The sequence below is a fragment of the Lactococcus formosensis genome (assembly GCF_018403745.1).
Classification (GTDB): domain Bacteria; phylum Bacillota; class Bacilli; order Lactobacillales; family Streptococcaceae; genus Lactococcus; species Lactococcus formosensis.
In genome coordinates this window covers 1-57,671 of sequence record NZ_BOVP01000010.1, presented here as the reverse complement: position 1 = coordinate 57,671, position 57,671 = coordinate 1, and the positions used below count along the sequence as shown (strand labels likewise).

The window sequence follows — 57,671 nt, the reverse complement described above, 5'->3', positions numbered from 1 at the left end:
AAGTCAATTCACTGGTCGTTGCTGGATCGTTAATAATACGCGGGTCTGCCATCATTACACCTGATACATCTGTCCAGTTTTCATATTTATCAGCACCTAAACAGCTTGCCAGTATTGCTCCTGAAATATCTGAACCACCACGACTCAAAAGTTTGATTTTTCCATTTTGGAAAGCACCGTAAAATCCTGGGAGAACAATTCTCTCGATTCCAGAGAATTGTTCCTGCAACAAACGTTTTGACATTTCCAAATTGATACGACCGTTACCTGAAAAGGAAATTACTTCAGCCGCATCAATAAATTGATAGCCCAGATATTCCGCCATTAGATGAGCTGTAAAATACTCGCCACGACTCACCAGATAATCCTCTGTAAACTGCCCCGAATCCAGCTCACATTTAAGTTTCTCTAAATGTGATAAGATGTCGTATTTAAGCTGCAATTCTTCTTTGACTGCAACAAATCGAGTGACTAAATTATCCCAAAGTGCTTGGTAAGAAACACCGTGTTTCACATGAGCCGCAATGAGATAGAGCAAGTCAGTAACCTTATCATCAGATGGATTTTTACGTCCAATCGCCGAAACAACGACAATTTTTTTCGTTTCATCTTGGCTGATAATATTTTTTACTTTTTGAAATTGGCTTTCTGTAGATAATGATGAACCGCCAAATTTTGCAATGGTTAATGTCAAATTAAATTCTCCTGGATCATATGCTCCGCAATTTGAATTGCATTTAATGCTGCGCCTTTACGGATATTATCAGCTACACAGTAAAAGAGTAAACTGTTTGCTTGCGCCAAATCTTCACGAATACGTCCAACATAAACATTATCATTACCATTTGCGATTGTTGAAACTGGATATTCATGATTTTTAGGGTTGTCGATAAGAGTTATACCTTCTTGGTTTGCAAAAACCTCACGAACTTCGCTAAGCGTGAAAGGCTGATCCAATATTACCTGGATACTCACACCGTGACTGTTTATTACTGGAACACGTACACAAGTTGCTGAAACAGCCAACTCTGGCTTATGTAAGATTTTACGTGTTTCATTGACCATTTTCATCTCTTCTTTGGTATATCCATTTTCAAAGAATACATCAATCTCAGGAAGCGCTGTTTCAGAGATATTATATGGATAAAATTCTGGTGCTTTGCCTTGACGTGTCCGAAGTAAATCGTCACGACCTTTCTGTCCGCTTCCGCTTACTGCTTGGAAAGTCGTATAGTTCACTTGTAAAATGCCAAAGGCTTTTTCCAAAGCATAAAGCGGCAAAACAGATTGAATCGTTGAACAGTTTGGATTGGCAATGATTTTATTCATTTGCGTATCTTGGATATTAATTTCTGGAACAACCAGGCCAATTTCAGGATTTTCACGCCAAACTGATGAGTTATCAATGACAACCAACCCTTTTTCTCGTGCAATTGGGGCAAATTGTTCAGAAGTTTCTCCTCCAGCACTCAAAAGGGCAAGATCATAACCATTAAATGAATCAGCCGTTAATTCTTCAACTACGTATTCTTGACCCGCAAAAGGCAAAACTGAACCTGCCGAACGACTTGAGGCTAATAATTTCAAGTTTTTAATTGGAAAATTTCTTTTTTCTAAAATATCGAGAAAAGTACGACCAACAAGTCCAGTTGCACCCACAACACATATATTATATTTTTTCATTTTTATCCTTTCTTCTTTGGATATAAGATACTCGAAGATAAAGTTCGTACACTCTAGAGTTAAATAACTTTGGCGCTATTTGAAGTGCATGGACGATATACTCCATTTATTAATAGCGTACGAAGCATCCTATATGTTGATAAATAGTCTCCCCTTATGGCAATTTTAAAAATTTCTCAATGCTTCTTCTAGTGCGGTTTTTTGCTGCGTTTGGGCATCAATTTTCTTGATAATACGGGCTGGCACACCAGCAACAACTACATTTTCAGGAACATCTTGTGTCACAATAGCACCGGCCGCAACAACTGAACCTGAACCGACTTGTACACCTTCAATAACCACTGCATTTGCTCCAACAAGTACATTATCCCCAATACGCACAGGTACAGATGAAGCTGGTTCAATTACACCAGCAAGTACTGCGCCTGCACCAATATGGGAATTTTTACCCACTGTTGCACGTCCTCCTAGAACAGCACCCATATCAATCATTGTACCAGCCCCAATCTCAGCACCTATATTAATAATTGCTCCCATCATGATTACTGCATGATTACCAATTACGACATGTTCACGGATAATTGCACCGGGCTCGATACGTCCATTGACATCACGAATATCAAGCAAGGGCACAGCTGAATTGCGGCTATCAAGCTCAACAATATAGTCTCTATTTTCAGTCATATCAGCCAAAAGCGGTTGAATTAGACTCCAATCCCCAAACAAAGTATTGCTGATTTTGATGATTTCTTTTGGTATTTGACCTGTCAATTGACCTTCAAAAGTTACTTTAACTGTTGTTTTTTTCTCAGCATTTCCAATATATTGAATAATTTCTTGAGCCGAAATTTTTTGTACTTCCATAAATCTCCTTCTTGTGTGTAATACTATAAAAAACTAAGTTTTTTAAGGAATATCCAAAATTTATTTTATTGTTTCTCTTCTATAAAAGTAGGACTTAATTCACTCCGTCTTTTCCAAAAAGAACTTCCTCCATTGAATACATCCCACTTTCTTGATGAATAAGCCAATTCATCCCTGTGATCGCCCCTTTTACAAAAATCATTTTCGAAAGAGCTTCATGCTTAATCGTAAGAAGTTCGTCCCTTCCTGCAAATATTACTTCATGTTCGCCAACGATTGTCCCCCCTCGAACAGCATGCACTCCAATCTCTTTCTTCTCTCGTGGCTTTATACCTGAACGTCCATGAACAACTTTATAGTTCAATGTTTCATTGATACTGTCAAGCAACATCTTTGCCGTGCCAGATGGTGCATCTATTTTTTTATTATGATGTTTTTCAATGATTTCAATATCAAAACTGTCCGATAAAATATAGGTCATTTCTTTGACTAAACGATTCATCAAGATAACTCCAATACTAAAATTGCCACTAAATAATACAGGCATTTTTTCAGAAAGGTGATCAATTGTTGCCTTTTGTATGTCGTCAAAGCCTGTTGTGGCAATAACTGTGGCTGTTGGATGCTTTTTTAGATATTTAGCAAGATTATTGAGATTCTCAGGATGAGAAAAATCAATGACCACATCGAATTTTTCTTCTGGAATATCCTTTGTTAAGGATACGACTGTTAATTCATGCTCTTTTTCTAGCTCTGCCGCAAGCAGCCCGCCCATTGTACCTGTTCCAATTTGTAAAACTTTCATTATAAAATCTCCAATTCTTTAAGAAGTTGAATTTTTACCCTTTCGGATGGCTCGTCAAGTGGCAACCGAACAGAACCGACATTATAACCGAGTTGATTCATCACAAATTTGACCGGAATTGGATTTGCTTCTATAAATAAGCTGTCAACCAAGTTCAAATATTTTTGTTGCAGACTCAAAGAATGATCTGGATTGGTCGCAAAAGTTTCGATTAACTCCTTAACTACATCTGGCATGAAGTTCGCCCAAACACTGATTACACCCGAAGCGCCTAAACTCAGGCATGGAACTATCATATCGTCATTACCACTATATAATGCAAAATTATTAGAAAGATAGCGGCTAATTTTTTCCACATAAGCAATATCACCTGATGCTTCTTTTAAGCCTGTAATATTCTGATGTTGTGCCAATATTTCTACTGCTTCAACAGAAAGATTCACTCCTGTTCTACCTGGTGCATTGTACATGATAATCGGGATATTGACAGACTCCGCAATCTTAGTGAAATGCTTTAACATCCCTGTTTCATTGGTTTTATTATAATAAGGGGTGATCACAAGTAAACTATCCGCACCTAACTTTTCAAATGCTTGAGCAAATTCCACTGCTTGTGCTGTGTTATTACTTCCTGCTCCAACATTGATATGAACACGTCCGGCAACCTGTTTAACTACAAATTCAACGATTGCTTTTTTCTCCTCAAAACTAATCGTCGGTGCTTCTCCTGTTGTGCCTAAAATAGAAACAGCTGCACTTCCATGGCTAATCTGAAATTCAATCAGTTCAGCTAATTTCTCAAAATTTATAGAATTATCATCATTAAAGGGCGTGATGAGCGCCACAATTGAACCTTTAAGCATTATTTTCTCCTGTAGATTTATTTCAGAAACCTTTGATGAGTGTTGCGATAGAAGAAAAGTAAACTACTCATCGTATAATTTTTTCTATTGAAAAACATCTCCTCTTCGCCTTGTTTTTACTCCACTCCTTTAATTTGTATCCAAATATTATTTATGATTTTATCAGTGGTTAGAAGTAAAAGCTTTTACAAGCGTTCACCAGCTAATTCTCGGTTAGATTTCAAACTCAAAGCCATCCAATGTTGCAAAATAGTCTTCAGGCCGCTCTGCCCGTCGAATCATACGCGCGCTCCCATCTTGCTGAAGCAATAATTCGGCACTTCGTAATTTTGCATTATACTGATATCCCATCGAAAAACCATGCGCACCTGTGTCATGAATGACTAATAGGTCTCCCTCATCAATCACAGGAAGTTCGCGCTGCTTGGCAAATTTATCATTGTTTTCACATAATGAACCTGTCACGTCAACAATTTCTTTCACTTTATCTTCCTCCTTTCCTATAACAGTAATATGATGATAAGCATCATAAAATGCTGGTCTCATCAGATTAACTGCGCTCGCATCCACACCAATATACGTCCGATAGGTTTGCTTTCTATGCAAGACACGTGTGACCAGTAAACCATGAGGCGCCAACATAAAGCGTCCAAGTTCCGTATAAATTTTGACTTCCCCTAGGCCATTGGCAGTTAGAACTTCATCATAAACACGATGTACTCCTTCGCCGATGACAGCAATATCGTTAGGAGCTTCATCCGGACGATAATTAACGCCGATACCACCAGAAAGATTTATAAAATCAAGAGTAACGCCTGTTTTTTCACGAATTTCAAGTGCTAATTCAAATAATTGCTGTGCTAATTTTGGATAATACTCATTTGTCACAGTATTTGAAGCCAAAAAGCTATGCATTCCAAATTTCTTTACACCCAACTTTTGCAAATCTTTTATTCCCTGAATCAGTTGGGCTTTTGACATTCCAAATTTTGATTCTTCAGGATTATCCATAATTTTGGTCCCCATTGTAAAAACTCCACCGGGGTTATAGCGTAAGCTCATTGTTTCAGGAAATTCAAATCCTGCCAATGTGGATAAAAATTCAATATGGTTGTATGCATCAATATTAATCGTAGCTCCTAGCTTTTTGGCTAGTAAAAATTCTTCAGCTGGAGTGTCATTTGATGAAAACATAATTTCAGAATTATCAAAACCACATTTATTTGCCAGTATAAGTTCAACATAGCTCGCGCAATCAGCTCCACAGCCTTCTTCTTTCAAAATTTTCAAAATTGCAGGCGTTGGTGTAGCTTTTACCGCAAAGAATTCTTTGAAACCTTTATTCCAAGAAAATGCTGTGTTTAGCGCTCTTGCTTTTTCACGAATTCCGCACTCGTCATACAAATGAAATGGTGTCGGAAATTCTGCAGTAATTTTCTCTAATTGATCTTTAGTGATAAATGGTACTTTCATTTCATACTCCTGTGGACTTGCTACGCAAATCTTTATCTGAAGATTTCGGTGGTTTTAATGCTCTGGAGTATTGTTAAAAATTGTAACTGAAAGAAGGAAGATTTTACTTTTAATCTAACAAATGATATTCTTTTTCCATCTCAATCCTTAACTCTGTCTCCAGTGCCCTATGACCACTGATATAATGAGTTTCGATGTAAGAAACAGAGCTTTTTTATTCGTCGTCTCGCTAAAACTTTATTCTATCGTTGTCGCGCTTCAACCTGCAAACTCACATCATATAAATATAAAAGGCACTTGTAAGTACAAGCGCCTTTTATGTCGTCATGAAAATAGAGTAAAAAAAGAATTCTATATTATTCGGTTCGATCACTTAGCGCCAGACTTATTCAAGTCCGAGTGGTATAGGTGTTTCCTATACCCCCACGCTAGCCAGATGCCTCTGTTGCTAACGTTCGGCAATGATTACCTTTCGTACACGGTCGTCGGATGCCTCCTCTCGTGTAGTACTCATTTGCATTGCTACCTCTAATTTATTTTTCACAATTATAATATTTTCAGTATTGTTTGTCAATTGAAAACTTTTCAAATTTTTGGTGTTGACTTATTTTTTTCTTTAAAACTGCTTTAAACCAAGGTTTACAAGGTATATTTTTTATCTGAACTTCCGAATCTCCAAAATATTTTGTAACATTGTTTTGTGAATTTTTAAAATAAAATGCTATAATACAAACTTAAAACAACGAATACACGGAGTTTGTGCTTGAAGCCAACTTTAACTATTGACCTGCGGAGGTGCTATGTATGGATTTATCAAATAAATTTAACACTAATCTTGGAAAAATTGAAATTTCTAAAATTCGTGAATTTGATCAGGAAATCTCCAAAATACCGAATGTTTTGAAATTAACGCTTGGTGAACCAGATTTTCCGACACCTGAACATATCAAAAAAGCTGCAATTGATGCGATTGATGCCGATGAAAGTCATTATACTGGCATGCGTGGCCTGATTGAACTACGCCATGCAGCCAGTCAATTTGTAGCTGAAAAGTACAATTTACATTACGATGCTGAAACGGAAATTTTGACCACAGTTGGTGTCACAGAGGCGATTGCTACTTGTCTCCTTTCAATTATTGAACCTAGCGATAAAGTTCTAATCCCGGCACCAGCTTACCCAGGTTATGCGCCTGTAGTAAGCTTAGCTGGCGGTCAATTGGTCGAGATTGATACCACAACTGATAAATTTGTCTTAACTCCTGAAAAACTTGAGCAAGTATTGAATGAAACCGAGAATATCAAGGCTATCATTCTTAATTATCCGTCAAATCCAACGGGCATAACTTACACTCATGACCAACTTAAAACACTTGCTGAAATCATCAAAAAACATGAAATTTTTGTCCTTTCTGACGAAGTGTATTCTGAAATTAACTACAGCCAACATGTACATACTTCTATTTCGACCTTTTTACGTGATCAAACTTTTGTACTTAATGGCCTTTCAAAATCACATGCGATGACGGGTTGGCGAATGGGGCTGATTTTTGCAGATAAATACTTGATTGATCAGCTTGTAAAAACACACCAATATCTGGTTACTTCTGCCTCAACACAATCGCAATGGGCAGCAGTTGAAGCTCTGAGTAAAGGAAAAAATGATGCTGAGCTAATGAAAGCCGAATACCTCAAACGCCGTGATTACATTATTGAGAAAATGACTGAACTTGGCTTTGAAATTATCAAGCCAGACGGGGCTTTCTATATTTTTGCCAAAATTCCAGCAGAATATAACAGCAATTCTTTTGAATTTTTATATGATTTTGCAAAGAAAAAACACGTAGCATTCATTCCAGGCTCAGCCTTTGGTCAATATGGTGAAGGCTATGTCCGTTTGTCCTATGCAGCTTCAATGGAAGTGATTAAGATTGCTATGGAGAGATTGAAAGAATATCTTTCGGAATAACTTACTATTATGGTTGTGCTATACTCAGAGTTTATCTTTGCTTTAATGTAAACCTTCTCAAAAAAGACGAGATTTTTCTCGTCTTTTTTGTCATATATTCACTCTTGTTATTAATCAACGAAAATAGGTTTGTCTTATAAAAAAGAGATAGTTTTAATGTGTAAATCCATATACTTTATTTTTAGGATTATTATGGTATTTAAGATGTGCCTCTATATGTGATCCCTATAACTCCTACATTACCAATAGTATATCCATCAACATAATCCATAACCTTGTCTAGATTAATTAACATATGGTTTTTGTCCATCGGTACTTCACGCATTTCAATATCCCAATATACACAGAATTTTCCCAACAAACTTGATGCCCAGAAGAATTAACGAGATTTGTTTTTTTAGCCTTAATGTCCAAGCCTAACTTTTCTGCTCGTTTACGCCAAGAGAATTTCATTGCCGCTCCACCCAACATACAAGCTTCTGAAGAACCAATTGTTGATGTTCCCATAAACTGTTCGTTTTCACTTGCATTCCAAAGGTCAGCAATTATATTTACACGACGTTTTTCAATTTCGATTGTTCTTGGGTATTCTGATTTATCTATTACATTTTTCTCTAGAGTTTGACTCATCAGTTTTACTGCTTCAGATTCCATGTATGTTTGACAAAAATGACTAAGTCCAACCGCGCATTTCCTTCAGCTAGTATCTCATCTTGAACCAATTGGTAAGCTACCCGAGGTTCGATCGATTTTCTCCCTAATTTATCTCTGTGAGTTCAAAGCATTGACAGCTTTCTTAGAAAATGATATTATTATTCCTAATAAAAACGAAAGGAGCTGTACACCCAATGATCAACTGTTATTCTACTCAACTTTGGCAAAGATACAGGTGTATGTATGGCTTCTAACTGAAGAAAACCATAGATACAAATTTTAGTGTACTTTCTAAAACCTGTATCTATGCTCAAATTGGATGATTAAAGCATAGAAGTTTCTATGCTTTTTTTGTGTTATAGAAAGTACTCTGCCTTATCATTAAAAACTAGAAAGAGGAACTTTATGAATCAAAAAAACAAATCATCAAACACAATTGCACTTACTCCGATTTTCATTATTCTTGGCCAAATTTTGAACATTGTCACTCCGAGTATCGCTGGAATTATTCGCCCAGACTTCTCTTTGGCCTTTTTATTTCTTTGTATAATGATCAAACCCACATTCAAACAAGTTTTCTTGGCAAGTGGTCTTATTATCCTTACTTCCATAATTCTTGGCGCTAATCCGATTTTTCAGCTTCCTGCTGCTTTTGACCGCACCTTGTCTGCCTTGGCCTGCCTGCTCTTATATAAGTTAGTCCTAAGAATTTCTCCCAAATTCTTTTTAGCTAAAATAGGTGTAATCTATTTCCTCGCCACATTGATAAGCGGTTGTGTATATGTTTTTGCTGTATATCTTTTGGGAACGTTCCTTCACATTTCGGAACTTATGATCGTCTTTAAAATGGGCCTTCCTGTTCTTTTAATTACAATTTTTTCTACAGCATTCGTCAACTACTTCCTTGGAATTTTGCTCTACAAACTTGTTTCAACACTTTCTAAAGGAAAATATCTTTTCGCTGTTTCTTAATGAGAAATGAAAAAGACTTCTCTCTATAAAAACATAAACAATTTAATTGGTATAGACTTTATGCTATGTTAAAATATCTGAGGCGAATCGCTAAATCAAACAAGGAGGTCTATACTTTTGAATTTTTTACGTGATAATAAAAGAGAATTCATTGTATTAACTATATATATTTTATTTGTCCCCTTCCAACTTGGAATAATCCCCTTACTCTTTCTATCTGAGATAGCTCAGACAAATTGGGTAGAATCTGATTTTTTAAACTTCGCAGTTGGTATAACAGTCTCTACACTGACAGCACTTATTCTTTTTCGAAAAGAATTAAGAGAAAGTTTTGGTTATTTTAAGGAACATTCCTTATGGAAAATTTTAAGCCTCCCTTTATGGATGGCAGCGATACTTTTGGTGGAATCTTTGGCTCAAGGTATTTATGGAAAGGGATTAAACCCTGAAAATCAAGCTGCTCTCTCAGAAATGAGTAAGCAAATTCCTTTATTCTTCACCATCCTTATTCTTGGTGTTTTAGGACCCATCATTGAAGAGATTATCTTTCGTCATATCTTCCTTAATAGACTCTCAAATTATACAGGAACACTAATTGCAGTCCTTGTTTCTACTGGTTTATTCACCGTTATGCATATGCAGCAACCTATGGATTTTGTCCTCTATGCACCTGGAGCAATACTTTTAGCTTTAGCTTATTTAAGCTCTCATCGTTCCTTAGTTTTTGTTATTTGTCTTCATATGTTGAATAATATTTTAGGCTTATTAAATTAAGGTATTTATTATATATAGCTAAATAGTTGCAAATGCAACTATTTTATTTTATAATCAATACATCCTCTTTCATGAAAGGAGAAATACTATTCAAAATAATATTTTAAGAGATATCGGTACTATAGCGCGCGCCTTAGATTCTATCAGTAATATTGAATTCAAGGAGCTGAAACTTGCAAAAGGACAATATCTCTACCTCAGTCGTATTTTTGAAAATCCTGGAATTAATCAACAACAAATTTCTGAACTTTTATGTGTCGATAAGAGTACAGCAAGTCGTGCTATTAATCAATTGGTAGAAAAAAAACTTATAAAAAAAGTTGAAGATACTGGAAACAAAAAAAATAAACTACTATATGTTACTTCTCATGGCAAAGAAGTTTACCCTATATTAAACAGAGAACTTCACTATTCTACTCAAGTTGCCTTATCCGATCTTAATGCACAGGAGATTACCCAAGTAGAGAATTTACTCGGAAAAATCAGTCAAAATATCGTGGATAACTGGATCGATGTTAAAAAAGGAAAGAAACGAATCTACTAAAAGGAGTTGGTGTGAATATTAGAATTTCCCGCGTTACTATGCAGTATCTACATGTCTTACAAGACTTAAGTATAGAAACATTCGCTGAAACTTTTGGAGAACAAAATCCATCAGCAGATTTAGAGCTTTATTTAGAAAAAGCTTTTAATCTTCAACAATTAACCAAAGAATTCAATGACTCTAACAATAGTTTCTATTTTATTTTCCAAGATGATTGTCTCGCAGGTTATATCAAGTTGAAAAATGCAACTCTTCCAGAACACTCTACTTTAGATGATGCTCTTGAAGTGGAAAGACTATATGTTAGAAAGTCTTACCAACACTTAGGCTTAGGAAAACATTTATTAGATTTTGCTTCTGAAGAAGCACAACGTACACACAAGGAATATACCTGGCTCAGTGTCTGGGAGTACAATCCTACTGCTTATGGTTTTTATAAAAATCACGGCTATGTGGAATGTGGGGCACGTCATTTTCATTTAGGAACTTTAGTACAAACAGATTTAATCATGAAAAAAGAAATAAGGAGAACTACTATGCAAACTGTTACTGTGGATAAAAACTTTTGGGAACTTTTTCCAGAAGCTCAACTCTATACCTTAGTTGTAAACAATATTGACAATCGTGCTCATGATTTAGGCCCCTACCAAGAACTTCTAAAAGAAGCATTTAAAGAGTCTGAAAAATTTTTAGTTGAAGATGATTTTAAAGAAAACTTTGTCATCTCCGAATGGCGTGATATTTTTACACAGTTTAAGAAGAAAAAAGGTGCACGATCTTCTATTGAAGCCCTTCTGAAAAGAGTAGCTCAGGGCAAAGAGCTAGAACCAATCAATCCCCTTGTGGATATCTATAATAGTATTTCTCTTCGCTACGGTGTACCTTGTGGCGGTGAGGACTTAGATAAAATCAATGGCGATTTACATTTAGGCTTAGCCAAGGGGGGTGAAGATTTTTATCCTCTGGGGGCGCAAAAGAGTGAGCCAGCTCTTGCGCAAGAAATTATATATTATGATCTCGACGGTGCGATCTGTCGCTCTTTAAATTGGCGTGAAGCCCAACGTACAATGTTAACAGAAGAAACTACAAACGCCATTTTAGTGATTGAAGCAATAACTCTCTCTCAACAGAAACGTGCGCGAGAGGCTATCCAAGAGTTGCAGGCTAAAATCAAGGATATCCTTGGAGTTGAGGGTGAAATCCAAATCGTCAGCAACAAGTAAACAAGGTGAACACTAATAAAAAAGTGCTAGATAATCTAGCATCTTTTTGTTATTTAAATTCTGTGATTTTTTCAGCCGCTAATCTTACAGATTCATATCCTGCTTCTTTGGCTTTGCCGACAGATAAAATCATTACTGGCACGTAACGGTTTTCGTCCAAACCAAAAGCTTCTGCCAATTGGTCTGCCTCGAATCCGCCGATAGGATTTGTTTCGTAACCATGAGCGCGTGCGATGAGCATAAATTGCATTGCAGCTAAGCTTGAATCAATTTTGACAACATCATTCATTTCTTCTTTACTAAAGCTTTGGTAGTAAGGAATAATCGCTTCTAACTGTTGATCACGTACTTCTGCTGGCATCTTGCCTTCTTCTACAGCTTGGTTATAAATTTCTTCCCCTAATTCATAACAGAGAAGATCCCCAAAAATAAGAACCATAGCCGAAGAAGTTTCATTTTGACGGGTATTAAAACGAATTAAAGGTTTTAATTTTTCTTTTTCTTCATCACTTTCAACAACAACAAAACGCCAAGGTTGCATATTTACAGATGATGGTGCTGTTGTTGCTTCTTGGATCATTTCAAGCATTTCTTCATGTGAAATTTTATAAGTTTCATCATAAACACGCACGGATTTTCTTCCAAATGTGATTTCTGAAAAATCATTATTTACAATACGAGTTGACATTTTATTCTCCTTTATGTCCCAATAACTTTGTGAGCAGCTCAAGAAGTACGTCTTCTTCTTGAGCTGTGAGTGCTAGCTCTAAACTTTTCTCAGAAGAGTTATTATAGTTTCTTTCACAACGTTCCAAAGCCTCTTTTGAGCTATCCGTGATTTTAACAAAAACTTCGCGATTGTTTTGTTTATTTCTCTCACGGGTAACATAACCTTTTGCTTCGAGCAATTTTAGATGCCTTGTAATAGCTGCACTGTCTATTTTTAACTCATTCTGTAATTGCCCTTGAGAACATTGACCGTTTTCCTTCAAAAACATCATAAGCTCATAACGGGTTATACTAAAGCCAGTTTCTTTTTCAAACTTCGTTGTCATCTCTTGATTCGCTAGTTTTAGCTTGTAAAAGAGCTGACTCATTTGTCTAAGGTTCATTTGTCCCCCTTTTTAAATTGACCGGTCAATCATTGACTAGTCAATGATACTACATTCCTATTTTTTTGTAAACTATTTTGATTGCTGCTGTGTCAAAATAAGTAGCTTTGATTTTTTCTCTCTTACTTGTGGTAAACTTAAACCATGTATAATTCGCTGACCTATATAACGACCCTTTTGAATGATTTAGGCTTATCTCCAAGTATACCTACAAAAGATACTTATAATTCTGAATACGAAGGTTTTTGTTTTCAAGCAGATGGACTATCTTTTCGAAGTCGTCGCGCTAAAAAAACTCCTAAAAAACAAGGATATTTTGTAGCATTTTGGGAAAAGGACACCAACAACAAAAATATCCCCTTTAGTTTTGAAGCTTTTCCCGATAAACTTGTCATTTCAGTCATTGATGGACCCTTGAGTGGCCAGTTTATCATTCCCAAGAGCGTTCTTCGAGAAAAAAAGATTTTAAAACACAAGGGAATTACTGGAAAAATGGCTTTGCGTTTTTACCCATCCTGGGAAATATCACTCAACAAAACCGCGCAGGCTACTAAAAAATGGCAATGCGATTATTCTATTGATACTACTAATATTATCCAAAAAGAAAAATTAGCCCAATTGTATTTTTCTTCTACATCCATAAACAATAAAAAACCGTAGTTTTAAGCTTACGGTTTTTTATTGTTTATTGCTGCGCTAACTTTTTACTAAAAAGCATTGCAGTTAAATCGATTCGATTTTGACCAAAATCAAGTTGAATATCTCGAGCTCCGGCCATATGAAAACCCTTGTATTCATAGAATTGATAAGTACAGCCCGTGTCTGTGAAGAGGAATATTTCTTTTCCAGCTTCCCGCGCCGTGAGTTCATTGATTAAAGCGGTACCTACACCTTTGATTTTTTTCTCGGGATCAGCAGCCAAATACAAAATTTCGCCCTCAGGTGATGCTTCACTTTTATACGACCGTAATAATTCTTTATTCGTAGCTTCATAAGTGTCTAAGCCTTTGTTTTTAGAAAAGGTCCGCAAAAAGTTAAAAGTCTTCATGTAAGCTTTTTGGCCAAAGGTTTGTTTCAGTTTAGGTTCTCCATATATCTCTGCGAGCAATAAGCCCACCATTTCACCATCAACATAGGCAGCAATAGCTTGCGTAGCTTTTGACAGCTCAAAATATAGAAAATTTTTGGCATACATCTTGATGATGGTTTTATTATTACTGTACCTATCAAAACTCATCCCTTTAACAGCAAACTGGATTGCTTTTTGATAATCCTTTGGATCAAATGCTCTTATTTCAATTTTCATCTTTTTTATCCTCCATAACTCTCTGTGCTTTTTCGAGCAAGCTTTCGGTAAAAGTTTTCGTTTGCTCCAAAAATACTTGTGTGTTCTTCAAGCCGAATTCTTCTATAACTTGTGTTTCAAAGATATCTGTTTGCTCCTGAATCTCCTCAAAAACTTTTCTTCCATTTGGAGTGAAAACGATAAATTTTTCCTTTTCATTTTTTCCTTTAGTGAGTTGCAGAATATCTTGCTTTTGCAATTTCAAAAGTAAGCTATGTACTGTTGATTTCGGCAAAAATAAGATTTCACTTATTTCTTTTTGGGTGACAGTATCACTTTCATCGATAATATAGAGCGTCATTAGTCCATTAAAAGTCAGATTATATTCATGCGCCACAAGCGCGTAAGTCATATCAAGTTTGCCAAGCGCTGTGCTAAATTGTGTCATTATTTCTCGATATTTCATTTAACCGCTCCTTTTTAGTGCGAAGTCGTACCATTTCATTATAGTACGATTCCGCACTAAAGTCAAGGCTTTTCTAAAATAAAAAGGCAGATTAAAACCTGCCTTTTATTTTTCATCTATTCAGATCATTCAGCTGCCGTATCAAGAATGATTTTACCCAAACTTCCTTTGTTTTCCATGATATAATCTTGCGCTGTCGCAGCTTGCTCGAGTGGGAATACTTTATCAACGACAGGTTTAACACCCTCACTTAAACCTTGCAGTAACAAGTGTGTGTTTTCCTCCACTTCTTCTGGTGTGATATTTGCCAACATTAGACCTGTGATATGTGCCCCTTTCATCATCAAGACACGAGGATTAATGGTTACTTCCCCTCGATTACCAATAATAACAATTCGCCCGTTGTTGCCAATAGCATCTAAGTCTTTCTGCAAATTAACATTTGCAAGCATTTCGATAATCACATCAAGACCATGGTCCTTTGTCAAGTCCTGTATTCTCTCGATATATCCTTCAGCATGATGGTTAAAGACATAGTCTGCACCAAGCTTTTTCAATATCTCAAGGCCCTTTTCAGACCCTGCTGTTGCAATAACCTTGGCACCATACAGCTTGGCAAATTGAAGGACAAGTGTCCCCACTCCTCCAGTTGCACCATGTATAAGTATATATTCTCCAGACTTAAGGCCCGCTTTTTGATTAAGGGCATAAAGGGCGGTTAAGCCGCTCGATCCTAGTGCTGCTCCTTGACTATAAGTCATAATTTCTGGGAGTAAGGTCGCTTCTTTGGCCTTGCATGTTATTGCTTGCGCATATGTTCCAAACTGAGCATCACTCTCTACAGTCACAAAGACACGATCACCTACCTTAAAGTTTTTCACTTGTGCACCTACAGCTTTGACAATCCCAGCTCCATCTTTTCCTGGGATATAAGGGAGCGAAGGCAGTTGCGCGTATGTTCCTTGGCGTACATAGGTTTCAACAGGGTTGACCGCTGCAGCTTTGAGGCTGACATAAATCTCGTCATCTTTCATAACCGGGTCTTTAAGCTCTTTATACTTAAGAACGTTACTGTTACCAAATTCAGATACTTCTATTGCCTTCATATTTTCCTCCTTATGAATTACAGGTTTCTATAGCACTCATTATATAGCAAGATTTACTATTTGTATAGTAGGTACTCCGAGGTGCCTTAGATACTTTGTAGTAACTCTTCAACAAGTGACATGACAAAAAAACAACTGGAAAAATCCAGTTGTTCTGGTTAATTGTATCTATACTAATAGCTTATGTCTTCTTCACCTTCATCTTCTAGTTTTGGACGTTCTTTGATGCTCAAATTATATACATCTGATAATATTAATGGCACCCGCTCAAGTGACACTTCCGAAAATTGTAAGCCAAACCAGCGATCTGGTGTTGCTGTATAACGCTTGATTCGGGCTTTTGCTTTCAAGACGAATCGATCAAAAGCTGGAAGTTTTTGTGCATTTGTCACCCGTTCCTCGATAACTACAAATCTGAAGTCACCAACATCCCTACCAGGCATTGTGGTGTATTTTTGCTCTTGTTTAGGCAATCGTCCTGATTTTATTAAATCTTTAACAATCGTCCGAAGATAACGGGGCACTTCTTGTTTCATGCGAAACCCTAGATACAAATGAACTTTAACGATATAATCTGTTCCCATCATATCAACTTCATATTCGGAAGTCCATGGTTCATCAGTAACTTTCACATTAACAAACCAGTAAACTTCCGCCTTTTTAGGACGTTTATCAAGTATTGAATATAGGATAGAACGGTCAATAAAATCACCTTCCATTTTATTACTCAAATAAACGAGATTGGTTTGATAGAGATCCATCTCCTTGTCTTCTTTGAGTTCTTTGAGTTGCCCTTTGAAATCATTGAGATCCAGTGATTTAATGTGTTTATTCACACTTTTACTTGATTGGAACCAAACAAACATCACAAAGATAATCATGGCAGCCATAATAACCACAACGTATCCCCCATGAACAAACTTGGCTGCTGAGGCAATAAAGAAAATCAACTCAATACTAGCAAAGAAAGCAGCAATCAGGTAAGCAAGTGGTTTCCTCAACCCTCGATAAACGAGATAATATGCCAGAAGGACCGTCGTCATAAGCATTGTTACAGTAATGGCTAAGCCGTAAGCTGCCTCCATATGTTCCGCACTTCTAAAATACAGTACAATCGCACTTGTCATAAGCCATAGAATCAAGTTGACTGCTGGAATATAAAGTTGTCCTAAAGTTTTCCCTGGATAGTAAATACGCATCATCGGTAACAACTTCAAGCGAATCGCTTCGGAAACTAAAGTAAATGATCCCGAAATCAGAGATTGTGAAGCGATAATAGAAGCTAAAGTCGCTAAAATAACGGCATAAATCATCATGTCTGTAGGGATTACGGCGAAGAAGGGGTTCATACCTCCCAAATCACCACCTCTATGCGCTAAAAGCCAAGCCCCTTGTCCACAATAAGATAAAACAATTGCGAGTTTTACAAAAGGCCAGCTGACATAGATATTGCCCCTGCCCACATGTCCAAGGTCAGAATAAAGGGCTTCTGCTCCGGTAGTCGCCAAGAATACCGAACCTAAAATAAAGAGCCCTGCCTTATTTTCTGGACTTAACAAGAGATGGATAGCGTAGTAAGGATTGATTGCTTTAAAAATTTCAAGATTCGCAAAGGAATTCAAAAGTCCTGTAATAGCTAAAAAGCTAAACCAGATCAGCATTATCGGTCCAAAAAGTTTACCAACAAGACCTGTCCCAAAACGCTGAATAAGGAAGAGTATAGCCAGAATGATGAGCGTGGTAACAATAACCCATGATTGGTTGGCATAGATTTCTCCTAAACCAGGAACCCCTTTTAAGCCCTCAACAGCGGAGGTAACTGTAACTGCTGGAGTCAAAGCCCCATCTGCAAGCAGGGTGGCTCCTCCTATCATTGCTGGTATAATCAGCCATTTTGCCATCCGTCTTACCAAAGTGAAAAGAGAAAATATCCCACCTTCTTGGTGGTTATCGGCCTTAAGAGCAATTAACACATATTTAACAGTTGTAATCAAGGTTAGCGTCCAGATAACTAAGGAAACCGCACCAAGAATAAAGTCCGTTGAAATATTTTGCAAGCCTCCTTGCCCTGTGACAATAGACTGCATGGTATACAAAGGGCTTGTCCCAATGTCTCCATATACCACTCCAAGCGCGATTATAAAGCCCGCTGAAGTAGCTTTGTTAAACGACTTTTCATTCGCATAACTCATACAAAAACCTCTTTCATTTTTATAAAAGGTAGAAGTATATACTTCTCCAGAAACTTTACGAGAAGAAAAAATAATAGTGTCTCAGTTTCTTAGAATCATTATATCAGTTTCCCTCAAAAACGCGAGAAAAAAACTTTTATATATCTGATTTTTTATAGCACATATAGTGCGAATAATTTCTCGTAATAAAATACTCTGACTTATGTATGGTCAGAGTATCTTATTACAATTTTCATGACGTTCAGTGTTTAAAATATTGGTCAATAGCATCAAGGATCTTTTCACTGGCATGTCCATCACCATAAGGATTTTTAGAGTGGCTCATTTTATTATAGGCTTCTTCGTTATCAAGAAGTTCCCGGATGGCTTGATAAACATCAGATTCATCTGTACCGACTAATTTTAAAGCACCTGCTTCCACGCCTTCGGGTCTTTCTGTTGTATCACGTAAGACAAGGACAGGCACACCAAAAGACGGCGCTTCTTCTTGCACACCACCTGAATCCGTCAGGATAAGATAGCTTTCGTTTTCCATACGATGAAAATCAACCACATTTAGTGGTTCAATCAATCGAACATTAGGCAAGTCGCCTAGGATACGATAAGCTATTTCTCTCACTTTTGGATTTTTATGAAGCGGATAAACCACCTCAAAATCTACATATTCTTCAGAAATCTTTTTGATTGCACGAAAGACATTTTCCATCGGAGTACCAAGATTCTCACGACGGTGCATCGTCACCAGAATCTGACGTCGATCCTTTTGAAGATGCGCTGGTACAGTGTAACGTAAAGCATCAATAGCGGTATTACCTGTCACATAGATATTCTGATCCATATGATTTTCTTTTAATAAATTTTGTCTGCTTTCTTCAGTTGGCGCAAAGTAAATATCAGAGAGCACATCTGTGACTTGACGGTTCATTTCTTCTGGGAATGGTGAATATTTGTCCCATGTTCTCAACCCTGCTTCTACGTGCCCCAGTGTTACCTTATGATAGAAAGCAGCGATAGATGCTGCAAAAGTTGTCGAGGTATCCCCATGAACAAGCATTATATTGGGTGCTTCTTCTACTAGTACTTGATCAATGGCGTCAATAACACGTGTAGTAATTTGACTAAGGGTTTGATTTTTCCCCATGATATCTAAATCGTAATCAGGCTGGATTTGAAAAATATCGAGAACTTGATCCAGCATTTCTCTGTGTTGCGCTGTGACCACAGTTACGGCTTCAAAACGTTCATCTTTCTCGATAGCTTTGACTAAGGGGGCCATTTTAATTGCTTCTGGTCGTGTACCAAAAACAAGCATTATTTTTTTCATATCTACTCCATTTCTACTCTTCTTTACATATAGAAGACTTGATTTTTCCCGTTTGCTTTTGCGACATATAAATTTTTGTCGACTTTGTCAATAATATCCTTCATATTTTTTTCATCTCTTATTTCTGAAACACCCACAGATATAGAAACATTTAATAAGGTATCATTATAGATGAAATCCTTATCCGAAATATTTTTTTGGATATCATCCATTATTGCTTTGACCGAATCACCCGACTGGTTTCTAAAGAGTACAAAGAATTCATCGCCTCCGTATCTGAAAAGTTGACCATTATTATGCTCTTGAAGTAAGGCATCTTTAATGCCATAGCTTATCTCCCGCAGAACATAATCTCCTGCCAAATGCCCGTAAGAATCATTGATACATTTAAACGAATCCACGTCAAACAAAGCAATTGAAAAGAGAGGAACATTCTTACTGTCTAAGATCTCCTTCAGTACTTCTTCAAACTTTTTGCGATTATAAGTATCGGTTAAAGCATCAATATAAGCGTCTCTCTTTAAGTCTGAATACATAAGAGCAATGATACTGATTAAGTGTATCGCAATCTTCGCGATAACTAGCACAGCCAATACCTTTCCTAAAATACCGAGCACATAGCTCATTGGAATATCAAATTGCGAAAAGGCTACTAATACTGCTGCAAGTGTAATAAATATACTAAGGAAAAAGTAGGAAATATAATACTTCGAAATCAACTCCTTATAATTACACAACACGTAAATCACAAGCCAAAATAAAATCAAGCCGGAAAGTACTAAGAGAGAGGATTGAATATCAAAACCGTAAACATGCAAATAAAGTCCATAATATATAATAAACTGTGGCAATACCTCGTACTCAATATTTTTGGTAGGTGGTGCAACTAAATAAACGACCGATATCGCAATGAAAACTAAAGAAATATCACTAACAATATAACCATAGGGCGAGCCTTGATCAATATCGTTAAAAAGAAATTTAAGTAAAATTATAAATAAAGCAAAATTACTCGAATACAAGATATACGCAGTGACTTTATTTCGATCCAACTGATAATATTGAATCATATACTTAGCAATAAACATCATACCTAGAACAGTAGGCATTAAAAAAATTTTATCTATAAAGTTACTGCCTAATATGTCATCAATATGAATCATCTTTTTCTCCTTTATTAGAAGCTATGTGGTTTATCATAATAATAAGTTTGCTGGAGCCATTCTTTAGGAAAACTCTCAAGAAGCTCATCCTCTTCAACCCCTTCAATAACAATCTCTTTGTCCAGGAATTTAATCGTATCAACAACCGAAAATATAAAATCTTTCAACTTATCCTGAGATAAATAGCTATTAAAATCTAAGGCCGAAATCTTTACGCGATCAATGTAATCATCTAGTATAAATAACGTTTTGTAATGATTTATTCCTGATAGAAAATCGTCTAGAGCAATCGCATAGCCCAAATCCTTGAGCCTTTTAATTGCTTCAATTGGTAAGAAATTTTCTTCATTTTGGCAGTTTACTGGCAAACGCTCTGTTAGCTCTATCCTCAATCTGTCCCGATACTTAAATCTGCTCAAAAACTCTACTGTTTCTTCAAAATAAAGTTCTTGATAATCCAGATTTAAAGAATAAATGTATTCATCCTTACTGAGCTGCTCTTCCAAAAGAACTTCCAGCCTTTGAAGATATAAATTATGCAGCTGATGATTGGAAACAATGTCGTCAAACATATCTGATGGAAAATAACAGTCATCCGCGCATTGGCACCTCAATAATAGTTCGTATTCTTCTTTGTCATTTTGGGTAAAATCACAAATTTTTTGTCTATAAAAAATTAATTCGTCAAATTTCAAACCTACTTTTCTCCTCAAGTATACTGAAAAGCTCTTTCCTTCTGTCAAAGGGAAAAGTTTCTCAATCAATCACTGGTTGAGGTGGACCATATAGATATCCCTGCCTCAAATTGATGTCTAATAAATCAACAAGTTTTTCATCTTCATCCGTTTCAACACCGGATACAACTAATTCAAGTTGATATTTATTTGCTAATTTCTTCCAAAACTTAATGGTTAAATCAATCCATTTTTCTTTATCATTAAAATGTCGCATGTCTAACTTTAATACATCAATCAAAGGTAACAAGCGATGGATATTACGTGCAAAATAGAATTCAGCTCCCAAATTATTGATTGAAAAATTAATCCCATAGGTTTTGCATTTCATAATTCTACGACTGACACGTCTTAAGCTCTTCTTTTTTTTCACAATTTCATTATGAGATATTTCAATTATAAGATCAAACGGTTGGAGCGATTCAGCAACTGCTTTGATATTCTTTTTAAACTTGCGGCTCAGAAATTGTTCAAGCGTAAGTTTAATGACAACTTTAAAATGTTCGGGATTCGCAACTTTGACACTTTCTTTTACATTATCTTTCAGTATGAAAAAGGGTAAGTGATCGATATTTTGTGGAAGGACCCATTCTTGTTTATCATTTTGTTCGCGAAGCACACACTCCACTCCTTTTATATTATGCGCATGATCATATATTTTATTATAAAAATAAACAAAATTATTCTCTTGTAAGATATATTTTTTCAAGTTGCATCCTTTCTTTTTACAATATTTTTATGAAAATTAAGCCTGACGCTTCGTTTTATCCCATGTATTTTGCGATCTGAAATATCTGAGTGTCGCTTGCGGATAGATTTGACTAAGAACAATTAAAAACTTGGTTAAATAATACGCGTCACTTAAAACATGACCCCATCTGAATTTTTCTTGAGAGTTTTTATTATACAGGATTGCCCAGATAACATTGATAAGAAAAATATAGAGTACCATCAATGCAAAGATAACGACAAAACTTTTCACTGCATCGTTTAAACCAAAGAGTAACAGTGTGCCAAATAAAACAACTCCTGTGTAAATAACGACCACATATTCTATCGCCATGAGCCAAGGTTTTATCAGGGTAAAACATAGCTCTAATTTTTGTTTGAACTCTAAATTTTCTGATTTGATAATAGGGAATATATACTTAAAGGTTTGGATATTTCCTTGTGCCCATCTCACGCGCTGTTTAACTAAGGACATCGTATCATCATAGATTCCTGTTTGTTTGATTTTAATGTCATCATATTGGACATTACGTACATTATAAATGTCAGATAAGAAGAGACGTAAAGAAAGGTCAAAATCCTCTACTAACGATGTTGTCCATGGAGCTTCATGTAAAGAGTACAGGGTACTGAGTTTACAAAACTGTCCGTTCCCACCAAAGGCCACGGTATTGGTTTTACTGCGCAAAGATTGAGTAGCATTGATAATCTCACCAAATTCCAAATCTTGTGAGGTGTCTCTGTTACGATTAATGACTTGTACTTTTGACTGTAAACCAGTCAATTCAAAATCCGAGTTAAAGACCAAATTTACCTTGTCAAAGTAGTCTGTTGCTACACTTGAGTCCGCATCAATAATCGTGATAAGTGTTTCCTCAAAAACATAACCTTTGTCAATATAGGAATCTGTTATTTTTTTATAAGCCCAATTAAGTGCTTCACCTTTTCCTTGCTGTGCTTCAGGCTGGAATCTTTGGAGAAGATGGAACCTCTTGTTACTTTGAAATTCCTGAACTTCCTGCACCGTATTATCAATGCTGGCATCATCAATCACGTAAATATCAAGATTTTCGTAATTGGTATTTAACAAGCTTTTCACAGTGTTTTTAATGACTAATTCTTCATTCATACAAGGAATTAACACAATAATTCGATAATTTGTTTCAATCTCAACATGACTGAGGTCGCTCGTATAACTTTTTGTACTATAAGCGTACCAAAGTAAGATTGTTTCTATCGTATAATAAATAAAAGTGAGAATAGAGAAAAATACTGCAAAAAATGTCAATTTACTAATCATGATTTCGAAAATCTCTTTTAAATAACTCATGCCCCAGAATTTATTTTCAAAAAGAAAAACAAGTGGCAAGATAGAAACCAAGTAAAGCAGTATTTTATTGTATGGCTTAAAGTAATTGGAAAGTCCAGTATAGATACTTTCGATAATCAGCGAAATAGCCATGACGATTTGGATAAGTAATAAAAAACGAGCAACAAGCTGTGCATTGATATCAGCTTGTAGTACATAAAAAAGAATACTTCCAAAAATACTGAGAAGCACTATCGTAAAGCCCCAAGCAAAATTTCCAATACTTTTTCTTAATTTATTAAATAAAATTACGCCTGAAAGACCAAGCAATAAAAGTTGAACACCCAAGGTCAGTCCAACTAAAAAGATACGAACATTGCTGTATATTTCAGTTGGCATTTGATTTACCGTAAAAACACCAAAAATAAGTGCTAGGATAAGGTAAAGTCCTGAAAGGCCAAAGGTCCAGATTTTTAAAGTAGGCGACTCCATTGTCCACTTCTTTTCTAGAAAAATCCTTATAAGACCCGCATAAGCAATTATCGCCAAAACGTTAAAAAGTGGTGTTGGACTTAAACCGTGGCCAATCACAACGCCTGTTTCGAGGACAAAAATGAGAAAGAGCATTAAAAACAAAAGCGCTGTTTTCCAAGTACTTTTTCTACCTGTTTGTGTCGAAATAATATAAACCATGATTAGGATTGGAGCCACGAGCAATAGAACTGAACTTAAATTTTCATAAAGTGTTCGTTGACTTAATGACAAGAGCACATCAAAGGTTAAAGTTAAACCCAATAAGCCATAAATCACCCTCGATACATTTAATTCAATCTTTTTCACTCCTAAACTCCCTACTTTTAATTCTGTCTTTTGGTGGGATTTAGAGTATATATCTTTTTAGAAAAACATACTGTTCTCTTACATATGTCTCATAAATCCCTCCTTATTGCATCTATTATAACTTAAACGAGTTGAATGTTCAATTTAATCATTTTTTAAGGTTTAAGGATATTTCTCTCTTTTTTACATAGAATGTTCCCTGCTTTGATTTTTCTCTTTTTTACACAGCTCCCTATCCTCTTCATAAGCAACGTGATATAATAATTCAGATAATTAATTTTGTTTCTTAATAAAAATTTAGAGGTAGAAAAATGAGAATTAAAATACGTGAAATAGCTTATGATTGGGGCAAATCAATGTTAGTGGTACTTTCCAATACCGTTATCATGGCCCCCTTCCTACTTTTTCTTAGTTTAAACGATGGAACAACTGAGCGTTCTGTTTTGCCGTTCGCTTTATATTATACTTGTCGTATCCTCGGCGTTTTTCTAATACGTGCCATTAAAAATACTATTTCTAGTTTAGAACTTCTCACCTTGTCATTGTATACAGGGCTTGCAGGCTCCTTACTTGCTTTTATTGGCCCCTTGAATTCTTGGTTTTATCTCTCCGCAGGTATTCTTATGGGCTTAAGTGCCTCATGGCTCCCTACGGCGACAGTCACACTTAACCATTTTCAACCAAATACAGAAAAGAAAACTTCCTACCCTCTCCTTATCTTATCTTTGATTGCTTTATTTGCGGGCTTGACCCTTTCAGGGACTTTAGGGCTTACCTTATCATTTAGCTTGTATATTTTGTTTTATGCAATAGCACTTGGATACGCCTATGAGGCAACAAATAAACAAGTCCTAACCAATAAAATGAAACCCGATACAGCCCTGTATCTCTCTAAAAAAGACCTATTTATTTTTACAGGTCTCTGTCTCCTCTTACTCCTCCTACGTGCGGGTAGGCTTTTAAATTCTTCCTTGGCAATTGGGGGTTCATTGCTCGGCTTTAGCTTTTTCTTTATTTTTCTTATTTACAAAACGAGAAAAGAATACCGAAATTATCAAATCGCCCTTTCCTTAAATATCTTGACTTTTCTTAACGGAGCGATTGGTAATTTTCTCTTTCTGTTTGGTTCTCTCTATGTCATCAATATATTTGGTAAGGGTTCAGAAAATCTTTTATTGTACCTGCCTTACGCTTTAGGAATGATCATTGCATTAGCGACTTATAATAAAGTCACTCACTTGGTGCCGCACATGGATAATTTCATTTTACTGGGATTAGGGCTTGGGTTATTGATGATGCTGGTACCTTCTGCTCTGAGTTTTAGTTTTTTCTTATTAAGCTATGGTCATTTTCTCCTAAACAAATGGCTCAATAATTAGTATTTCATGGCACTTCATATTCCCGAAGACCACCGTATTCTTCTAAAAAATACAACTCAAAAAAAGGGGTCCTTGATTCATCAATTCTTTCTCATTATTTTCCTACTGTTTCTTACTGAGAAACAAAATAATTCACAAACATTTTTCCTACAATTAATTAATCCACAATCATCACACCTAAGTGCTGCGCATATTTTTTACGGGTTAGCTCTTCTTTCGATTAGCGGTTTTCTTATCCTTATCGTCTCTTACTTCTATTTAAAACGCCGTAAAATATAAACCATAAAAAATGAGGGAAAACTCCCTCATTTTTTATTCATTCCCCTCAAGGATTCTCTACTTTGAAGAGATTACCGTCCTCTATGCGATATACACTGTCACTATTTTTAATCATCCGCGAGTCGTGGGTCACCATAATAGTGGCTTTATTTTTTTCGTGTGCTTCTTTTCTCAAAATATCCACAACTTGGTAAGCTCTTTCTGTATCTAAGCTGGCTGTTGGTTCATCAGCTAAAATTAAGCTTGGATCATTGTAAAGTGCACGTGCGATTGCAACACGTTGGCGTTCTCCACCAGAAAGCTCTCCAGGATATTTATCTTGCAGTTCTAAAATATCTAAGGAATCGAGCATTTCATCTATTTTTCCTTGATTGATATTCTTTTTATTTATTTTATCCACAAGTTTCAACTGTTCTTTGACAGTCAAGTAAGGAATGAGGTTTGAAGCTTGTAGGATAAAACCAACTTCTTTAAATCTTACTTTTGAGCGTTCTTTTTCTGACAGTTGATTAAAGTCGACTGTATTGATTTTAGTTGTTCCTGTTGTTGAAGACTGAAGGCCCCCAGCGATTGTTAAGAAAGTACTTTTACCTGAGCCCGAAGGGCCAATGATTGAGATAAACTCCCCAGCTTGTACCCGTAAATCAATGCCTTTTAAGGCTTGAACTTCTGTTCGCCCCTTACCAAAGCTCTTTGTGACTTTATCCATATGTAGAATATCTTTCATTATTAACCTCCAATCGCTTGAGTAGGATCAATTTTTCTTATCGTATACAGTGAAAATACAGAACCCAATATGGAAACAATAATCAATACGAAACCATAAATTGTCCAGATAGAAAAATCAATTGCAAATGGCATGGCTTGCGGAAGCACGAAGCTTGTGAGATAGCTCCCACCAAAAGCTGCAACTACACCAACCAATGCCAGCCAAAAACTTTGCCACAAGATGGACTTCATGATAAGGAAATTTGAAATTCCTTGTGCCTTCATAATCCCAAAGATGGGAACTTTTTGTAGCGTGATGACATACATAAAGACAGCAATAATAAGCAGCACAATCAAGAACAAGAAATAAATCATCGCGCTCAGGGTTGTTTTCTGTGCGGAGTAACCAGGAATGTTGTTGATAAGTTCAGAAGTTGTGATGACTTTTAATTTATCTGAGCTTGAACCTTTCAAGGTTACTTTACCAGATTTTACAATGACACCATTCACAGAACCATCTGCGACGGCTACGTTCATATTTTTAATTGCGGACAAAGTAGTGAATGAACTGTAGACTACAGGCGTTGCTGAATAGTAAGTCGATTTGGAAATGCCAACAATTTTTAACTCTGTATCGTTATTCCCTACCTTTATCTTGTCTCCCACTTTATAACCCTTATCGGCAAGATTTTCTGGGATGATGATTTCTTTTTTATCTTCCGAAAAATCTTTACCTTCCTTTACATTCGGTAGAATGTCAGAGCCGATTGGAAGCGCCATGACTGTAATATTCTCTCTTTTATCTTCTCCTTGATTGATCGATGTTGAAAAAATCGAAACGGGAGATAATTGGTCTCCTTCAATATTATCTAACTCTGTTTTTGAAATTTGAGAAGCAGATAAAATATTATTCGAACTGTCTGACAGAACAATCTTTTCTGCATTCCAATCCACTACAGCTTGTTTAAACTGGTCTGCAAGGCCAGTCGATAGACCTGACAATATGAAAACAACATAAGAAACCAAAAATATAATTGTTGCAATCAAAGTGTACCTTGTCTTGTAATAAAATATTTCTTTAAGTGATAAAAACATAATACAACTCCTTGAAGAACTTCCCGTTCTCTTCTTTATTGATGATTTTGACTTCCTGAGAGGCCATTCATAATCACTCCGACCTCACTGTCGTAGTGTGCAACAAACTCCTGGTCACTCCACTCTTCTGCAAATAGTCTGTAGACAAGATCATGCACAACTGCTTTAAACACGGAAATCATTGGCGAAACAGGCTCTTTACTTACAAATGTTTGAGGATTATACTTTTTCCAAGCTAAAGTCAATTCGTGATTCCAATCTAAAAAGCGATATTTATAGATGGCATAATTTTCATTATGCACGAGTTCCTTTAGTAGTAAATGCTTGTATTCGTCTAAGGCTTGTTCAAGCGGATATTTTTGAATTGCATCTAAGAAAAGCTGGTGAAGCTCACTTGTCTCTTTTGATAAGACATACATATAGCATTCCGTTAAATCTTCAAAATATTGATAAAAACTACCTCGAGGGATATCTAAACTTTGTACAATATTTCTTACTGTTGCTTGATGAAATGGCTTATCAGCAAACTCTGTCTTACAAGCCGCGTAAATTCGTTGCTTTTTTTCTTCTGGAAGCTTTAGATATGTAGCTTTAGGCACTTTATTTCCTCCTTCTCTTCTTAAAATGACACAGTGTCACTTTAGAATAAAGTTTAGCAGTTTATTTTTAAAGAGTCAAATAAAGTGTATTAAATTTTTCTCTAGAACTTTTTATATGTCGGAAAATGTTAAGAATCCGAGAATTAAAAATTTACGAGTTGAATACCTTGAAAAAACAAGGAATAACCAGTAGAATAAGAGTATAAATAACAAGGAGGATTTTTTTATGGTCGACAGAGGTACAACAGACAAACTCAAAGGTAACGCTAAAGAAGTTGTTGGTGATGTTACAGGTGACAACAAGAAAAAAGCTGAAGGCGTCCTTGATAAAACAATCGGTAAGGTGAAGGAAGTTGCTGCAGACATTAAAGACGCATCAGAAGATGCTGTTGACAATGTCAAAGAAAAACTTGATCACCATAAAAAATAAAACAAAAAAGCGCTGTATATACAGTGCTTTTTTTGTTTTATTAAACTTCTAAACTTGGCAATACCAAAGTTATTTTAAATAAATCACCATCAGTCTCCAAAAAGAAGTAACCGTCATGCGCTTCTATAATCGACTGAGCTATAGCCAGTCCCAATCCTGAACCAGTTGTGTTTCTCGATAAGTCACCTCTTTTGAAACGTTGTGATAATTCTTGGCTATTTTCTCCAAGTTCTTCTCGAGAAATATTTTTAAATACCAAATTAATCGTTCCGTTTTCATTCTGGTGTCCTGAGATATAAACTCTGGTGTTTTCCATGGAGTATTTTAAAATATTGTGGATTAAATTTTCAAAAACTCGCCACATCTTATCCCCATCTACTGAAGCTAAAAGTTCTTTGTCGGTTTGCGTAACAAATTTTAATGAAGAGACTTCTATTTTTTCAGAAAGCTCTGCCAGTGATTGATCAAGCAATTGAACAAGATCGACTCTAGTTTTCTTCAGCTCAATATTACCACTTGCCATTTTTGAAACTTCAAAAAGGTCATCAATGAGAACTTTTAAACGTTTTGATTTTTGATCGATAACTTCGACATACTTAGCTTTTTCATCTTGAGAAAGTTCAGCGTTACGCAATAAATCAACAGAAGTAATAATTGAAGTCAAAGGTGTTCTTAAATCATGGGAAACGTTTGTAATAAGCTCGGTCTTTAACCGCTCACTTTTTTGTTGCTGACTTTTGGAAGACTTCACATCTTCATTGATGGTTTTAAGATTTTCAGAAATTTCTCGAAAAACAGTTTTTCCCTTGGGTTTGACTTTTAATATTTCAGCATTCTTACCTTGAGCAATTTCCTCAATAATTCTTACTGTCTGATTAAACATGGCCAGTCGCCGCAGCAGATAAATCGAGATTACCATAAGATAAATCACAAGCATAAACAAGTAGAGAATGATTCCTTGCCCTCCCCACATTATTGCTAGCAGAAAGCCAAATGCCGCTGCTCCAATACTCCAGAAAATGAACCAAGCTTTTGAACCTGTTGAAAAATTTCCAGCAGCATCTTTTACGAGTTTTATACTCCTAGCAATATAGGTTTGCTGCCAGTTTTCACGCACCTGTACTTTATGATAAATCACCCAACTCACAAGTGCAAATAGGCAGAGAACCAAGAAAGCCCAACAAAATTTTTGCAGAAAAGGAATAAAGCCCCATATAACCCTCGCCTCACGTGTAAGTGACATGTAAAAGAATAAAAGGATCAGAGCAAGGAAAATTTGACCATCAAGCGCTATTTTATCCCAAGATTGAACTTTTTCTAAAAGTACATCTTCTCCTTTTTTTGCTTTCTTCCAGTAGATAAAGAAGGCAGCAAAACTCAAAATACTCGTACAAAGAAGCCCAATCGTTAGATTTTTCATTTCAGTGAAACTTTTAACAGAGGCTCTTTGGTTGAAATTACTATTTTTTAGTATAATAACCTGCCCGTCAAAGCGATTTTGCCCATCAAAATTAATTTGACTAATATTGCCCTTAAATAAAGTTTTTGCTGTGGCAAACGTCTTATTGTCAGAGAGATTGTCCAGATATTTACCCGAGCTGTTCTCCGTTACTTGATAGTGCATATCTGAGGAAAGATTTTTATATTGTGGCATCCAATCTGCTTTCTGCTGCGCAATTAGTTCTTTCTTTTGCTCCTTCACCTTCTCTGCGACGTATTTGTCGTCTGTAAATAACTTGTCTACTTCGTTTATCTTTTTATTCTGTTGCTCCTCAAGTTTCTTGACAGCTGATTTGTCACCAGCCTCTTTCGCTTCTCTGAGACGTTCAAGAAAGACCGGATCCTCTTTAATCCCACTTACTTGCGAATACTTGTCTGGTTGATTCATACGATATTCTTCAATATCTTCTGTCGTTACCTTTATCGGTAAATTTGGATTTACCTGAGTATTGATCAGTGCTTCTTCTAAAGTTGCAACCTCTTGTTTGAAGTATTTCGACTGAAAATAGTCGTTAAAAATGTATTGTTCAGCATTCAAGGCTGTAAAAACTAAACTGTTCACTCCCAAAAGTAGCAAAGCTAGCCCAATACTCACAGCAAATTTATTTTTCCATTTTGTAACCAACGCCCCATACCACCTTTAAATATTTTGGATTTTTTGGATTTACTTCTATTTTTTCACGGATTTTTCTTATATGTACAGCCACAGTATTTTCTGCATTAAACCCCGGCTCTTGCCAGACACGTTCATAGATTTCCGTGATAGAGAAAACTTTTCCAGCATTACGAGCCAATAATTCTGTAATTTTGAATTCTGTGGGTGTTAACTTTATCAGTTCCCCATCCACTCGAACTTCCTTACCTTCTTGATCAATGCTCAAACCGTGAAGTTGAATAACTCTGTCTGCTTTTTCATAGCTCCCTAAGGAGGTATATCTGCGTAGCTGTGACTTGACACGAGCGATTAATTCTAAAGGATTAAAGGGCTTTGTCAGATAATCATCCGCCCCAATTTGTAGGCCCAAAATTTTATCTGTATCTTCACTTTTAGCACTCAGCATCAGAATAGGAATCTGTTGTGATTGGCGTATCTTAAAAGTCGCTTCAATGCCATCAATCTTAGGCATCATAACGTCCATTATAATTAAATGGACTTCTTCTTTATCAAGAACCTCTAATGCTTCAGAACCATCTTTTGCCTGAACTGCATGTATTCCTTCATTTTTTAGATAGAGAGCAATCGCTTCACGTATCTCTTTTTCATCATCCACAATTAAAACGGTATGATTCATTTTTCCCCTCATTTCTACTTGATGCCCTCAGTATATCAGAAAGTTATTAACACTTTTTAGCTATATTTCTTAATACTTTCTTAATTTTTTAGTTTAAAAAACATAAAATAAAAAAGTACGCATAGAAGTTGTACTTTTTTCCTGCTTTTACTGTATGATTTTTTCAATCTCCGACAGTACGGCTTTCTCCCTATTGCTGCCTATGATCCTTTTTGCTTTTTCTTTCGCTTGGATATTAGCATTTGCTACAGCATAAGAATAACCAGCCATTTCCAACATTTCAAGATCATTATTTGCATCTCCAAAAGCTGCTAAATCTTGAGAAGAAAGTTCCAGCTCTTGTAAAACTTTCTTAATAGCTGCTCCTTTATTACTGCCCTCAAGTACAATATCTAGATAGATATTCCCACTGGTCACTGCTTTTATCCCTTTTTTAAAACGACTGTTCAATGTTGATGTGACAGTAGTTAATTCTGCTTCGGGAATAATCGTAGCAAATTTAACTACAGTATCTTCAGGTAAATCATCAAAAGAGGAAAGAAGCTCTAGATTTTCATAATATTTATGGGCAAAAGTTTCAAACTCCTCTGAAACACTTTCTAAAGTATAGGCACTCTTGGCACCACATACTACAACAGGAATCTTGAGCTCATCAAGTAGTCCAAGAACTTCACTTACTTCTTTTGCATCAAAACTTGCGACCATTTCCATCTCACCATTGATCGTAATAATTCCACCATTTTCAGAAATAAAAATAATATCTTTCGTCTCTGAAAAATAAGACTTTAATTTAAAGTATTGATTACCACTGGCCACAATGAAGCGGATCCCTTTGGCATTCATTTTTTGTTGGAGTATAGAGAAATACTTTTTATCATAAGTGGATTTTTCATCCAAAAAAGTGCCGTCCATATCTGTCGCAATAGCTGTTATCATTTTATTTACTCCTCTATGTTCTGCATCTATTTTATCAAAATAAAATTTTTTCTGTTAATTATATTTGCACCTTCAAGTCAATACAGTTGTTTTCAGAAAATAAATTTGTTAGAATTTTCAACAGACTGTAAAAAGTCAATTTTTAAAATAGAAAGAACACAAAAAGGAAAAATACTCTTATATGAAACGAACAATACAGATATTGCTCATTTTTTTTACCGCTTTTTTAGGTTTAATGCTCCACTCAGAACATACATCTGCTGCAGAGTTAAGCAATACCAGCTTTATCGATAGTCTCAAATTTTCGAATACTAAACTGACTCAGGGACAGACGACTTCTGTCAGAGTAGAATTTAGTAGCAAGGATGACCTCAAGGTAAAAGCTGGAGACACAATTACTTTCACACTTCCTCCTGAGTTACAAGGAATGACGGAAACGACGGCTTTCCTCGTAAAATTTCTTTGGGTGAATTGGGTGAGGCACTGATATATAAAGACCGTGTTGTTGCCACTTTTAATGAAAAAGTTAATCATCTTGAACATGTCAAAGGCTACTTTAATTTTGGATTACAGGCAACAAGAACTAAAAATCCTCACGATACAAGTATCAAAACAAATTTAAGTACAACTGCAACTGCTCAAGAAATTACAATTCATGGTGATGCGGGGAATACAGGACAAATAGGCACTCTTCCTTTCTTTTGGAAGAGTGGTGACATGCTTGGTGAAAAAGGAAAAGTCCGTTGGTTTGTTAATGCTAACATGACAAAGGAAGAACTCTCAAGTGATATTGTATTAACAGATAAGCACGGACTTGGACAAAAACTTGATGCACAATCATTTCGCGTTAACATTGAAAATTATTTAGGAAGGTTCCAGATAAGCGGTGATGAGTTTATAGCCAAAGGATATGGCAGCATACAGGTTCTTCCCGATGATTCATTTATCATTACAATTAAACGTGAACATGCGCGCCTAGCCTCTTTTAGCTTCATGTACAACACAATTATCACAGACAATACACTCAAATCCTTTACCAACACGTGCAATGTGAATTACCACCCTTATGGTCAAGGAACAGTTCAAGATCAAGGAACTTCCGATGTTGTAAATCTTTTTGCAGATGGCGAAGCCAATGGTGAACAAGGTATCAAAGAAGCGACTGAAGAAACAATTGAAAACAACTTTGAAGAGCTAGAAGAAATCCCAGATATCAAGATGGAAAACGTAGGCTCTTCTGTAACAGAAAACCACGCTAACCAGACAGCTGAAAAAAATCATGTTGAAGTAAATGTCGACCCTGTTCAAGAGGAGATAACAGACCAATCAGAACTGCTGGAAGACATTCCTTCTATCGAAACTGAAAAACCAACTGTCTCTGTCACAGAAGATTCTGCCAATCAAACTGCTGAAAAAAATCATGTTGAAATAAATGTCGACCCTGTTCAAGAGGAGATAACAGACGAATCAGAACTGCTGGAAGACATTCCTTCTGTCGAAACTGAAAAACCAACTGTTTCTGTCACAGAAGATTCTGCCAATCAAACCGCTGAAAAAAATCATGTTGAAGTAAATGTCGACCCTATTCAAGAAGAGATAACAGACGAATCAGAACTGCTGGAAGACATTCCTTCTATCGAAACTGAAAAACCAACTGTTTCTGTCACAGAAGATTCTGCCAATCAAACCGCTGAAAAAAATCATGTTGAAGTAAATGTCGACCCTGTTCAAGAAGAGATAACAGACGAATCAGAACTGCTGGAAGACATTCCTTCTATCGAAACTGAAAAACCAACTGTTTCTGTCACAGAAGATTCTGCCAATCAAACCGCTGAAAAAAATCATGTTGAAGCAAATGTCGACCCTGTTCAAAAAGACCTAGAAAATAAATCGAAGAATGTTGAAAAAATAACATCTGTAGAAGAAGAGAAAAAGTCAAGAAACAAAGCAAAAGCACAGGTAACTAAAACAAACGCTGCAATCTCATCTACAAATCATGCAGAAGATACACAAAATATGAAGGTGAATGCTTTACCAAAAACAGGAGATAGTAATGACCTTATCTCTGTAATTTCTGGATTTTTCCTTCTCATCGTATCGCTAATAGTTTTTTCGCTACGCCAAAATAGACAAGTATAAAATAAAAATGCTCTCGTAAAGCGAGGCATTTTTTTATTATACATTTTTGTAGGAATTATTTCTTCAAAATATAAAAAAACAGGTTGTAAATTTCCTGTTCTTTTATAACTACTCTTCGCTACCCATAAACTTAGCAGCTACTGCAGCAATTGCAGCACCTACTAATGGTGCCAATAAGTAAACCCAATAGTGTGACAATGCCATACCGCCTGCAAAGACAGCAGGACCGAAACTACGTGCTGGATTCAATGATCCTCCTGTCAAGTTCAAAGCAACAATGATTAAAAATGCTAAAGCTAAACCAATAGCAACTGGTGCTAATGCCGCATTACCATATTTCTCACTGGTTACCATCAAAATAACAAATACAAATAAGAAGGTAATGATAGCTTCAAATAAGAAAGCTTCTCCAGCTGTAATATTTGGGAAGTCTGTTTGTCCAAATCCATCCTTAGGAAGGTTCAAAGCTTTAATGAAAATAGACAGTACTGCAGAAGCAGCAAGTGCACCTACAAATTGTGAAATAACATAAGCAATACCATCTATTTAAGTATTTATTCAACAATCATTTTTTTATTCAACTCCTCCTCTATATCTAGTTTTCACAAAAGTACTGAAAACAGAGTTTAAAACTGCAATTTTGTAATCGTTAGAATTTTTAGACTTTTTCTAAAATTACATTATATGAATAATTATAAATTATAAAATCAAAAAAATAAGCTTGGAAAGCATACTATTTTTACATTGTTATATTGTTCCTATTTAAAAAGATGCTCATTCCCAGGAAAAATGATAAAATAAAGCATATAAAAACAATCCTAAGGAGGATTATTATGCCGTTTGTACATGTTGAATTAGTCGAAGGACGTAGTGCTGAGGCCAAAAAAGCTTTAGCAAAAGAAATCACAGAATCTGTGATGAAACATACAGGAGCTCCTCGTGAAGCAATTTATGTCATTTATGATGAGATGGCTAAAGATAACTTTTATCCACATGGTGAACCTAAACAATAGAAAAAAGCTTAGAGAACATTCTCTAAGCTTTTTCTTGTTACTTTTTATTTCTTGTTCATCATAATATCTAATATAATAGGATCAGAATTCTTCATTCCGCTAGAAACATAAAGTCCTAAATCTCGAATACAGTTATCCACGTCTTCAGAAACAATTCCATTCGTTGCCGGAATAACTATATCTGCCTGAGCAAGCTGTACTGCTCGATACATCGAAGATACAGAACTTACTACCTTTATCGCACAAGAAAAACCGGCCCCGTCACAAATCATCCCTACTGCATCACCAATCATATTCTTAATTGCCTTCTCAGCCTTTATTTTATCCTCTGATTCGAGGTAAATCAAACCGGCCGCGGCTCCCATCGCTGCTGAATCTGTAGCACAATAAGCAGAAAGTAAAGGTAAAAAAGCATGAATATAAAGAGCTGTAAGATGTGAAAGAGTTAATGCCCTAATAAGTTTTTCTTCACTCACACTCCTATTTTGTGCAAAGACACAAACAGGAACTGTAGCTGTAATGCCTTGATTTCCTGAACCAGAATTTGTCATTGCCGCACGCTGGCACCCTCCCATCCGTGCATCAGAAGCTGCGGCCGTACAAATGACTATCTGTTCCTCGAGACTGAGTTCTGAAAGGCTTCTGTGGTTGAGTAAAGTTTTACCTATCTTCATCCCATAATCATAGCTCAAACCTTCTGAAGCCAAAGCCATATTTAATTCTTGTGCTTTGATTAGAGGAAAAATATTTTCCAAGTTTTGGCTTGTAGCAAAATCCCAGATTTCTATAAAGCTACGTTTTTTTAAAAATTCAACACTACTTGCTTCTTCATTAGATTGAAGTTTTTCTTTTTTGAAAATCACTTCTTTATTTTTTTGTATCCAGTAAATGGAAGTGTGCCCCCCTGCAATTTTAACTGTAACTGTTTCACATCCTGAAGCTATGCTAACTTCAACGTACAATTTATCTGCTACAGAAGCAACCTCAGCTTTCACTTGGTTTGACCGAGCAAGGCTAATAATTTCTGGAACTCTATCTGGTGATAGTTCAGAAATTACCTTCAAGCCAGCTGCAGCATTTCCTGCTAGGGCACCTGCAGCTGCAGCTACTTCTACTCCAGATTCTCCCGTTCCTGGAACAATCACAGCTAAGGCATTTTTCATCACATTAGCCGATACTCGTATGTCTATCCGATCAACACTAGAATTACCTAAATACTTGCGGCATACTGCAGCAGCATATGCAACAGCTACAGGTTCTGTACAACCTGTAGCGGGCTTAACGCCTTCTTCTAAAACTTGTAAAAAACTATTTCTAATTTCTTCTGTCAGCATATTGCTCTCTTTTCTTTTTGACTTTTTCATTTTAAATTATAGTTCATATCTTTAATTATTGCAATCGCTTTCTTTAGTTTATTACCTCTTGGGGTATACTCTTCTTGCATTGCGAAAAAACTTAGGTTAAAATAAAGCCATGAAGATATTAATTACAGCAGGTGGTACCACTGAGTCCATTGATACCGTCCGTGGCATTACTAATTTCGCTACAGGTGGTTTAGGAAAATTAACTGCTGAAGAATTTTTGACACATGGACATCATGTTATTTTATTAGCTGGACGTTTCGCACAACTGCCAGTAGAGCAAGAAAATTTAACTATTATTCCAATTGGGGATACGCAAGATTTACTCGACAATGTAGAGAAATTCCTTCCGTCAGTGGATGTTGTTGTACACAGTATGGCAGTGTCTGATTATCGTCCTGTTTATATGACTGGATTAGATGACTTGCCACAGCCGCTTTCAAAAGAACAGCTCATTCACTTTCGCCCTAAAGTACAGAAAAAAATATCCTCAAAATCTGAGTACCAAATGATGCTCTTGGAAAAAACACCAAAAGTTATTTCATTTATCAAAAAATGGAAGCCTGAGGTTCTGCTTTTTGGCTTTAAACTCCTTTCTGGTGTTAGTGAGGAACACCTGCTGGAGGTTGCGCAAAGCAAACGAAAAGAAGTTTCTGCTGATTTTATCATTGCAAATGATCTGACTAATATCCAGGGAGAAAATCATCTGGCCTTCTTAGTGAGTGATTCTGCAGATATTACTCGGCTTAGAACTAAACCACAAATTGCCCAAGAAATTGTTAAAAAATCCGAGGAGGTACATCATGGCTAATATAACTCTCGCTGTTACTGGCAGTATTGCAGCCTACAAAGCTGCAGATATCGTCTCAATGCTCAATAAAAAGAACCACAACGTTACCGTTTTAATGACAAAAGCAGCTACACAATTTATTACGCCTTTGACTTTGCAAGTTTTATCTAAAAATAAAGTACACATTGATATTATGGATGAAGAACATCCCGATGTTGTTAACCATATCGATATTGCAAAACACACTGATATTTTTGTTGTTGCGCCTGCTACAGCTGATACTATAAGTCGCCTTTCTCATGGTGCTGCTTCTGATATTGTAACATCTGTAGCCCTTGCGCTTCATCCCAGCAAGACCAAATACATCGCTCCTGCCATGAATACCAATATGTACACCAATCCTTTAACAAGGAAAAATATTGATATTTTAAAATCAATAGGATACAATGTTATACAACCCAAACAATCTCTCTTAGCTTGTGGAGACTTTGGTGAAGGCGCACTCGCAGATATTGACATCATTGTTGATACGCTAGATCAATCTACTAAAATTAAGGAAATTTAAAACATGAAAAAATCAAAAGCATCTGATATTGCCATCCTCGCAATTTTTATTGCTATCATGGTTGTCGTGCAAGTTTTGAGTCAAATCGTCTATAGCGTGTGGCCATTACCCATTGTACCTACGCTCTTGCATATACCCGTAATCATAGGTTCAATTATCTTAGGTGCACGTAAAGGTGCTTTCTTAGGGCTCGTAATGGGGATCATTAGCGTTATTAACTCCACAATCCTTACTACACCTTTAAGTTATGTATTTAGTCCACTTCAACCCATCCCGGGTACGAATCATGGTTCGCTCTGGGCTTTAGTGGTTGCTATCGTTCCGCGAATCCTCATTGGTGTATTTCCTTATTTTATTTATAAAGCCATCCAAAATCGTACGGGGGCAGGTATTGCTGCTTTTGTCGGTACAGCTACTAATACAGTCCTTGTCTTAAGTTTCATTACTTTATTTTTTGGTCAATACACAGGGATGACTTTCGCAGGCCTGATACAGCTGATCATAACAAGTAATTCCATTGCAGAAGTCATTATCGCTATCATTTTAACAGCAGCGATTGTTCCGTCATTAGAAAAATCAAGATAAATCACAAAGCAGACCAAGTCATGTCTGTTTTTTTATTTTTTGGAAAATAAAAATGAAAAATGATATAATACATCTGAAACCGAATTCATTTTTGATTAGGATTTTAAATTAACAATAACTGATTGAAGCCTTTAAAATAAAGGCTTTGGAGGATAACAATGTCATACAATGAAATTTATGAACAATGGCTAAATGCTGACTTAACACCCGACTTGCATAAAGAACTTCTTGAAATGGATGAAAAAACAAAGGAAGATGCTTTCTATACATATCTTGAGTTTGGTACAGCTGGTCAACGTGGCCTTTTAGGTGCAGGAACAAATCGTATGAATATTTATACCGTACGTTTAACAACTGAAGGTCTTGCACGTTTAATGGACAGCAAAGGCGAAGCTAAAAAACGTGGTGTAGCTATTGCTTATGACAGCCGTCACTTTTCTAAAGAGTTTGCTATGGAAACGGCAACAATCCTAGCAGACCATGGGATTCCAAGCTATGTCTATGACAGTCTCCGTCCTACTCCTGCATTAAGCTTTACAATTCGTGAGCTGAAAACTCTTACAGGTGTTATGATCACAGCCAGCCATAACCCTGCGCCTTACAACGGCTATAAAGTTTACGGTGAAGACGGCGGACAAATGCCACCTGAAGATGCTGCAGCCTTGACTGAATATATTCGTCAAATTGATGACATTTTCTCTATCACTTTAGGTGATACGGAAAAATATATTGCCGAGGGTATGATTACAGTTATTGGTGAAGATATTGATGCAAAATATCTTAAAAATATCGAGACTGTAACCATCAATCATGAATTAATTAACAAATATGGTCGTGACCTTAACATCGTTTACACACCACTCCACGGGACAGGAGAAATGCTTGGACGTCGTGCGCTTGCCACAGCTGGTTTTGAAAAAATTGCTGTTGTAGAAGAGCAAGCTATCCCCGATCCAGACTTTTCAACTGTAAAATCACCAAACCCTGAAAGTCAAGCAGCCTTTGCTATGTCTGAAGAACTTGGCCGTAAAGTTGGTGCAGATATGCTTGTTGCGACTGACCCTGATGCCGATCGCATCGGTGTTGAAGTCCGCTTACCTGATGGAAGTTACCAACCTTTGACAGGTAACCAAATTGGTGCCGTTTTAGCTAAATATATCCTTGAAGCACACAAAACTGCTGGCACTTTACCTACGAATGCAGCTATGGCTAAGTCTATCGTTTCTACTGAGCTAGTCAGCCACATTGCTGAAAGCTACAATGTCGAAATGTTCAATGTACTTACTGGTTTCAAATTCATTGGTGAAAAAATTCATGCTTGGGAAACTACAGGTGAACACACTTACATGTTTGGTTTTGAGGAAAGCTTTGGCTATCTCATCAAGCCATTCGTCCGTGATAAAGATGCTATTCAAGCGATGCTCCTCATCTGCGAAGTTGCAGCTTACTACCGTTCTTTAGGTAAAACTCTGTATGATGGTATTCAAGATATCTATGCTGAATATGGCTACTTTGTTGAAAAAACACTTTCAGTTACGCTTGAAGGAAGCACTGGGAAAGAACAAATCGCTGAAATCATGGGTAAATTCCGTGACAATGCACCAGAAAAATTTGACGGTCTTGAAATTCTTTTGACTGAAGATTTCAAAGAACTTACTGCAACATCACACAGTGGCAAAGTTGAAAAATTAACAACTCCTCCTTCTGATGTTTTAAAATATCATTTAGAAGATGGTAGCTGGATTGCTGTTCGTCCTTCAGGTACAGAGCCAAAGATAAAATTCTATATGGCTGCTGTAGCAGATACAGAAGAACAAGCACAAAGTAAGATTGATCATTTTGAAAAAGAGATTACAACATTTATCGGATAAATTATCCTAAAAGCTGTCTGTCGCAGGCAGCTTTTTTATTTTCCACCAACATAATAAAAAACTCAATCTTTTTTACTCTTCAAACAAGAAAAAGAAGCTATCGCAAAGCTTTAAAATAGCTGATTTCAGACTATAGACCTATTGAAAAATAAAGCAATTTCCTGTAAAATGGTGACAGACCGTTTATTTATAGAAAGCGAATTTATTTTGAAAAATTTGAACAAAAAATTGTCCCTCTTGGGTGTAGCAAGTGCTGGTTTGCTCTTGCTCTCTGGCTGTGTCCAAACCCATATTGTTGATGGTGTGCGTGTTCCTACCGAAGCTGCAACACATGGTATGACTTACCAAATCCTTGTTAAACCAATGTCAGCCTTTGTCGACGTATTTGCCAATAACATGAATCTCGGTTATGGTTGGGGAATCGTCTTAGTTACATTGATTATCCGTTTCCTTATCCTTCCATTGGGACTCAACCAAGCCTATAAGTCAACTTATATGCAAGAAAAGACAGCTTATTTGGCCCCTGTGTTTGAACCCCTTAATGCGAGATTGAAAGCTGCGACGACTCCTGAGGAACGTATGGCTGCCCAACAAGCTTTGATGAAAGCACAAAAAGATAATGGAATCAATATGTTATCTTCATTGGGTTGTCTTCCCTTACTTATCCAATGGCCATTCTTCATTGCCCTCTATAATGCCGCAGCCTATACTCCTGGTATTTCAACAGCAACTTTCTTCGGAATTGACCTTGGACGCTCAAGTATTGTTATCACTCTGATTGCGGGTATCTTCTACTTCCTACAAACTTGGATTTCAACTAAAAGTATGACGCCTGAACAAAAGAAAACAGGCATGACCATGCTCATCATGAGTCCTGTGATGATTATTGTTTTCAGTTTCATGTCACCTGCTGGTGTCGCTCTTTATTGGGCCGTTGGTGGTATCGTAATGGTTATCCAACAGATTATCATTACTTACATTATGAAACCACGTATGCGTAAGAAAATTGACGAAGAATTCAAAAATAATCCTCCAAAGATGGCTGATCTACCAAAAGATGTCACTCCTAAGTCTGCAACGCAACAAGGTTTGAAAGATTTGGATGCACCACGTAAAAAGAACGATAATGGGCGTAATGCTGGTAAACAAAAACGTAAATAATACAATATAAAGAAGCAATTTAAAATTGCTTCTTTTATTAAGTCTATTAAGTCAAAAAAACCTCCAGAATCTTAAGCTACTGGAGGTTTTGAGCTATGTTGTTCACTCTAGCTGATGTAGTTTTGTAAGCTGTATTGATCACAAATCATAATCTTATGATGAACAATATCAATAATATTTTCTTCCCGGAGTTCACGAAGTATCCTGTTGACACTGGTTCGCGTTGAAATTCCGCAAAATCCTGCTATGTCTTCGTTAGTTACGGGGAAATCAATTAATATCCCCTCCGCTTTTTGTTTTCCAAAGCAGTCAATAAAATTATATAAGCACGCGCATACAGCGCCCTTTTTACCATTTACAGTCATTTTTTGCAAGGCTTCTAAGATCATGACTAATCTTTTACGATAAAAATTATCAACAATACGGAACAACTTGATATCCTTATCAATCCATTCCCAAAAAACTTTACGTGGAACACGATAAAAAGTCGCCTCATCCGATTCTATTCGGACATTAAAGAGAGCCGAGACACCATCTAATTGTTCTTCTTCCAATAGTGAAACGAAATCCGGTTCACAAACATAAGTGATATTAAACTCACGACCATTTCGCAAAATACTGCTCAGTTTAACTACACCCTCTTTAAGAACATAAAGATACTCTGATTCAATCCCCTGATACATGATATAACTATGTTTCTTACGACTGACTACACTCACATTTTTTTCTTCTAAAAGCTGTACTACATATTCTATGTCATTCATACCATTTTTAAGCAACATTTGTTTGTTGTTGCTTTTTCCCATGCACAAGATAATAGATAATCCATACAATAACAACCGCTGGTGCACTGTAAAGATACAAGTTACGGAATCCAACCATATCTTTTCCAAGCATTGGAATAATAGCTCCTAAAATAATCGGACCACCACCAACGCCCAAATCTAAAAAACCAAAGAAAGTTGAAGTTGCAACACCAATACGATCTTTACGTGCTTCGCGAATCGCAATAGCTTGACCAAAAGGTGCAACTCCCCCATATCCCAGACCAAAAGTTCCTCCAGCAATAAGCAACATAATAAAGCCAGCACCTGGACTCATAAAGCCTGCCAAACCAACGAAAAGCATTGAAATTGCAAAGAAAATAAAGACAGGATGGAAAACCCAGTTATCTCCTTTAGTATCAAACATACGTCCTGTCAATGGGCGTGATAAGAAAATCAAGATAGCGTACAAGGTGAAGAACAATGAACCAGCAGTCGAAATATGTAAGAAGGATGTGAATGGCCCCATTCCTGTTAAAATAGCGGAGTCAATAAATCCTGCCAAAAAGGCAACGAAAGAGATTGGTAATGCTGATTTTTCGATATATTTATCTAAACCTTTTGGACTGTGAAGCAAAGCTTCCTGTACTTCTTCTTCGGATAATTCTTTCACATGGACAAAGAATATCAAAACAAAAGTTAAAATAAGCAAGATAAGTGCTAAAGCAAGAAGCCCATTAAAACCTAAGGAAGAAGAATAAATAGAAATACTCAAAGCAGGTCCGACAGCTGCAGCCAGCGTAACGGACAAGGCATAGTAGCCTATTCCTTCTCCTCGTCTTGAAGCAGGAACAATATGTCCCGCAATCGTTCCTGAGGCTGTCGCGCCAATCCCAAATCCCATACCTTGAATCACACGTATAATGAAGAGCAACGGGATATTAGTTGTTGCATAATAACCTAAAGTTAAAACTAAAAAGATAATTCCACCTACGTAAAGAAGCTTTTTCATCCCTATCCGTGTTACAACGATACCGGTCCATACACGCCCAATGAGCGCCCCGATAACAAAGATACTTGATAATGATAAGCTCACTACTGTAGACTGATGGAGTTCTTCCATCGCATACGTCCCTATAGATGACGTTAAAACGTAAAAAACAATATAAAATAAAAAGCTAATAAGTGTATTAATAATGAAAGTAGCTGTAAAAAGACTTTCTTTTTTCATGATTTTTCTATTCCTCGACTGATATGTATCTTCTCTAGATACTTTTTATTGGTTATTTGATAAGAGAGATGTTTCTCACTTCAAAAGCAAATTTCCCATTATCTGTAATCAAATACCCGTGATGATCAGTCACATATTTTACAGCCTCTGCCATAGAGTCAAATTCTTCGATTAAACTATGGTAGTTTACTCCGCCCATAAAGTTAGGTGTCGCATCTTCTTCATATGTAGACAAACTTTTAAATTCAAATTTCATTGTTAAATTTTCCTTTTCTTTATTCTCGTCAAAAATTTAGTGGCCACTTCTATTTCGACATTTTATGTACAAGAAATATAATATAAGAAAAAACGTAACATCGCTACAACAATTTATACTGCAAAATATGAACAACATATGTTAACAACTCTTGTTTATAAAAATAAAAAAATACTTGATAAGGCCAAAACCCTATCAAGTATTTCTCTGTTTTTGCTTATGTCAAGTGAACACCTTTATCCACATAAACCACATCTCCAATGACCCCTGTAGCTAATGGACTAACGAGGAAGGCAGCGGTTTGTCCAACTTCTTCGATCGTTACTCCCTTACCGTCAGCTGTACGGCTGTTTGATTCTTTAATCAAATCTTTGTAGCCGGCCACACCAGATACGGCAAGCGTTTTAATAGCACCCGCTGAAATAGCATTAACATGAACACCAACGTGTGCCATTTCTGCTGCCAAGTAACGTACAGTTGCTTCTAGAGCTGCTTTAGCAATTCCCATTACATTGTAGTTAGGAATTGCACGAACAGAGCCCATATAGCTCAAAGTAACAATACCAGAGCCTTCATTGAATAAAGGTTTTGCAGCTTTTGCTACAGCAAGCAATGAGTAGGCTGAGATATCTTGTGCAAGGGCATAGCCATCACGTGAGATATCAGATACATTACCATCAAGTTCTTCTTTTTTAGAATAAGCAATGGCATGTACTAAACCATCTATTTTACCGACGCGACTTTCAATCGTTGAAAACGCGCGACGAATAGATTCATCCGATACAACATCACACTCAATAAGTAGATCTTCTGGCCCAGCAAGCTTCGCAAGCTGTTTTTCCATACGTTCATTTTGATAAGTGTAAATCAAGGTAGCTCCTTGATCTTTCATAGCTTTAGCACAACCCCAAGCGATAGACTTGTTGTTTGCTACACCCATAATGACGATTTTTTTTCCTTCTAAAAACATATAAATAAGTCCCCTTAAAATAAAAAAATATATTTCAGAAAATATAAGTTAAAAAATATAAGTAAATAGTTTAGTATATAAAAATACTTACTACATAAAACATTGTAATGTAAAAGCCTTTAATTGTCAAGTTTCCCTCTTCAGCCTAAAAGAAAACGTTTTAAAAATACTAAATTTGATGATACAATAAAATTAAGAATGAAAGAGAGGGTTTATGAACAAACAAGAATTTATTGAAAAAGTCCGCGGTGGACTGATCGTTTCCTGTCAAGCATTGCCAGGAGAACCGCTTTATAGTATCGACGGTGGGATTATGCCCCTTATCGCTTTAGGTGTTCAAAATGCTGGCGCTGTAGGAATTCGTGCGAACTCTGTACGGGATATTGAAGAAATTAAAGAGGTTGTTGATGTGCCTATTATTGGTCTCATCAAACGTGATTATCCTCCACAAGAGCCCTATATTACTGCAACTATGCAAGAAGTTGATGAGTTAGCTAGCCTTAATATCGCCGTAATTGCCTTAGATTGTACACTGCGTGAACGTCATGATGGGTTGAGTATGCCAGAGTTTATTCATCAAGTGAAGGAAAAATATCCACATCAATTGCTCATGGCGGATATTGATACTTTTGCTGCTGGAAAAGCGGCCTATGAAGCAGGTTGTGACTTTGTCGGAACCACACTTTCTGGTTATACTGAGGAAACAAAAGAGCGGCCACAACCAGACATTGATCTTATTCAGTCACTCTTGGCCAGCAATATTCCGGTGATTGCTGAAGGCGGTATTCACATCCCCGAACAGGCTAAAAAAATTCAGGAACTTGGAGTGCTAGCTCAGGTTGTTGGTGGCGCAATTACACGTCCTCATGAGATTACCGCCCGTTTTATCACTGCTATAAAGCAAGCTGAATAAAAAATCTCTCAATCCAAAGGCGACTGAGAGATAGAGCTTATGTTAAAGTAATCTTTACTCAAATAGTATAGCACTAGTGGCTTCAATTTTTCTAGTAACAATCGTCTAAGTTTAACATTCTAAAAATTGGATATACTTGGCTCTATGCACGTCCCCTTCGAAGATACCAAGGGTCTACAGCAGCAACTCAAATAGCCTTTTAATGTTTTTATACATAAAACAATAAAAATAGTGATATAATAAGATAGTACAAATAAAATATGAGGTACTATTAAAATGACAAATTCAAAGTATGCTATGACAGCGACAGAAGTTATGGAAGTTATTCCTAATCGCTATCCTATTATGTTTATCGATTATGTTGACGAAATCTCAGAAAATAAGATTCTTGCAACAAAAAATGTCACAATTAATGAAGAAGTTTTTAACGGGCATTTTCCAGGTAATCCAACTTTCCCTGGTGTTTTGATTTTGGAAAGTTTAGCACAAGCTGGTTCTATCTTGATTCTTAAAAAAGAAGAATTCCAAGGGAAAATGGCATATATTGGCGGCATCGACAAAGCTAAATTCCGCCAAAAAGTTGTTCCAGGTGATGTAATGAAGCTCGAATTTGAAATTACTAAATTCCGTGGAAAAGTAGGTAAAGCCGATGCTGCTGCATATGTTGATGGCAAGAAAGTAACAACCTGTGAATTTACCTTCATCGTGGATGAAGCTGCTGAGCAAGAAAAATAAAAAAAAGAGCAGGTGCTCTTTTTTTTATTAATCTAAAGCCTTAATTTCCAAAATCATATCTCGTAACTGCGCAGCTGATTCAAAGTCAAGCGCTCCAGCAGCTTCGGCCATCTCTTTCTCCAGCTTTTTAAGTAATGCTTTACGTTCTTTTTTCGTCATAGCTTCAGCTGAAACTTCTTCAACTTCTCCACTTTCGGTACGTTTTGTAATTGAAATCAGATCACGAATTTCTTTCTTAATGGTTTGTGGCACAATCCCATGTTTTTCATTGTAAGCCATTTGAATTTCACGACGACGACTCGTTTCATCCATTGCCCGTTGCATAGACTGAGTAATATTATCCCCATACATGATGACACGTCCATTTGAATTCCGTGCGGCACGTCCGATAGTTTGAATCAAGCCACGTTCATTACGTAAGAAGCCCTCTTTATCCGCATCCAAAATAGCAACTAGAGAAACTTCTGGAACATCAATTCCCTCACGTAAAAGATTAATACCGACTAACACATCAAAAACACCCAATCTCAAGTCACGAATAATTTCTGTCCGCTCCAAAGTTTTGATATCACTGTGCATGTACTTGACTTTTACACCCATTTCTTTGAAATAAGACGTTAAATCTTCAGCCATCTTTTTGGTCAAGGTGGTTACAAAAACACGTTCATCCTTTTCAACACGCGTATTGATTTCTCCTAATAAATCATCAATTTGCCCCATCATTGGTCGGACCTCCACGATAGGATCAAGGAGACCTGTAGGACGGATAATTTGCTCGACAATCGTCTCTGTTTGCTCCATTTCATAGTCACCAGGTGTGGCAGAAACATAAACAATTTGATGCACATGGCTTTCAAATTCTTCACGACGAAGCGGACGGTTATCCAAGGCTGAGGGCAAGCGGAAACCATAGTTGACTAACATATCTTTACGCGCCCGGTCACCATTATACATCCCCTTAACTTGTCCCATCGTCATGTGACTTTCATCAATCATAATCATGAAATCATCAGGAAAGAAATCAAGTAAGGTGAAAGGTGGTTCTCCTTCAGTACGACCATCCATATGACGGGAATAGTTTTCGACACCATTGCAGTAGCCCATCTCACGTAGCATTTCAATATCGTAGTTGGTTCTTTGTTCCAATCTCTGTGCTTCAAGGAGTTTTCCTTCACTGCGGAAGACTTTTAATTGCTGTTGAAGTTCTGCTTCAATCTTGGCAATGGACTCTTCCATACGGTCATCATTAGTCATAAAGTGAGTAGCTGGGAATATAGCAAGATGGTCTACTTCGCCTAAAACTTGTCCTGTCAGGGCTTCTATTTCTCGGATGCGGTCAATTTCGTCGCCAAAAAACTCAACACGAAAAGCATGTTCATCTCGAGAGGCAGGGAAGACTTCCACAACATCTCCACGCACACGAAAACGACCACGTTGAAAATCAATATCATTACGTTCAAACTGAATGCCCACTAAATCATTGAGTAATTTATCACGAGAGATCTCCAGTCCAGGACGTAAGCTGACGACGCTATCTTGATATTCCTTAGGAGAACCCAAACCATAAATACAGGAAACAGAAGCAACGACGATAACATCATTGCGCTCTAAAAGGGAACTTGTTGCACTATGACGTAATTTATCAATCTCATCATTGACGGAACTGTCTTTTTCTATATAAGTATCTGAAGAAGGCACATAAGCTTCAGGTTGGTAATAATCATAGTAGCTGACAAAATATTCGACAGCATTATTCGGGAAAAATTCTTTAAACTCACTGTAAAGCTGACCCGCAAGTGTTTTATTATGCGCCATAACTAAAGTAGGTTTATTTGTCCGCGCAATAACTTGACTCATGGTGTATGTTTTACCTGTACCAGTAGCCCCTCGTAAAATTTGCGCTTTCTCACCATTTTCAATATTTTCTACAAGAGTCTCAATCGCTTGTCCTTGATCTCCAGCTGGCTCATACTTGCTGACCAGATCAAATTTATTATCTGTTATACGTTCTATCATTTTATTTCCTTAAATTCTTTTTTAAAATAAGTGAGGGCCTTTCGGTATACATCGGCTTTGAAACTAAATGTATTAAAATCAATATCTGCAAAAGGCACAGCCTTATAGCTGATAAACTCAGGATGACCAGTTTTTACATTTATGGAAGCCTCGGGATAAAGTCGGATAAGAAAATACTGTTGCTCTTGTCCATCGTAGCTCCAATCAGGAAAAGTCATACCTTCTGGAAAATCATAACGTAAAAGTTCTGGATATTTTCCAATAATTTCAAAATCTTGCGTACCAATCTCCTCTTCAAGTTCTCTCACTACGGCTTGTTCGGGAGCTTCACCTGTCTCAATTCCTCCTTGTGGGAAGCCCCAAATTTGTGGCAAGTCTGCACGTTGAAAGAGTAAAATTTCATTTTCTGCATTCAAAATGATTGCTGCTGTATTTTTTCTATAAGTTTTCATTTCTGCCCCCTTATAAACCTTCTCTTTAATCAATTTTAACATTTTTGACTGAAAATTTATGATATAATTAACTAATAGTAATAATATATCAAGGAAGTAAAAAATGTCTGTACAAGAAAAATTAATCAAAGCAAGTCATATGATTAGCATGGACGATATTGTCCGTGAAGGAAACGAAACGCTACGTACTGTTGCTGATGAAGTGAGCTTACCCTTGTCTGATGAAGATATCATTCTAGGTGAAAAAATGATGGAATTTCTCCGTAATTCACAAAACCCAGCAATGGCTGAAAAAATGCAGCTCCGTCCAGGTGTTGGTTTAGCAGCCAATCAGCTCGATATTGCTAAAAAGATCATCGCTGTTCTTATTCCTAACGATCCTGAAGTAGATGAAAATGGCAATGAAGTAGCGCCAAAAGAAGCTTATAAGTTAGCAGAAATCATGTATAACGCTAAAATTGTTAGTCACTCTGTTCAAGATGCAGCTATCGAGTCTGGTGAAGGCTGTCTTTCTGTCGATCGTGAAGTCCCTGGTCTGGTTATCCGTCACGCGCGTGTAACTGTAGAATACTATGACAAAAATGGTGAGAAACACAAGATTCGTCTGAAAGATTTCCCTTCCATGTGTGTCCAACATGAGATCGACCATACAAATGGTATAATGTTCTACGATCACATCAATGAAAAAGAACCTTGGGCTGTCAAAGATGGACTTCTGATTGTCCAATAATTTCCCCAAATAAAAAAGAATAAGCCTAAAAAGCTTATTCTTTTTTATTTTAATAATTTTTCAAGCTTCCTTTTTCTTATCCTATAGTCTTGAACATTAAGGATAATTGTTATTATAAGATAAACGGGTAAAAAAGGAAAATATATGAGGGGAGAGCGATTATTATCACAAATCCACTAATTGCTCCAATAAAATAATTATTGACTTGATTAAAGGCTGTGTATTTTGAAGACGTTTCTTGATCATATTTCCGAGCCATGTCTTCTTCGTTTAGAATTTTCCAGAGTATGAGTACTCCCCTAAAAGTATTTTTAGTTATTTATTAGCACGAAAAATATAAGGAATATGCACCAAAGATAAAGTTTTTTCATTAACCAATTCTTCTCAGATTTAAAAATTCATAAGCTTCTAAAAGCCAAGGATGAATAACTTTTATATCGTGTTTCAAAATATAATCAATATAAGCAAAGGCTGCTGCTTCAAAAGAATAATTTAGCGCCTGAGTGATTTCCTTTAGATAAGGAGGCTGTCCTTCTTGATCCCATCTTATTTTGTCAGCCACAAATAAAACTAAATCAACCTTTGAAAATTTTTTCTTCAAGGTAGTATGGCAAGAAATTGCTGAAAGAATTTTTTCGTCTTGGATACCAAATTCTCTTTGAGCCATTATCCTTGATATTTTTTGATGAATAATCATAGGAAATTGTCTTTCTTCCTTAAAAAGCTCTATCTTCATATCTTCTGCTACAAAAATTCTTTCATTATTGGGATAAATAGCAGAAATATCATTTAAGTATCCTGCTATTCTTACTTGCTCTCTTTCTGCTTCATTTAGAAATTCATGCCCTATTTCTTCAGCATAGTCACCAACAGTTATGCAATGATTATATGTTGCATAACATTCCTTTTCTAATAAAAAAGTTTTTATCTCTTGTTTAAGTTGATTTGTATTTTTCATATTTACCTTACTTTAACAAAAAAAGATAGGACCATCAACTGGTCTTATCTTTTTTTTTATTTCTCTTCATCTTCATTATCAGATGTATCCGCTGTGTCCTTTACTTCTTCAGGCTTATTCACAATAACAATCTTATCATCAACCAAGTCTGCAAGTAACTCTTTATACTCAGGATGCTCAATGTAAAAATCTGCAATAGCGTCCTCGATATTATCTTGGATGGTACGACGCAATGGGCGTGCTCCCATTTTCGGATCATAACCCAGGTCAACAAGTTTTTCTTTAACGGCCTGTGTGACATCAAGATGAATATCATTTTGAGCGATTTGAGTATTGACTTCATCCAACATTAAATCCACAATCTTAAGCAAATTTTCTTTGCTCAATGCCGAGAATTCAATGATAGCATCAAAACGGTTCATGAATTCTGGACTGAAGAAATTACCGAGTTCCCCAAGCACTGAATTTGTACGACCTTCACGTGCAGCACCAAAACCAACACTTGCTTCAACCTTACCTGTCCCCGCATTTGAGGTCATAATGATGATTGAATCTTTGAAGGAAACTGTGCGCCCTTGCGCATCTGTCAAACGCCCGTCATCAAGAATCTGCAAGAACATATGCATTACATCAGGGTGTGCTTTCTCAATCTCATCCAATAAAATTAAGCTGTAGGGGTTACGGCGGACACGTTCTGTCAGCTGACCTGCTTCCTCGTACCCTACATATCCTGGAGGCGCACCAATCAACTTAGCCACACTATGTTTTTCCATGTATTCCGACATATCAAAGCGGATCATACTATCTCTTGAGCCAAAGAGCTCATAAGCTAATTGTTTAGCGAGTTCAGTCTTACCTACACCAGTCGGTCCAACAAAGAGGAATGAACCGATAGGACGATTAGGTTTTCCAAGTCCGACACGTGAACGACGCACAGCTTTAGAAATTTTATCAATCGCTTCATCTTGTCCAATAACGTGTTCTTTCAAGTCCTCAGCCAAATTGATTAGCTGTGTTTGCTCTTTTTCTTTCAGATCACCCACAGGAATATGTGTTTTTTCTTCAACGATTGCTTCTATATCTTTTTCTGTGATATTTGGCATATCTGTATCTGAAATCTCATGACTTTGAAGCTCCCGAAGCTTAGCGATTTGATCACGGAAATGGGCTGCTTTCTCAAAATCTTCACGTTGCATTGCTTCATTTTTTTGTACTTCTGCTTGCTCAATACGTTTCTTGATATCCTCTGGATCAACAAATTTGAGGGTGAGATTCTTTTTCGAACCCGCTTCATCCAGTAAGTCAATTGCTTTATCGGGAAGGAAACGGTCCTGTATATAACGGTTCGAGAGATTCGCCGCAGCTAAGATTGCTTCATCTGAATATTTCACATGATGATAGTCTTCATAGCGTTTTTGAATCCCACGTAAAATCGTGATGGTCTCATCTACAGAGGGTTCATCAACTTTGACAGGTTGCATCCGACGTTCAAGTGCCGCGTCTTTTTCGATAATTCTATATTCATTGAGTGTTGTTGCCCCAACAAGTTGTAGTTCACCACGCGCTAAAGCCGGTTTAAGGATATTTCCAGCATCCATATTGCCATCACCTGCTGAACCAGCACCAACAATTTCATGGATTTCATCAATGAAGAGGATAACGTCATCGCGTTTACGAATCTCTTCCATCAGCTTTTGCATACGCTCTTCAAATTGCCCACGTACACCAGTACCTTGGACAAGGCTAACAACATCGAGACGTATAACTTCTTTATTTTGTAGTTTTTGTGGTACATCACCATCAACTATTTTTTGGGCTAAGCCTTCAACAACTGCTGTTTTACCAACACCAGGTTCACCGATAAGAACAGGATTATTTTTTGTTCGACGATTCAAAATTTCGATAACACGTGTAATTTCAGAATCTCGCCCGATAACAGGATCTATTTCTCCACGACGTGCAGCATCAGTAATGTTGACTCCGAATTCTTCAAGAAGTCCTTTAGGTGCTTGACTTCCACGAGGGTTTTGTGGACCTCCTGGACCTCGACCTCCAGCTTGTGTTGGAGGTGTCATTGTCCGTCCTTGATCATTACCATGTAAGGCTTGGAAAATATCTGGAAATGGATTAAATGGGTCATCATTATTAGAAATATTTGTCGCCCCAGCAAACAAACTTTCTTGACCTCCTGATTTCATAATTTGATAGCAATTTTGGCATAAATCCACTTGCTTACGTTGTCCATTCACATTCGTATAAAGGTGAATTGTCGCTTCATTTATTTTACAATTTTGGCAGAGCATCTCTTCCTCCTTTGTGGTTACGTCTTTTCTTTATTTTAACTTATTTTTTTAGAATTAAAGAATCATGTCTGGCTTCTTTTGTTTAAAGTTTGACCTTTTTTGACCTTTAATAATTTTTATTATATCACTTCTCTCAAATTTATCAAATCTTTTGTACTATATTCTTTTTCAATTATAAGAAAAAACTCTTCGACACCTGTCGAGAGAGTTTTTTATATTACATAAAGTCACGCAATGGTTTGCTGCGACGAGGATGACGCAATTTTTTAATCGCTTTAGCTTCAATTTGACGAATACGTTCACGTGTCACTTTAAATTGTTTACCAACATCTTCAAGTGTGTGCATACGTCCATCATCAAGTCCAAAACGCATACGCAATACGTTTTCTTCACGGTCTGTCAAGGTATCCATAACTTCATCAAGCTGTTCACGAAGCAAGATACGGTTTGTGTAGTCTACAGGGCTTTCAATTACATCATCTTCAATGAAATCACCAAGATGTGAATCGTCTTCCTCACCAATAGGTGTTTCCAATGATACAGGTTCTTGCGCAATTTTCAAGACTTCACGAACTTTATCAGGCGTCATGTGTAATTCTTTACCGATTTCTTCTGGTAAAGGATCACGGCCCAATTCTTGTAAAAGATTACGTTGCACACGAATCAACTTGTTGATTGTTTCAACCATGTGGACAGGAATACGAATTGTACGTGCTTGGTCAGCAATCGCACGTGTGATTGCTTGACGAATCCACCATGTCGCATAAGTTGAGAATTTGAAACCTTTAGTGTGGTCAAATTTGTCCACAGCTTTCATAAGTCCCATATTTCCTTCTTGAATCAAATCCAGGAATTGCATCCCGCGTCCAGAATAACGTTTTGCAATGGAAACAACCAAACGTAAGTTGGCTTCTGCAAGCATTTGTTTGGCAAATTCTGCTTCATCACCACCTGCAACAATAGCTTCCGCAAGTTTTGTTTCTTCTTCGAGCGAAATCAATGGATAACGTCCGATTTCCTTAAGATACATGCGGACAGGATCATCAATACGGACATTTGTTACGATTTCATCCATTGCATTATCATCAAGCTTTTCTTCTTCTTCAGCTTGCAAAGCTAATGGACTAGGATTTCCTTCTTTATCGACGATCGAAATGCCGGCATCTTGGATTTGTTGAAGTAAATCTTCGATGGCTTCGGCTTCCAAACCAAATTTCACTACAAGCTCATCTGTAATTTCATCATCTAAAGCTTCTTCGAGAGGTTTACGTTTTGTGATATATGCTGCTACTGCTTTATCAAAAGCTTTGTTGTCAAAGGTATCTGAATCTTTAATATCAATTTTCTTAGCTGCTTTTTCTTTAACAGAGGTTACATGCTTAGAACCCTTTTCTTTCAGCTCTTCTACATCAACCTTTTCAACAATAATTGGTTTAAAATCCATTGCTGCAAGGAGTTTTGCTTCTTCAGCTTCAAAAATAGAACTTGAGTGAGATTTAACCGCCATGCCAAGTTCTTGTGCTTTTGCGATTAAAGCTTTGTTAGTAATTCCAGTTTCTTTTGCAATTTGACTGATTCTTTTTTTATTATTACTTGCCAATTTAATCCTCCCCAATGAACAATATAAGTAATGACTTATATTTTTTTCTTCTGATTAATAATTTGGATTGTGAGTTCTAACTCACGTTCCTTGTTGCCTACTTTTTGGGCATTTTCTAATTGTTTTTGCAATTCACTAAACTTTATTTGCTCCATTTCTTTTGCAAAAACGGCTACCAAATCTCCAAGCTCCTCACTACTTATCTCATCTGGCAGATCCAGACTCAAGATTTGATAAAATAAATTTTTCTCCTCAGCATCTAATGATGTCCCAAAGTGAGAAGGATCAATTTCTTCAAAACTCATCACCTCAAGTATGATTTTGTCAAAAAGATTCTGATAACGCTGATGTACAAAGCGAAAATTTTCATCCTCTGCAAATTTATGAAGAACACTTTGATGATAAATCATTCGATTTAAAAGTTGTTCTTCTGCTCGTTCACTTCGCGATAAGCTTGGAAGTTTAGGCTGTTGTACAGTTTTAACAGCCTCTTGAGCAGAGGAAAAAGTTTCATAATACTCCTGATCCGATGCAGTAAAATCAGGTATAGGGTAATCCGAAAACTCTTCTTCTGAAAAGCTTCCAAAACTCTCTTCAAAATTTCCCGCTTCTGCCCTTGTTTTAAGGACGTTTTCACGCTTTAAATTGACAGATTGCTCTACTTGATTATACTCGAAATCAGGCAAAATCTCAACTAATTTTCTTATAAAAGCATCCTGTGCTGTAATTGATGAAACCCTTGCAATAACAGGTGCCATTTGCTCAATAAAATCCAATTGGTTTTGCAAATTCGAAAGATTTTCGGGCTTCAGATAATCGATTAAAAACTCTGTCGGTTGTATCCTGCTGTTTTCCATCAGACCAGATAAAGATTCTAATGAATATTTTTTACTGTAATCATCTGGATCCAAACCTTCTGGAACACGTACAATCTGCGTCTTCTCTTCACCAATCAAATCAATTGCTTTATATATCGCATTTTGACCCGCCTGATCGCCATCATAGATAAGAACATAATTTTTAGCTATTTTTTTTAAACGCTTTACGTGTTTCTCAGTTAAAGCTGTTCCCATGGTCGCAACAACGTTATACACACCAGCCTTATAAGCTGCAATAACATCCATGAAACCTTCCATCAAGTAAACTTCACGTGTTTTGGAAATAACTGGTTTTGCTCTATCCAAATTATAAAGCTCGTAAGATTTATCAAAGATTTTTGTTGCACTTGTATTAATATACTTTGCCTTACTTGTATCATTTTCTTGCCATTTTCGGCCTGAAAATCCCACAACATGCCCGTACTCATTTTTGAGTGGAAACATAATTCTGTTTTGAAAAGCATCGAAAACCTTGTTACTTGAAAAGTTGAAAAGCCCGGAATTCGCCTGAACACTTTCATCAAATTTTCCAGAGAGATTTTTAAAAATGAAATCATTTTCGTCTGGTGCTAAGCCGATATTAAACTGCTTGATAATCTCAGAAGTAATCCCACGCTTTTCCAGATAGAGTCGTGCTTGTTCACCTATCTCAGTAGACGTTAAAACGATATTATAAAGCCGTGCAGCTTGATTATTTATATCATAGAGCAATGCATTAGGATTATCTTTTTCAGCAGTAGAATCATTCTCAATATTTACCGTAATTCCAGCAAAACTCGCTACATCTTTTACTGCATCGACAAAACCAACTTGTTTATAATCTTTTATGAAGTCAATAACATCGCCAGATTTCCCACAGCCAAAGCAGTGATAAAAACCTTTATCAGCATTTACATTGAAACTCGGTGTTTTTTCACCATGAAAAGGACAAAGTCCTAAATAATTCTTCCCAGACTTTGTGAGAGGTACATATTGTGAAATTAAATCAGCAATATTTACCTGATTTTTTAACTCAGTTACTTCTTCGCTCGTAAGAAAAGCCATATACCCCCCTCTCATCTTGAACATTCTACATAAAGCATAAAAAACGACTATTCAACAATAGCCGTTATACGGAAGGGGAGTAAGGGATTCGAACCCTCGCGCCGGTTTCCCGACCTAACGATTTAGCAAACCGTCCTCTTCAGCCTCTTGAGTAACTCCCCACCAGTTATTCACAATATATAGATATTATAAACATCTATGGGAACACGAGGATTTGAACCTCGGACCCCTGCGTTATCAACACAGTGCTCTAACCAACTGAGCTATGCTCCCTCATATTTGAAAACGTTTTTCATATCTTTATGAAAAACAAAGCGGGTGATGAGAATCGAACTCACAACATCAGCTTGGAAGGCTGAGGTTTTACCACTAAACTACACCCGCAAATGGCGCGAGACGGAATCGAACCGCCGACACATGGAGCTTCAATCCATTGCTCTACCAACTGAGCTACCGAGCCAAAGGAAAGGAGGATGTGGGATTCGAACCCACGCACGGTTTTACCCGCCTGACGGTTTTCAAGACCGTTCCCTTCAGCCGGACTTGGGTAATCCTCCAAAAAGTGGATCTTGTTGGATTCGAACCAACGACCGCTCGGTTATGAGCCGAGAGCTCTAACCAACTGAGCTAAAGATCCAGCTGTAAAATATAATAGCGGCGAAGGGGATCGAACCCCCGACCTCTCGGGTATGAACCGAACGCTCTAGCCAGCTGAGCTACACCGCCAAAAACTTCTGATAGACTAAGCTATCAATCGGGAAGACAGGATTCGAACCTGCGACACCTTGGTCCCAAACCAAGTACTCTACCAAGCTGAGCTACTTCCCGAGATAAAGTTTATTATCATCATGATTTCTTTCAGAAATCAATGCACCCGGCAGGATTCGAACCTGCAACCGCCTGATTCGTAGTCAGGTACTCTATCCAGTTGAGCCACGGGTGCATAATATTTAATTTTAAAGCGAACGACGAGATTCGAACTCGCGACCCCAACCATGGCAAGGTTGTGTTCTACCCCTGAACTACGTTCGCAAC

At 36.8% G+C, this 57,671-nt stretch carries 53 protein-coding genes, 10 tRNA genes, 3 pseudogenes and 1 riboswitch (1 of these 67 running past the window's edge); of the genes and pseudogenes, 20 read left to right on the top strand and 46 right to left on the bottom strand.

All coding sequences use genetic code 11. The features are described 5' to 3' along the window. The 6 genes from KJS37_RS09815 to KJS37_RS09790 all read right to left on the bottom strand — a co-directional run. Positions 1-694: the 5' portion of an aspartate kinase gene (locus KJS37_RS09815; RefSeq protein WP_213497177.1), read on the bottom strand. The gene continues 620 nt to the left of window position 1, outside the view; only the first 694 of its 1,314 coding nucleotides appear in the window; its start codon is at positions 692-694; its stop codon lies beyond the left edge, outside the window. Next, complete coding sequence (locus tag KJS37_RS09810) at positions 691-1,683, bottom strand: aspartate-semialdehyde dehydrogenase (protein ID WP_213497175.1); 993 nt, start codon at positions 1,681-1,683, stop codon at positions 691-693. The genes KJS37_RS09815 and KJS37_RS09810 overlap by 4 nt, the downstream gene beginning before the upstream one ends. 165 nt (positions 1,684-1,848) lie before the next feature. Continuing rightward, positions 1,849-2,547: a 2,3,4,5-tetrahydropyridine-2,6-dicarboxylate N-acetyltransferase gene (gene dapD / locus KJS37_RS09805; RefSeq protein WP_213497173.1), complete on the bottom strand. Its 699-nt coding sequence runs from the start codon at positions 2,545-2,547 to the stop codon at positions 1,849-1,851. Between the two features lie 94 nt (positions 2,548-2,641). Continuing rightward, positions 2,642-3,352, bottom strand: a complete 711-nt coding sequence (gene dapB, locus KJS37_RS09800; protein WP_213497172.1) for a 4-hydroxy-tetrahydrodipicolinate reductase — start codon at positions 3,350-3,352, stop codon at positions 2,642-2,644. Then, a complete protein-coding gene (gene dapA, locus KJS37_RS09795) occupies positions 3,352-4,215 on the bottom strand; it encodes a 4-hydroxy-tetrahydrodipicolinate synthase (RefSeq protein ID WP_213497169.1) in 864 nt (287 codons plus the stop codon). The genes dapB and dapA overlap by 1 nt, the downstream gene beginning before the upstream one ends. A 213-nt stretch (positions 4,216-4,428) precedes the next feature. Continuing rightward, positions 4,429-5,688, bottom strand: coding sequence for a diaminopimelate decarboxylase (locus KJS37_RS09790; protein WP_213497168.1), 1,260 nt, complete (start codon positions 5,686-5,688; stop codon positions 4,429-4,431). A 366-nt stretch (positions 5,689-6,054) separates the two neighbouring features. Beyond that, positions 6,055-6,227: riboswitch (Lysine riboswitch) on the bottom strand. Between the two features lie 265 nt (positions 6,228-6,492). On the opposite strand from KJS37_RS09790, the gene KJS37_RS09785 reads away from it, so the two are divergent. Further along, a complete protein-coding gene (locus KJS37_RS09785) occupies positions 6,493-7,656 on the top strand; it encodes a pyridoxal phosphate-dependent aminotransferase (protein WP_213497166.1) in 1,164 nt (387 codons plus the stop codon). Between the two features lie 208 nt (positions 7,657-7,864). On the opposite strand, the pseudogene KJS37_RS09780 reads toward KJS37_RS09785, so the two are convergent. Continuing rightward, positions 7,865-8,420, bottom strand: a pseudogene (locus tag KJS37_RS09780) (pyridoxal-dependent decarboxylase); the annotation flags it as partial. Between the two features lie 295 nt (positions 8,421-8,715). Here KJS37_RS09780 and KJS37_RS09775 point away from each other — a divergent pair. From KJS37_RS09775 to KJS37_RS10430, 5 genes and pseudogenes are all read left to right on the top strand, one after another. After that, positions 8,716-9,282 (top strand): tryptophan transporter, encoded by a 567-nt coding sequence (locus KJS37_RS09775; protein WP_213497164.1) that lies wholly within the window; start codon positions 8,716-8,718, stop codon positions 9,280-9,282. Between the two features lie 117 nt (positions 9,283-9,399). Beyond that, positions 9,400-10,056, top strand: coding sequence for a CPBP family intramembrane glutamic endopeptidase (locus KJS37_RS09770; protein ID WP_213497162.1), 657 nt, complete (start codon positions 9,400-9,402; stop codon positions 10,054-10,056). Between the two features lie 88 nt (positions 10,057-10,144). Then, on the top strand, positions 10,145-10,600 hold the full coding sequence (locus KJS37_RS09765; RefSeq protein ID WP_213497189.1) for a MarR family winged helix-turn-helix transcriptional regulator: 456 nt from the start codon (positions 10,145-10,147) through the stop codon (positions 10,598-10,600). 38 nt (positions 10,601-10,638) lie between these two features. Further along, positions 10,639-11,064, top strand: a pseudogene (locus tag KJS37_RS10435) (GNAT family N-acetyltransferase); the annotation flags it as partial. 72 nt (positions 11,065-11,136) lie between these two features. Then, a complete protein-coding gene (locus KJS37_RS10430) occupies positions 11,137-11,823 on the top strand; it encodes a B3/B4 domain-containing protein (protein ID WP_244851406.1) in 687 nt (228 codons plus the stop codon). A gap of 49 nt (positions 11,824-11,872) precedes the next feature. Here KJS37_RS10430 and KJS37_RS09755 read toward each other — a convergent pair whose 3' ends face one another. Beyond that, positions 11,873-12,511, bottom strand: coding sequence for a nitroreductase family protein (locus KJS37_RS09755; protein ID WP_019294334.1), 639 nt, complete (start codon positions 12,509-12,511; stop codon positions 11,873-11,875). A 1-nt stretch (position 12,512) separates the two neighbouring features. Further along, positions 12,513-12,935 carry a MarR family winged helix-turn-helix transcriptional regulator gene (locus KJS37_RS09750; RefSeq protein ID WP_017370986.1) on the bottom strand — a complete coding sequence of 141 codons (423 nt, stop codon included), beginning with the start codon at positions 12,933-12,935 and terminating at the stop codon, positions 12,513-12,515. A gap of 144 nt (positions 12,936-13,079) precedes the next feature. Between KJS37_RS09750 and KJS37_RS09745 the strand changes: the two genes are divergently transcribed. Further along, complete coding sequence (locus KJS37_RS09745; protein ID WP_213497160.1) at positions 13,080-13,595, top strand: MepB family protein; 516 nt, start codon at positions 13,080-13,082, stop codon at positions 13,593-13,595. Positions 13,596-13,620: 25 nt separating this feature from the next. Here the strand turns inward: KJS37_RS09745 and KJS37_RS09740 are convergent, their stop codons facing one another. From KJS37_RS09740 to KJS37_RS09700, 9 genes are all read right to left on the bottom strand, one after another. Beyond that, positions 13,621-14,241 carry a GNAT family N-acetyltransferase gene (locus KJS37_RS09740; RefSeq protein ID WP_213497158.1) on the bottom strand — a complete coding sequence of 207 codons (621 nt, stop codon included), beginning with the start codon at positions 14,239-14,241 and terminating at the stop codon, positions 13,621-13,623. After that, positions 14,231-14,686 (bottom strand): MarR family winged helix-turn-helix transcriptional regulator, encoded by a 456-nt coding sequence (locus KJS37_RS09735; RefSeq protein ID WP_003134249.1) that lies wholly within the window; start codon positions 14,684-14,686, stop codon positions 14,231-14,233. Before KJS37_RS09735 ends, KJS37_RS09740 begins: the two co-directional genes overlap by 11 nt. A 125-nt stretch (positions 14,687-14,811) precedes the next feature. Next, positions 14,812-15,792 (bottom strand): NADPH:quinone reductase, encoded by a 981-nt coding sequence (locus KJS37_RS09730; RefSeq protein ID WP_165719912.1) that lies wholly within the window; start codon positions 15,790-15,792, stop codon positions 14,812-14,814. A gap of 173 nt (positions 15,793-15,965) precedes the next feature. After that, a complete protein-coding gene (locus KJS37_RS09725) occupies positions 15,966-17,984 on the bottom strand; it encodes a KUP/HAK/KT family potassium transporter (RefSeq protein WP_213497156.1) in 2,019 nt (672 codons plus the stop codon). A gap of 241 nt (positions 17,985-18,225) precedes the next feature. Next, a complete protein-coding gene (gene wecB, locus KJS37_RS09720) occupies positions 18,226-19,308 on the bottom strand; it encodes a non-hydrolyzing UDP-N-acetylglucosamine 2-epimerase (RefSeq protein ID WP_213497154.1) in 1,083 nt (360 codons plus the stop codon). Positions 19,309-19,331: 23 nt separating this feature from the next. Further along, on the bottom strand, positions 19,332-20,471 hold the full coding sequence (locus KJS37_RS09715; protein ID WP_213497152.1) for a GGDEF domain-containing protein: 1,140 nt from the start codon (positions 20,469-20,471) through the stop codon (positions 19,332-19,334). 14 nt (positions 20,472-20,485) lie between these two features. Beyond that, positions 20,486-21,166 (bottom strand): EAL domain-containing protein, encoded by a 681-nt coding sequence (locus KJS37_RS09710; RefSeq protein WP_017370207.1) that lies wholly within the window; start codon positions 21,164-21,166, stop codon positions 20,486-20,488. Positions 21,167-21,227: 61 nt separating this feature from the next. Next, complete coding sequence (locus KJS37_RS09705; RefSeq protein WP_213497150.1) at positions 21,228-21,914, bottom strand: EAL domain-containing protein; 687 nt, start codon at positions 21,912-21,914, stop codon at positions 21,228-21,230. Positions 21,915-21,950: 36 nt separating this feature from the next. Beyond that, entirely contained in the window at positions 21,951-24,083 is a 2,133-nt protein-coding gene (locus KJS37_RS09700; RefSeq protein WP_213497148.1) for a glycosyltransferase family 2 protein, read from the bottom strand. A 311-nt stretch (positions 24,084-24,394) separates the two neighbouring features. On the opposite strand from KJS37_RS09700, the gene KJS37_RS09695 reads away from it, so the two are divergent. Further along, positions 24,395-25,462, top strand: a complete 1,068-nt coding sequence (locus tag KJS37_RS09695) for a hypothetical protein (RefSeq protein ID WP_244851402.1) — start codon at positions 24,395-24,397, stop codon at positions 25,460-25,462. Between the two features lie 325 nt (positions 25,463-25,787). Here the strand turns inward: KJS37_RS09695 and KJS37_RS09690 are convergent, their stop codons facing one another. From KJS37_RS09690 to KJS37_RS09680, 3 genes are read right to left on the bottom strand one after another with little or no spacing between them, the layout of a single operon-like run. Beyond that, positions 25,788-26,468, bottom strand: a complete 681-nt coding sequence (locus KJS37_RS09690; protein ID WP_096369164.1) for an ABC transporter ATP-binding protein — start codon at positions 26,466-26,468, stop codon at positions 25,788-25,790. A 2-nt stretch (positions 26,469-26,470) separates the two neighbouring features. Continuing rightward, positions 26,471-27,544: an ABC transporter permease gene (locus KJS37_RS09685; RefSeq protein WP_213497146.1), complete on the bottom strand. Its 1,074-nt coding sequence runs from the start codon at positions 27,542-27,544 to the stop codon at positions 26,471-26,473. A 35-nt stretch (positions 27,545-27,579) separates the two neighbouring features. Beyond that, positions 27,580-28,143 carry a TetR/AcrR family transcriptional regulator gene (locus tag KJS37_RS09680; RefSeq protein ID WP_165713737.1) on the bottom strand — a complete coding sequence of 188 codons (564 nt, stop codon included), beginning with the start codon at positions 28,141-28,143 and terminating at the stop codon, positions 27,580-27,582. Between the two features lie 226 nt (positions 28,144-28,369). On the opposite strand from KJS37_RS09680, the gene KJS37_RS09675 reads away from it, so the two are divergent. Continuing rightward, complete coding sequence (locus KJS37_RS09675; RefSeq protein WP_003134237.1) at positions 28,370-28,573, top strand: CsbD family protein; 204 nt, start codon at positions 28,370-28,372, stop codon at positions 28,571-28,573. 40 nt (positions 28,574-28,613) lie between these two features. Here the strand turns inward: KJS37_RS09675 and KJS37_RS09670 are convergent, their stop codons facing one another. The 3 genes from KJS37_RS09670 to KJS37_RS09660 all read right to left on the bottom strand — a co-directional run bounded on the left by KJS37_RS09670 (position 28,614) and on the right by KJS37_RS09660 (position 32,301). Next, the gene (locus KJS37_RS09670) at positions 28,614-30,698 is read right to left on the bottom strand and encodes a sensor histidine kinase (protein WP_213497144.1); all 2,085 of its coding nucleotides are present in this window, start codon (positions 30,696-30,698) and stop codon (positions 28,614-28,616) included. Continuing rightward, the gene (locus tag KJS37_RS09665; protein ID WP_213497142.1) at positions 30,676-31,365 is read right to left on the bottom strand and encodes a response regulator transcription factor; all 690 of its coding nucleotides are present in this window, start codon (positions 31,363-31,365) and stop codon (positions 30,676-30,678) included. The genes KJS37_RS09670 and KJS37_RS09665 overlap by 23 nt, the downstream gene beginning before the upstream one ends. 147 nt (positions 31,366-31,512) lie before the next feature. Continuing rightward, positions 31,513-32,301 (bottom strand): Cof-type HAD-IIB family hydrolase, encoded by a 789-nt coding sequence (locus KJS37_RS09660; protein ID WP_017370217.1) that lies wholly within the window; start codon positions 32,299-32,301, stop codon positions 31,513-31,515. 181 nt (positions 32,302-32,482) lie between these two features. On the opposite strand from KJS37_RS09660, the gene KJS37_RS10425 reads away from it, so the two are divergent. Continuing rightward, positions 32,483-32,788 carry an Ig-like domain-containing protein gene (locus tag KJS37_RS10425; RefSeq protein WP_244851400.1) on the top strand — a complete coding sequence of 102 codons (306 nt, stop codon included), beginning with the start codon at positions 32,483-32,485 and terminating at the stop codon, positions 32,786-32,788. Beyond that, complete coding sequence (locus KJS37_RS09655) at positions 32,764-34,440, top strand: collagen binding domain-containing protein (RefSeq protein WP_244851398.1); 1,677 nt, start codon at positions 32,764-32,766, stop codon at positions 34,438-34,440. Before KJS37_RS10425 ends, KJS37_RS09655 begins: the two co-directional genes overlap by 25 nt. A 108-nt stretch (positions 34,441-34,548) precedes the next feature. On the opposite strand, the pseudogene KJS37_RS09645 reads toward KJS37_RS09655, so the two are convergent. Then, positions 34,549-34,983 (bottom strand): annotated as a pseudogene (locus KJS37_RS09645) (MIP/aquaporin family protein); the annotation flags it as partial. Positions 34,984-35,273: 290 nt separating this feature from the next. Between KJS37_RS09645 and thmT the strand changes: the two are divergent. Beyond that, a complete protein-coding gene (thmT, locus tag KJS37_RS09640; protein WP_014025285.1) occupies positions 35,274-35,453 on the top strand; it encodes a 2-hydroxymuconate tautomerase in 180 nt (59 codons plus the stop codon). Between the two features lie 44 nt (positions 35,454-35,497). On the opposite strand, the gene KJS37_RS09635 is transcribed toward thmT, so the two are convergent. Next, a complete protein-coding gene (locus KJS37_RS09635) occupies positions 35,498-36,787 on the bottom strand; it encodes an L-cysteine desulfidase family protein (protein WP_096369160.1) in 1,290 nt (429 codons plus the stop codon). Positions 36,788-36,926: 139 nt separating this feature from the next. Here KJS37_RS09635 and KJS37_RS09630 point away from each other — a divergent pair, with 139 nt between their 5' ends. The 5 genes from KJS37_RS09630 (at position 36,927) to yidC (ending at position 41,786) form a co-directional block, all read left to right on the top strand. Then, complete coding sequence (locus KJS37_RS09630; RefSeq protein ID WP_213497140.1) at positions 36,927-37,625, top strand: phosphopantothenate--cysteine ligase; 699 nt, start codon at positions 36,927-36,929, stop codon at positions 37,623-37,625. Next, positions 37,618-38,169 carry a phosphopantothenoylcysteine decarboxylase gene (gene coaC / locus KJS37_RS09625; RefSeq protein ID WP_213497138.1) on the top strand — a complete coding sequence of 184 codons (552 nt, stop codon included), beginning with the start codon at positions 37,618-37,620 and terminating at the stop codon, positions 38,167-38,169. The genes KJS37_RS09630 and coaC overlap by 8 nt, the downstream gene beginning before the upstream one ends. A 3-nt stretch (positions 38,170-38,172) precedes the next feature. Further along, the gene (locus KJS37_RS09620) at positions 38,173-38,754 is read left to right on the top strand and encodes an ECF transporter S component (protein WP_213497136.1); all 582 of its coding nucleotides are present in this window, start codon (positions 38,173-38,175) and stop codon (positions 38,752-38,754) included. A gap of 158 nt (positions 38,755-38,912) precedes the next feature. Further along, positions 38,913-40,625, top strand: a complete 1,713-nt coding sequence (locus KJS37_RS09615; protein WP_213497134.1) for a phospho-sugar mutase — start codon at positions 38,913-38,915, stop codon at positions 40,623-40,625. Positions 40,626-40,832: 207 nt separating this feature from the next. Beyond that, on the top strand, positions 40,833-41,786 hold the full coding sequence (gene yidC, locus KJS37_RS09610; protein WP_026063864.1) for a membrane protein insertase YidC: 954 nt from the start codon (positions 40,833-40,835) through the stop codon (positions 41,784-41,786). 107 nt (positions 41,787-41,893) lie between these two features. Here the strand turns inward: yidC and KJS37_RS09605 are convergent, their stop codons facing one another. From KJS37_RS09605 to fabI, 4 genes are all read right to left on the bottom strand, one after another. Beyond that, positions 41,894-42,550: a Crp/Fnr family transcriptional regulator gene (locus tag KJS37_RS09605; RefSeq protein ID WP_165712815.1), complete on the bottom strand. Its 657-nt coding sequence runs from the start codon at positions 42,548-42,550 to the stop codon at positions 41,894-41,896. 7 nt (positions 42,551-42,557) lie between these two features. Continuing rightward, the gene (locus KJS37_RS09600) at positions 42,558-43,781 is read right to left on the bottom strand and encodes an MFS transporter (RefSeq protein WP_017370265.1); all 1,224 of its coding nucleotides are present in this window, start codon (positions 43,779-43,781) and stop codon (positions 42,558-42,560) included. A 52-nt stretch (positions 43,782-43,833) separates the two neighbouring features. Continuing rightward, on the bottom strand, positions 43,834-44,037 hold the full coding sequence (locus KJS37_RS09595; RefSeq protein WP_003134184.1) for a hypothetical protein: 204 nt from the start codon (positions 44,035-44,037) through the stop codon (positions 43,834-43,836). A gap of 217 nt (positions 44,038-44,254) precedes the next feature. Beyond that, entirely contained in the window at positions 44,255-45,007 is a 753-nt protein-coding gene (gene fabI / locus KJS37_RS09590; protein WP_117517679.1) for an enoyl-ACP reductase FabI, read from the bottom strand. Positions 45,008-45,221: 214 nt separating this feature from the next. Here fabI and KJS37_RS09585 point away from each other — a divergent pair, with 214 nt between their 5' ends. Together KJS37_RS09585 and fabZ are read left to right on the top strand one after the other, a co-directional pair. Further along, a complete protein-coding gene (locus KJS37_RS09585; RefSeq protein WP_213497132.1) occupies positions 45,222-45,920 on the top strand; it encodes an N-acetylmannosamine-6-phosphate 2-epimerase in 699 nt (232 codons plus the stop codon). A gap of 276 nt (positions 45,921-46,196) precedes the next feature. Continuing rightward, positions 46,197-46,655 (top strand): 3-hydroxyacyl-ACP dehydratase FabZ, encoded by a 459-nt coding sequence (gene fabZ / locus KJS37_RS09580; RefSeq protein ID WP_003134189.1) that lies wholly within the window; start codon positions 46,197-46,199, stop codon positions 46,653-46,655. A gap of 27 nt (positions 46,656-46,682) precedes the next feature. Here the strand turns inward: fabZ and uvrB are convergent, their stop codons facing one another. Then, the gene (gene uvrB / locus KJS37_RS09575) at positions 46,683-48,671 is read right to left on the bottom strand and encodes an excinuclease ABC subunit UvrB (RefSeq protein WP_213497130.1); all 1,989 of its coding nucleotides are present in this window, start codon (positions 48,669-48,671) and stop codon (positions 46,683-46,685) included. Continuing rightward, entirely contained in the window at positions 48,668-49,123 is a 456-nt protein-coding gene (locus KJS37_RS09570) for an RNA pyrophosphohydrolase (protein WP_096369152.1), read from the bottom strand. Before KJS37_RS09570 ends, uvrB begins: the two co-directional genes overlap by 4 nt. Before the next feature lie 103 nt (positions 49,124-49,226). Between KJS37_RS09570 and def the strand changes: the two genes are divergently transcribed. Continuing rightward, positions 49,227-49,853, top strand: a complete 627-nt coding sequence (gene def, locus KJS37_RS09565) for a peptide deformylase (protein WP_017370260.1) — start codon at positions 49,227-49,229, stop codon at positions 49,851-49,853. Between the two features lie 370 nt (positions 49,854-50,223). Here the strand turns inward: def and yqeK are convergent, their stop codons facing one another. The 14 genes from yqeK to KJS37_RS09495 form a co-directional block, all read right to left on the bottom strand. Continuing rightward, complete coding sequence (gene yqeK / locus KJS37_RS09560) at positions 50,224-50,811, bottom strand: bis(5'-nucleosyl)-tetraphosphatase (symmetrical) YqeK (RefSeq protein ID WP_213497127.1); 588 nt, start codon at positions 50,809-50,811, stop codon at positions 50,224-50,226. A 56-nt stretch (positions 50,812-50,867) separates the two neighbouring features. Next, complete coding sequence (locus KJS37_RS09555; protein WP_165713724.1) at positions 50,868-53,114, bottom strand: ATP-dependent Clp protease ATP-binding subunit; 2,247 nt, start codon at positions 53,112-53,114, stop codon at positions 50,868-50,870. A 217-nt stretch (positions 53,115-53,331) separates the two neighbouring features. Beyond that, complete coding sequence (rpoD, locus tag KJS37_RS09550) at positions 53,332-54,714, bottom strand: RNA polymerase sigma factor RpoD (protein ID WP_017370526.1); 1,383 nt, start codon at positions 54,712-54,714, stop codon at positions 53,332-53,334. 35 nt (positions 54,715-54,749) lie between these two features. Next, positions 54,750-56,636 carry a DNA primase gene (gene dnaG / locus KJS37_RS09545; RefSeq protein ID WP_213497125.1) on the bottom strand — a complete coding sequence of 629 codons (1,887 nt, stop codon included), beginning with the start codon at positions 56,634-56,636 and terminating at the stop codon, positions 54,750-54,752. Positions 56,637-56,709: 73 nt separating this feature from the next. Next, positions 56,710-56,797, bottom strand: a tRNA-Ser gene (locus KJS37_RS09540). A 38-nt stretch (positions 56,798-56,835) separates the two neighbouring features. Beyond that, positions 56,836-56,909: transfer RNA gene (locus KJS37_RS09535), tRNA-Ile, on the bottom strand. A gap of 40 nt (positions 56,910-56,949) precedes the next feature. Continuing rightward, positions 56,950-57,020: transfer RNA gene (locus KJS37_RS09530), tRNA-Gly, on the bottom strand. A gap of 3 nt (positions 57,021-57,023) precedes the next feature. Continuing rightward, a tRNA-Phe gene (locus KJS37_RS09525) sits at positions 57,024-57,096 on the bottom strand. Positions 57,097-57,103: 7 nt separating this feature from the next. Further along, positions 57,104-57,193: transfer RNA gene (locus KJS37_RS09520), tRNA-Ser, on the bottom strand. Between the two features lie 6 nt (positions 57,194-57,199). Further along, a tRNA-Ile gene (locus tag KJS37_RS09515) sits at positions 57,200-57,273 on the bottom strand. A 15-nt stretch (positions 57,274-57,288) separates the two neighbouring features. After that, a tRNA-Met gene (locus KJS37_RS09510) sits at positions 57,289-57,362 on the bottom strand. A 28-nt stretch (positions 57,363-57,390) separates the two neighbouring features. Continuing rightward, positions 57,391-57,464: transfer RNA gene (locus tag KJS37_RS09505), tRNA-Pro, on the bottom strand. 41 nt (positions 57,465-57,505) lie between these two features. Beyond that, positions 57,506-57,579: transfer RNA gene (locus tag KJS37_RS09500), tRNA-Arg, on the bottom strand. 17 nt (positions 57,580-57,596) lie between these two features. Then, a tRNA-Gly gene (locus tag KJS37_RS09495) sits at positions 57,597-57,668 on the bottom strand. Positions 57,669-57,671 lie beyond the last annotated feature (3 nt).

Bases quoted from the DNA above. Each gene is read 5' to 3' on its own strand.
- KJS37_RS09675 (WP_003134237.1), top strand. From the start codon at position 28,370: ATGGTCGACAGAGGTACAACAGACAAACTCAAAGGTAACGCTAAAGAA.
- dnaG (WP_213497125.1), bottom strand. From the start codon at position 56,636: ATGGCTTTTCTTACGAGCGAAGAAGTAACTGAGTTAAAAAATCAGGTA.
- def (WP_017370260.1), top strand. From the start codon at position 49,227: ATGTCTGTACAAGAAAAATTAATCAAAGCAAGTCATATGATTAGCATG.
- KJS37_RS09570 (WP_096369152.1), bottom strand. From the start codon at position 49,123: ATGAAAACTTATAGAAAAAATACAGCAGCAATCATTTTGAATGCAGAA.
- KJS37_RS09620 (WP_213497136.1), top strand. From the start codon at position 38,173: ATGAAAAAATCAAAAGCATCTGATATTGCCATCCTCGCAATTTTTATT.
- dapD (WP_213497173.1), bottom strand. From the start codon at position 2,547: ATGGAAGTACAAAAAATTTCGGCTCAAGAAATTATTCAATATATTGGA.
- wecB (WP_213497154.1), bottom strand. From the start codon at position 19,308: ATGAAAAAAATAATGCTTGTTTTTGGTACACGACCAGAAGCAATTAAA.
- KJS37_RS09635 (WP_096369160.1), bottom strand. From the start codon at position 36,787: ATGCTGACAGAAGAAATTAGAAATAGTTTTTTACAAGTTTTAGAAGAA.
- KJS37_RS09605 (WP_165712815.1), bottom strand. From the start codon at position 42,550: ATGAATGACATAGAATATGTAGTACAGCTTTTAGAAGAAAAAAATGTG.
- KJS37_RS09660 (WP_017370217.1), bottom strand. From the start codon at position 32,301: ATGATAACAGCTATTGCGACAGATATGGACGGCACTTTTTTGGATGAA.
- yqeK (WP_213497127.1), bottom strand. From the start codon at position 50,811: ATGAAAAATACAAATCAACTTAAACAAGAGATAAAAACTTTTTTATTA.
- fabI (WP_117517679.1), bottom strand. From the start codon at position 45,007: ATGTTTTTAGAAGGAAAAAAAATCGTCATTATGGGTGTAGCAAACAAC.
- KJS37_RS09725 (WP_213497156.1), bottom strand. From the start codon at position 17,984: ATGAGTTATGCGAATGAAAAGTCGTTTAACAAAGCTACTTCAGCGGGC.
- KJS37_RS09615 (WP_213497134.1), top strand. From the start codon at position 38,913: ATGTCATACAATGAAATTTATGAACAATGGCTAAATGCTGACTTAACA.
- KJS37_RS09735 (WP_003134249.1), bottom strand. From the start codon at position 14,686: ATGAAATATCGAGAAATAATGACACAATTTAGCACAGCGCTTGGCAAA.
- KJS37_RS09775 (WP_213497164.1), top strand. From the start codon at position 8,716: ATGAATCAAAAAAACAAATCATCAAACACAATTGCACTTACTCCGATT.
- KJS37_RS09810 (WP_213497175.1), bottom strand. From the start codon at position 1,683: ATGAAAAAATATAATATATGTGTTGTGGGTGCAACTGGACTTGTTGGT.
- KJS37_RS09585 (WP_213497132.1), top strand. From the start codon at position 45,222: ATGAACAAACAAGAATTTATTGAAAAAGTCCGCGGTGGACTGATCGTT.
- fabZ (WP_003134189.1), top strand. From the start codon at position 46,197: ATGACAAATTCAAAGTATGCTATGACAGCGACAGAAGTTATGGAAGTT.
- KJS37_RS09690 (WP_096369164.1), bottom strand. From the start codon at position 26,468: ATGAAAGATATTCTACATATGGATAAAGTCACAAAGAGCTTTGGTAAG.
- KJS37_RS09685 (WP_213497146.1), bottom strand. From the start codon at position 27,544: ATGTTTTTATCACTTAAAGAAATATTTTATTACAAGACAAGGTACACT.
- KJS37_RS09695 (WP_244851402.1), top strand. From the start codon at position 24,395: ATGAGAATTAAAATACGTGAAATAGCTTATGATTGGGGCAAATCAATG.
- thmT (WP_014025285.1), top strand. From the start codon at position 35,274: ATGCCGTTTGTACATGTTGAATTAGTCGAAGGACGTAGTGCTGAGGCC.
- KJS37_RS09790 (WP_213497168.1), bottom strand. From the start codon at position 5,688: ATGAAAGTACCATTTATCACTAAAGATCAATTAGAGAAAATTACTGCA.
- dapB (WP_213497172.1), bottom strand. From the start codon at position 3,352: ATGAAAGTTTTACAAATTGGAACAGGTACAATGGGCGGGCTGCTTGCG.
- KJS37_RS10430 (WP_244851406.1), top strand. From the start codon at position 11,137: ATGCAAACTGTTACTGTGGATAAAAACTTTTGGGAACTTTTTCCAGAA.
- KJS37_RS09785 (WP_213497166.1), top strand. From the start codon at position 6,493: ATGGATTTATCAAATAAATTTAACACTAATCTTGGAAAAATTGAAATT.
- KJS37_RS09750 (WP_017370986.1), bottom strand. From the start codon at position 12,935: ATGAACCTTAGACAAATGAGTCAGCTCTTTTACAAGCTAAAACTAGCG.
- KJS37_RS09555 (WP_165713724.1), bottom strand. From the start codon at position 53,114: ATGCTCTGCCAAAATTGTAAAATAAATGAAGCGACAATTCACCTTTAT.
- KJS37_RS09715 (WP_213497152.1), bottom strand. From the start codon at position 20,471: ATGATTCATATTGATGACATATTAGGCAGTAACTTTATAGATAAAATT.
- KJS37_RS09665 (WP_213497142.1), bottom strand. From the start codon at position 31,365: ATGAATCATACCGTTTTAATTGTGGATGATGAAAAAGAGATACGTGAA.
- KJS37_RS09740 (WP_213497158.1), bottom strand. From the start codon at position 14,241: ATGAAAATTGAAATAAGAGCATTTGATCCAAAGGATTATCAAAAAGCA.
- KJS37_RS10425 (WP_244851400.1), top strand. From the start codon at position 32,483: ATGAAACGAACAATACAGATATTGCTCATTTTTTTTACCGCTTTTTTA.
- dapA (WP_213497169.1), bottom strand. From the start codon at position 4,215: ATGCTTAAAGGTTCAATTGTGGCGCTCATCACGCCCTTTAATGATGAT.
- uvrB (WP_213497130.1), bottom strand. From the start codon at position 48,671: ATGATAGAACGTATAACAGATAATAAATTTGATCTGGTCAGCAAGTAT.
- coaC (WP_213497138.1), top strand. From the start codon at position 37,618: ATGGCTAATATAACTCTCGCTGTTACTGGCAGTATTGCAGCCTACAAA.
- KJS37_RS09595 (WP_003134184.1), bottom strand. From the start codon at position 44,037: ATGAAATTTGAATTTAAAAGTTTGTCTACATATGAAGAAGATGCGACA.
- KJS37_RS09600 (WP_017370265.1), bottom strand. From the start codon at position 43,781: ATGAAAAAAGAAAGTCTTTTTACAGCTACTTTCATTATTAATACACTT.
- KJS37_RS09630 (WP_213497140.1), top strand. From the start codon at position 36,927: ATGAAGATATTAATTACAGCAGGTGGTACCACTGAGTCCATTGATACC.
- KJS37_RS09730 (WP_165719912.1), bottom strand. From the start codon at position 15,792: ATGAAGGCAATAGAAGTATCTGAATTTGGTAACAGTAACGTTCTTAAG.
- KJS37_RS09755 (WP_019294334.1), bottom strand. From the start codon at position 12,511: ATGTCAACTCGTATTGTAAATAATGATTTTTCAGAAATCACATTTGGA.
- KJS37_RS09745 (WP_213497160.1), top strand. From the start codon at position 13,080: ATGTATAATTCGCTGACCTATATAACGACCCTTTTGAATGATTTAGGC.